The organism is Pseudomonas sp. S60 (assembly GCF_016647865.1).
GTDB classification, from domain to species: Bacteria; Pseudomonadota; Gammaproteobacteria; order Pseudomonadales; family Pseudomonadaceae; genus Aquipseudomonas; species Aquipseudomonas parafulva.
In genome coordinates this window covers 1-46,791 of the sequence record NZ_JACVVH010000039.1, presented here as the reverse complement: position 1 = coordinate 46,791, position 46,791 = coordinate 1, and the positions used below count along the sequence as shown (strand labels likewise).

44 protein-coding genes and 1 tRNA gene are annotated in these 46,791 nt (G+C 63.2%); 16 read left to right on the top strand and 29 right to left on the bottom strand.

Features of this window, described 5'->3' with window-relative positions; translation table 11 throughout:
• Positions 1 to 153: 153 nt before the first annotated feature.
• From IAE33_RS18655 to alaS, 4 genes are all read right to left on the bottom strand, one after another.
• Positions 154 to 244 (bottom strand) — tRNA-Ser (locus tag IAE33_RS18655).
• A 72-nt stretch (positions 245 to 316) separates the two neighbouring features.
• Complete coding sequence (gene csrA, locus IAE33_RS18650; RefSeq protein ID WP_023533771.1) at positions 317 to 505, bottom strand: carbon storage regulator CsrA; 189 nt, start codon at positions 503 to 505, stop codon at positions 317 to 319.
• A 167-nt stretch (positions 506 to 672) separates the two neighbouring features.
• Positions 673 to 1,908, bottom strand: a complete 1,236-nt coding sequence (locus IAE33_RS18645) for an aspartate kinase (RefSeq protein ID WP_028635513.1) — start codon at positions 1,906 to 1,908, stop codon at positions 673 to 675.
• A gap of 85 nt (positions 1,909 to 1,993) precedes the next feature.
• On the bottom strand, positions 1,994 to 4,618 hold the full coding sequence (gene alaS, locus IAE33_RS18640; protein WP_201164596.1) for an alanine--tRNA ligase: 2,625 nt from the start codon (positions 4,616 to 4,618) through the stop codon (positions 1,994 to 1,996).
• A gap of 372 nt (positions 4,619 to 4,990) precedes the next feature.
• On the opposite strand from alaS, the gene IAE33_RS18635 reads away from it, so the two are divergent.
• A complete protein-coding gene (locus tag IAE33_RS18635; RefSeq protein ID WP_201164595.1) occupies positions 4,991 to 5,827 on the top strand; it encodes a hypothetical protein in 837 nt (278 codons plus the stop codon).
• A gap of 5 nt (positions 5,828 to 5,832) precedes the next feature.
• On the opposite strand, the gene astE is transcribed toward IAE33_RS18635, so the two are convergent.
• The 13 genes from astE to acs form a co-directional block, all read right to left on the bottom strand.
• Positions 5,833 to 6,843: a succinylglutamate desuccinylase gene (astE, locus tag IAE33_RS18630; RefSeq protein WP_201164594.1), complete on the bottom strand. Its 1,011-nt coding sequence runs from the start codon at positions 6,841 to 6,843 to the stop codon at positions 5,833 to 5,835.
• Positions 6,844 to 6,854: 11 nt separating this feature from the next.
• Positions 6,855 to 7,145: a hypothetical protein gene (locus tag IAE33_RS18625; RefSeq protein WP_016488488.1), complete on the bottom strand. Its 291-nt coding sequence runs from the start codon at positions 7,143 to 7,145 to the stop codon at positions 6,855 to 6,857.
• Positions 7,146 to 7,159: 14 nt separating this feature from the next.
• Positions 7,160 to 8,509 carry an N-succinylarginine dihydrolase gene (astB, locus tag IAE33_RS18620; protein ID WP_201164593.1) on the bottom strand — a complete coding sequence of 450 codons (1,350 nt, stop codon included), beginning with the start codon at positions 8,507 to 8,509 and terminating at the stop codon, positions 7,160 to 7,162.
• A 20-nt stretch (positions 8,510 to 8,529) separates the two neighbouring features.
• A complete protein-coding gene (gene astD / locus IAE33_RS18615) occupies positions 8,530 to 9,993 on the bottom strand; it encodes a succinylglutamate-semialdehyde dehydrogenase (RefSeq protein WP_201164592.1) in 1,464 nt (487 codons plus the stop codon).
• Entirely contained in the window at positions 9,990 to 11,021 is a 1,032-nt protein-coding gene (gene astA, locus IAE33_RS18610; RefSeq protein ID WP_201164591.1) for an arginine N-succinyltransferase, read from the bottom strand. The genes astD and astA overlap by 4 nt, the downstream gene beginning before the upstream one ends.
• 69 nt (positions 11,022 to 11,090) lie before the next feature.
• On the bottom strand, positions 11,091 to 12,110 hold the full coding sequence (gene aruF / locus IAE33_RS18605; RefSeq protein ID WP_028635506.1) for an arginine/ornithine succinyltransferase subunit alpha: 1,020 nt from the start codon (positions 12,108 to 12,110) through the stop codon (positions 11,091 to 11,093).
• 135 nt (positions 12,111 to 12,245) lie between these two features.
• Positions 12,246 to 13,466, bottom strand: a complete 1,221-nt coding sequence (locus IAE33_RS18600) for an aspartate aminotransferase family protein (protein WP_201164590.1) — start codon at positions 13,464 to 13,466, stop codon at positions 12,246 to 12,248.
• 271 nt (positions 13,467 to 13,737) lie between these two features.
• Positions 13,738 to 14,718 (bottom strand): transcriptional regulator ArgR, encoded by a 981-nt coding sequence (gene argR / locus IAE33_RS18595; RefSeq protein WP_201164589.1) that lies wholly within the window; start codon positions 14,716 to 14,718, stop codon positions 13,738 to 13,740.
• Positions 14,719 to 14,816: 98 nt separating this feature from the next.
• Entirely contained in the window at positions 14,817 to 15,581 is a 765-nt protein-coding gene (locus tag IAE33_RS18590) for an ABC transporter ATP-binding protein (protein ID WP_028635503.1), read from the bottom strand.
• Positions 15,582 to 15,603: 22 nt separating this feature from the next.
• Positions 15,604 to 16,302: an ABC transporter permease gene (locus tag IAE33_RS18585; RefSeq protein WP_201164588.1), complete on the bottom strand. Its 699-nt coding sequence runs from the start codon at positions 16,300 to 16,302 to the stop codon at positions 15,604 to 15,606.
• Positions 16,299 to 16,988, bottom strand: coding sequence for an ABC transporter permease (locus IAE33_RS18580; protein ID WP_028635501.1), 690 nt, complete (start codon positions 16,986 to 16,988; stop codon positions 16,299 to 16,301). Before IAE33_RS18580 ends, IAE33_RS18585 begins: the two co-directional genes overlap by 4 nt.
• Before the next feature lie 88 nt (positions 16,989 to 17,076).
• Entirely contained in the window at positions 17,077 to 17,862 is a 786-nt protein-coding gene (locus tag IAE33_RS18575) for an ABC transporter substrate-binding protein (protein WP_201164587.1), read from the bottom strand.
• A gap of 505 nt (positions 17,863 to 18,367) precedes the next feature.
• Positions 18,368 to 20,329, bottom strand: coding sequence for an acetate--CoA ligase (acs, locus tag IAE33_RS18570; RefSeq protein ID WP_028635499.1), 1,962 nt, complete (start codon positions 20,327 to 20,329; stop codon positions 18,368 to 18,370).
• A gap of 396 nt (positions 20,330 to 20,725) precedes the next feature.
• Between acs and IAE33_RS18565 the strand changes: the two genes are divergently transcribed.
• Positions 20,726 to 20,980: a DUF2790 domain-containing protein gene (locus IAE33_RS18565; RefSeq protein ID WP_028635498.1), complete on the top strand. Its 255-nt coding sequence runs from the start codon at positions 20,726 to 20,728 to the stop codon at positions 20,978 to 20,980.
• A gap of 95 nt (positions 20,981 to 21,075) precedes the next feature.
• On the opposite strand, the gene IAE33_RS18560 is transcribed toward IAE33_RS18565, so the two are convergent.
• Complete coding sequence (locus tag IAE33_RS18560; RefSeq protein ID WP_201164586.1) at positions 21,076 to 22,635, bottom strand: sigma-54-dependent transcriptional regulator; 1,560 nt, start codon at positions 22,633 to 22,635, stop codon at positions 21,076 to 21,078.
• A gap of 254 nt (positions 22,636 to 22,889) precedes the next feature.
• Between IAE33_RS18560 and phhA the strand changes: the two genes are divergently transcribed.
• The 3 genes from phhA to IAE33_RS24765 all read left to right on the top strand — a co-directional run bounded on the left by phhA (position 22,890) and on the right by IAE33_RS24765 (position 24,362).
• Positions 22,890 to 23,678, top strand: coding sequence for a phenylalanine 4-monooxygenase (gene phhA, locus IAE33_RS18555; protein WP_201164585.1), 789 nt, complete (start codon positions 22,890 to 22,892; stop codon positions 23,676 to 23,678).
• Between the two features lie 39 nt (positions 23,679 to 23,717).
• Entirely contained in the window at positions 23,718 to 24,074 is a 357-nt protein-coding gene (locus IAE33_RS18550) for a 4a-hydroxytetrahydrobiopterin dehydratase (protein WP_028635495.1), read from the top strand.
• A 159-nt stretch (positions 24,075 to 24,233) separates the two neighbouring features.
• Positions 24,234 to 24,362 carry a hypothetical protein gene (locus tag IAE33_RS24765; RefSeq protein ID WP_268933268.1) on the top strand — a complete coding sequence of 43 codons (129 nt, stop codon included), beginning with the start codon at positions 24,234 to 24,236 and terminating at the stop codon, positions 24,360 to 24,362.
• 82 nt (positions 24,363 to 24,444) lie between these two features.
• Here the strand turns inward: IAE33_RS24765 and ydiJ are convergent, their stop codons facing one another.
• On the bottom strand, positions 24,445 to 27,465 hold the full coding sequence (gene ydiJ / locus IAE33_RS18545; RefSeq protein WP_201164584.1) for a D-2-hydroxyglutarate dehydrogenase YdiJ: 3,021 nt from the start codon (positions 27,463 to 27,465) through the stop codon (positions 24,445 to 24,447).
• Between the two features lie 150 nt (positions 27,466 to 27,615).
• Here ydiJ and IAE33_RS18540 point away from each other — a divergent pair, with 150 nt between their 5' ends.
• On the top strand, positions 27,616 to 28,500 hold the full coding sequence (locus IAE33_RS18540) for a LysR substrate-binding domain-containing protein (RefSeq protein WP_201164583.1): 885 nt from the start codon (positions 27,616 to 27,618) through the stop codon (positions 28,498 to 28,500).
• Positions 28,501 to 28,576: 76 nt separating this feature from the next.
• Here the strand turns inward: IAE33_RS18540 and IAE33_RS18535 are convergent, their stop codons facing one another.
• Complete coding sequence (locus IAE33_RS18535; RefSeq protein WP_201164582.1) at positions 28,577 to 29,995, bottom strand: amino acid permease; 1,419 nt, start codon at positions 29,993 to 29,995, stop codon at positions 28,577 to 28,579.
• Between the two features lie 68 nt (positions 29,996 to 30,063).
• On the opposite strand from IAE33_RS18535, the gene IAE33_RS18530 reads away from it, so the two are divergent.
• A complete protein-coding gene (locus IAE33_RS18530) occupies positions 30,064 to 30,276 on the top strand; it encodes a hypothetical protein (protein WP_201164581.1) in 213 nt (70 codons plus the stop codon).
• 378 nt (positions 30,277 to 30,654) lie between these two features.
• Here IAE33_RS18530 and rluB read toward each other — a convergent pair whose 3' ends face one another.
• The 5 genes from rluB to IAE33_RS18505 all read right to left on the bottom strand — a co-directional run bounded on the left by rluB (position 30,655) and on the right by IAE33_RS18505 (position 34,963).
• Complete coding sequence (gene rluB, locus IAE33_RS18525; protein ID WP_201164580.1) at positions 30,655 to 31,707, bottom strand: 23S rRNA pseudouridine(2605) synthase RluB; 1,053 nt, start codon at positions 31,705 to 31,707, stop codon at positions 30,655 to 30,657.
• A 150-nt stretch (positions 31,708 to 31,857) separates the two neighbouring features.
• Entirely contained in the window at positions 31,858 to 32,622 is a 765-nt protein-coding gene (scpB, locus tag IAE33_RS18520) for an SMC-Scp complex subunit ScpB (RefSeq protein WP_201164579.1), read from the bottom strand.
• The gene (locus IAE33_RS18515; RefSeq protein WP_201164597.1) at positions 32,609 to 33,334 is read right to left on the bottom strand and encodes a segregation and condensation protein A; all 726 of its coding nucleotides are present in this window, start codon (positions 33,332 to 33,334) and stop codon (positions 32,609 to 32,611) included. Before IAE33_RS18515 ends, scpB begins: the two co-directional genes overlap by 14 nt.
• Before the next feature lie 125 nt (positions 33,335 to 33,459).
• Entirely contained in the window at positions 33,460 to 34,089 is a 630-nt protein-coding gene (locus IAE33_RS18510) for an L-threonylcarbamoyladenylate synthase (RefSeq protein ID WP_201164578.1), read from the bottom strand.
• Between the two features lie 13 nt (positions 34,090 to 34,102).
• Complete coding sequence (locus IAE33_RS18505) at positions 34,103 to 34,963, bottom strand: PHP domain-containing protein (protein WP_060481391.1); 861 nt, start codon at positions 34,961 to 34,963, stop codon at positions 34,103 to 34,105.
• A 67-nt stretch (positions 34,964 to 35,030) separates the two neighbouring features.
• Here IAE33_RS18505 and IAE33_RS18500 point away from each other — a divergent pair, with 67 nt between their 5' ends.
• The 5 genes from IAE33_RS18500 (at position 35,031) to IAE33_RS18480 (ending at position 38,698) form a co-directional block, all read left to right on the top strand.
• Positions 35,031 to 35,624, top strand: a complete 594-nt coding sequence (locus IAE33_RS18500; RefSeq protein ID WP_201164577.1) for a septation protein A — start codon at positions 35,031 to 35,033, stop codon at positions 35,622 to 35,624.
• A 1-nt stretch (position 35,625) separates the two neighbouring features.
• Complete coding sequence (locus IAE33_RS18495) at positions 35,626 to 35,925, top strand: YciI family protein (RefSeq protein WP_060481389.1); 300 nt, start codon at positions 35,626 to 35,628, stop codon at positions 35,923 to 35,925.
• 110 nt (positions 35,926 to 36,035) lie between these two features.
• Positions 36,036 to 36,713, top strand: a complete 678-nt coding sequence (locus tag IAE33_RS18490; RefSeq protein WP_201164576.1) for a response regulator transcription factor — start codon at positions 36,036 to 36,038, stop codon at positions 36,711 to 36,713.
• A 158-nt stretch (positions 36,714 to 36,871) separates the two neighbouring features.
• Complete coding sequence (locus IAE33_RS18485; RefSeq protein WP_028635483.1) at positions 36,872 to 37,288, top strand: Spy/CpxP family protein refolding chaperone; 417 nt, start codon at positions 36,872 to 36,874, stop codon at positions 37,286 to 37,288.
• A gap of 69 nt (positions 37,289 to 37,357) precedes the next feature.
• Entirely contained in the window at positions 37,358 to 38,698 is a 1,341-nt protein-coding gene (locus IAE33_RS18480) for a sensor histidine kinase (protein ID WP_201164575.1), read from the top strand.
• A 15-nt stretch (positions 38,699 to 38,713) separates the two neighbouring features.
• Here the strand turns inward: IAE33_RS18480 and IAE33_RS18475 are convergent, their stop codons facing one another.
• On the bottom strand, positions 38,714 to 39,268 hold the full coding sequence (locus IAE33_RS18475; RefSeq protein WP_201164574.1) for a nitroreductase family protein: 555 nt from the start codon (positions 39,266 to 39,268) through the stop codon (positions 38,714 to 38,716).
• Between the two features lie 151 nt (positions 39,269 to 39,419).
• Here IAE33_RS18475 and IAE33_RS18470 point away from each other — a divergent pair, with 151 nt between their 5' ends.
• On the top strand, positions 39,420 to 40,874 hold the full coding sequence (locus IAE33_RS18470; RefSeq protein WP_201164573.1) for a TrkH family potassium uptake protein: 1,455 nt from the start codon (positions 39,420 to 39,422) through the stop codon (positions 40,872 to 40,874).
• Here IAE33_RS18470 and IAE33_RS18465 read toward each other — a convergent pair.
• Positions 40,831 to 41,892, bottom strand: a complete 1,062-nt coding sequence (locus tag IAE33_RS18465) for an AraC family transcriptional regulator (protein WP_028635479.1) — start codon at positions 41,890 to 41,892, stop codon at positions 40,831 to 40,833. The two genes, IAE33_RS18470 and IAE33_RS18465, sit on opposite strands and share 44 nt — an antisense overlap.
• A 152-nt stretch (positions 41,893 to 42,044) precedes the next feature.
• On the opposite strand from IAE33_RS18465, the gene IAE33_RS18460 reads away from it, so the two are divergent.
• On the top strand, positions 42,045 to 42,356 hold the full coding sequence (locus tag IAE33_RS18460; RefSeq protein WP_028635478.1) for a DUF962 domain-containing protein: 312 nt from the start codon (positions 42,045 to 42,047) through the stop codon (positions 42,354 to 42,356).
• Between the two features lie 3 nt (positions 42,357 to 42,359).
• On the opposite strand, the gene IAE33_RS18455 is transcribed toward IAE33_RS18460, so the two are convergent.
• Positions 42,360 to 43,166, bottom strand: a complete 807-nt coding sequence (locus tag IAE33_RS18455) for a UDP-2,3-diacylglucosamine diphosphatase (protein ID WP_201164572.1) — start codon at positions 43,164 to 43,166, stop codon at positions 42,360 to 42,362.
• Between the two features lie 127 nt (positions 43,167 to 43,293).
• Here IAE33_RS18455 and IAE33_RS18450 point away from each other — a divergent pair, with 127 nt between their 5' ends.
• Positions 43,294 to 44,184 carry a DMT family transporter gene (locus tag IAE33_RS18450; protein ID WP_201164571.1) on the top strand — a complete coding sequence of 297 codons (891 nt, stop codon included), beginning with the start codon at positions 43,294 to 43,296 and terminating at the stop codon, positions 44,182 to 44,184.
• On the opposite strand, the gene IAE33_RS18445 is transcribed toward IAE33_RS18450, so the two are convergent.
• A complete protein-coding gene (locus tag IAE33_RS18445; protein ID WP_028635475.1) occupies positions 44,185 to 44,466 on the bottom strand; it encodes a SelT/SelW/SelH family protein in 282 nt (93 codons plus the stop codon).
• 67 nt (positions 44,467 to 44,533) lie between these two features.
• Between IAE33_RS18445 and IAE33_RS18440 the strand changes: the two genes are divergently transcribed.
• On the top strand, positions 44,534 to 46,720 hold the full coding sequence (locus tag IAE33_RS18440) for a patatin-like phospholipase family protein (protein WP_201164570.1): 2,187 nt from the start codon (positions 44,534 to 44,536) through the stop codon (positions 46,718 to 46,720).
• Positions 46,721 to 46,791: the final 71 nt, after the last annotated feature.

Sequence of the window (46,791 nt, the reverse complement as noted above, 5' to 3'; positions counted from 1 at the left end):
GACCGCTCGGTTCGTAGCCGAGTACTCTATCCAGCTGAGCTATGAGTCCGTGTCTTGCCGCGCATTATAGGTCACTAAAACATTTTTGCAAGAACTTTTCGTTTAAAAACAACTACTTAGCGTCTTACTGTTTACAGCGCCCTAAGCGAATAATGGCGGTGAAGGGGGGATTCGAACCCCCGATACCCTTATGAGGTATACTCCCTTAGCAGGGGAGCGCCTTCGGCCACTCGGCCACCTCACCGCAACACGAGGCGAATATTAAACAGGCTCTTCCTCGTTTGCAACCCTTTTTTTGAAAAAAACTTCAAAAGAATTAAAGGCTTGGCTCTTCGTCCTTCTCGTTCTTGATCCGCAGGTAGATTTCTTCACGGTGCACGGCCACTTCTTTAGGGGCGCTCACACCGATGCGTACCTGGTTGCCTTTGACGCCGAGCACCGTCACGGTGATCTCGCCATCTCCAATGATCAGGCTCTCGGCGCACCGACGAGTCAGAATCAACATAGCTTTCTCCTTACGCAAAACATTCAGGGATTACAGTCTTGGGGTTCGGCGCCGCACCGTGGACCACGGCACGGGCGCCGGTTGCCCATCGCGCCTGGCAGGACAGGGCCTGCGCGACGGGCAGAAACGCGAAGGGCGCGGCAAGCCGCGCCCTTCCAGGCAAGGCGTTACTCGCTCTGTCGGGCAGGCGCATCAAGCTCGAACGCGGTGTGCAGTGCACGTACCGCCAGCTCCAGGTACTTCTCTTCGATCACCACGGACACCTTGATCTCGGACGTGGAAATCATCTGGATGTTGATGCTTTCCTTGGCCAGGGCCTCGAACATGCGGCTTGCAACGCCGGCATGCGAACGCATGCCAACGCCGACGATGGACACCTTGGCGATCTTGGTATCGCCGATCACTTCCCGGGCACCCATCTCGCGAGCGGTGGCTTCCAGCACGCTCTGGGCCTTCTCGTACTCGTTGTGGTTTACGGTGAAGGTGAAGTCGGTGGTGTTATCGTGGGCAACGTTCTGCACGATCATGTCGACCTCGATGTTCGAGGCGCTGATCGGGCCGAGGATCTTGTAGGCCACGCCAGGGGTATCCGGCACGCCGCGGATGGTCAGCTTGGCTTCATCACGGTTGAAGGCGATACCGGAAATGATCGGCTGTTCCATGGATTCCTCTTCATCAATGGTAATGAGGGTACCCGGACCCTCCTTGAAGCTGTGCAGCACGCGCAGCGGAACGTTGTACTTGCCGGCGAACTCCACCGAACGGATCTGTAGCACCTTGGAACCGAGGCTGGCCATTTCCAGCATCTCTTCGAAGGTGATCTTCTCCAGGCGACGGGCCTGCGGCACCACCCGTGGGTCGGTGGTGTAGACGCCATCGACATCGGTGTAGATCTGGCACTCGTCAGCCTTCAATGCAGCCGCCAGGGCCACACCAGTGGTGTCGGAGCCGCCACGCCCCAGGGTGGTGATGCTGCCATGCTCATCCACACCCTGGAAGCCCGCTACCACGACCACGCGCCCGGCCTTGAGGTCGGCGCGAATCTTCTGGTCATCGATTTGCAGGATACGCGCCTTGTTGTGCGCACTGTCGGTGAGGATGCGCACCTGGTTGCCGGTATAGGACACCGCCGGCACACCACGCTTGATCAGGGCCATGGCCAGCAGGGCAATGGTCACTTGCTCGCCGGTGGACACGATCACGTCCAGCTCACGCGGAACCGGTTGCTCGCTGATCTGCTTGGCCAGGTCGATCAGGCGATTGGTTTCACCGCTCATGGCCGACAGCACGATCACCAGGTCGTCGCCCGCTTCGCGGTGTTTCTTGACCTTATCGGCTACCTGTTCGATCCGCTCGATGGAACCGACAGAGGTGCCGCCAAATTTCTGTACGATCAACGCCATTTCAATGGTGCCTCAGCCCAAAGGGCCCCAAAAAACAATCCAACATGAAGGGCAAGGCGGCACCCAGGCCGCCCTGCCCGTCATCTCAAAGTCCCTGCTCTGCGAACGGCACGGCCAGCGCCAGGGCCTGGTCCAGCGCGGCGACGTCTACGCCACCGCCCTGTGCCATGTCCGGGCGCCCGCCGCCCTTGCCGCCCACTGCCGCAGCGGCTTGTTTCATCAGTTCGCCAGCCTTGAGTTGGCCGGAGAGGTCTTTGGTCACGCCGGCCACCAGCACGACCTTGCCCTCATGCTCGCTGCCCAGCAGGATCACTGCATGGCCGAGCTTGTTCTTCAGCTGATCGACCAGGGCGAGCAGCGCTTTACCATCCTGCCCATCCAGGCGGGCGGCTAGCACCTTGGCGCCCTTGACCTCCACGGCCGCATTGGAGAGATCATCCCCTGCGGCGCTGGCGGCCTTGGCCTGCAGCTGTTCCAGCTGCTTCTCCAACTGTCGGTTGCGCTCGAGCACAGCCGACAGCTTGTCGATCAGGTTGTCGCGGTTACCTTTCACCAGTTGCGCGGCTTCCTTCACCTGCTCTTCGGCAGCGTTCAGGTAGGCCAGCGCAGCAGCGCCGGTGACGGCTTCAAGACGGCGCACGCCGGAAGCCACGCCACCTTCGCTGATGATCTTGAACACGCTGATGTCGCCGGTGCGCTTGGCATGGATGCCGCCGCACAGCTCCACCGAGAAATCACCGCCCATGGTCAGCACGCGCACGGTATCACCGTACTTCTCGCCGAACAGCGCCATGGCACCCTTGGCCTTGGCGGTCTCGATGTCGGTCAGCTCGGTTTGCACCGGCGTGTTCCTGCGCACTTCGCGGTTGACGATGTCTTCCAGGGCCTTGATCTGCTCCGGTTTAACCGCCTCGAAGTGGCTGAAGTCGAAACGCAGACGCTGGCTGTCGACCAGCGAGCCTTTCTGCTGCACGTGCTCGCCCAGCACCTGGCGCAGGGCCTCATGCAGCAAGTGGGTAGCAGAGTGGTTCAGCGAGGTGGCGTGTTGCACCTGCTCGTCAACCTTGGCCTGCACCGGCGAACCAATCACCAGCGCACCGCTGGCCACCACACCATGATGCAGGAACGCGCCGCCGGTCTTGGTGGTGTCGCGCACATCGAAACGCGCAGCACCGGCCTGCAGGAAACCGGAGTCGCCCACCTGGCCGCCGGACTCGGCGTAGAACGGTGTGCGGTCAAGCACGACCACACCCTGCTCGCCCTCGCCCAGCTGGTCCACCGCCTGGCCGTCCTTGTACAGGGCGATGATCTTGCCCTCGCCTTCGGTAGCGTCGTAACCCAGGAACTCGGTGGCGCTGTCGACCTTGACCAGGCTGTTGTAGTCCATGCCGAAGGCGCTGGCGGAGCGCGCACGTTCACGCTGCGCGTCCATTTCACGCTCGAAGCCAGCCTCGTCGATGGTCAGCTCGCGTTCGCGGGCAATGTCGGCGGTCAGGTCCATGGGGAAGCCGTAGGTGTCGTACAGCTTGAACACCACGTCGCCTGGTACAACGTCGCCCTGAAGCTGGGCCAGGTCCTGCTCGAGGATGCGCAGGCCCTGCTCGAGGGTTTTGGCAAACTGCTCTTCTTCAGCCTTGAGCACACGCTCGATGTGCGCCTGCTGGTTTTTCAGCTCAGGGAAGGCTTCACCCATCTCGGCCGCCAGTGCGCCGACGATCTGGTAGAAGAAGCTGCCCTTTGCACCCAGTTTGTTGCCGTGGCGGCACGCGCGGCGGATGATGCGACGCAGCACGTAGCCACGGCCTTCGTTGGACGGCAGCACACCGTCGGCGATCAGGAAACCGCAGGAGCGAATATGGTCGGCGACCACCTTCAGCGAAGCCTGGCCCTCATTGCTGCAACCGATGGCCTTGGCAGCCGCCGCCAGCAGGTTCTGGAACAGGTCGATCTCATAGTTCGAGTGCACATGCTGCAGCACGGCGCTGATGCGTTCCAGGCCCATGCCGGTGTCTACCGAAGGGGCCGGCAGCGGGTGCAGCACACCGTCCGCGGTGCGGTTGAACTGCATGAAGACGTTGTTCCAGATCTCGATGTAGCGGTCGCCGTCTTCCTCGGGGGAGCCGGGTGGGCCGCCCCAGATGTCGGCGCCATGGTCGTAGAAGATCTCGGTGCACGGGCCGCACGGGCCGGTATCGCCCATGGTCCAGAAGTTGTCCGACGCGTAGGGTGCACCCTTGTTGTCGCCGATGCGTACCATGCGCTCGGCAGGCACGCCGACTTCTTTGGTCCAGATGTCGTAGGCTTCGTCGTCGGTGGCGTAGACGGTGACCCAGAGCTTGTCCTTGGGCAGGTTCAGCCACTTGTCCGAGGTCAGGAAGGTCCAGGCAAAGGTGATGGCGTCACGCTTGAAATAGTCGCCAAAGCTGAAGTTGCCCAGCATTTCGAAGAAGGTGTGGTGGCGCGCGGTGTAGCCGACGTTTTCCAGGTCGTTGTGCTTACCACCGGCGCGCACGCACTTCTGGCTGCTGACAGCACGGGTGTAGGCGCGCTTCTCCGCACCGAGGAAGCAGTCCTTGAACTGGTTCATGCCGGCATTGGTGAACAGCAGGGTGGGGTCGTTGTTCGGAATCAGCGAACTGGACGCGACTCGGGTATGTCCCTGCTCTTCGAAGAAGCGAAGGAAGGCTTCACGGATTTCTGCGCTTTTCATAGGTTCTTCCACGGAAACGGCGGCCCGTCTGGGCAAAGCGTCGACGAAACGACGGCAAAGGGCCGCATTATATCGGTCCTGTAGTCTCGATGCAGTGTGTTTATGCGATACAAACCGCGCTTTCGGCGGTTTTTCGGGGCATGCAAGCGAAAACGACATGCGCCGATGCTAAAGCCTGCCTTTTGCTACTGGCAAGCCATTAGCGCTCATGCCCGGGCAAAATGGAACAGGCGGTGAGTTAAAAGGATTTCATCTACGCTCGCCCCTGCCCTGGCGCTAGCACAGCCCTTACCTGCACGGTGCTAGATGTGCAATGCACCGTGCTACGGCGCTCACCCTAGTCTGGCCTCTCATTCTCTGGAGGCCCCGAACATGACGACACCTGTAGCAACCACACACCTGCTGGATGCAAATGACAAAACCCGGGTTGCGGCCCACGGCGAAATGGATGAAGCCATTGCCCACGACATCGTGAGCGAAGCCGGCCTGCACAGCACACGGGTCTATTACGATTACGAGCTGTTCGACCTGCACACCTCGCCACTGGCAACCCTCCAGCGCAGGCTGATCACCGCCTACGATGGCGATGAGAACATCGGGGAATGCGACGAGATCCTGGCGTGGTTGTCGAGCCCCGATGTGGAGCTGAGCCAGGACAAGGACATCACCCTGAAAGTGGCCGGCCAAACGTTCATCATCCAGCCCGCCACTGCCGAGCAACGCCTGCACCTGCTGTTTCTGGGTGCCGACGCGCCGGCAGGCATCGGTGAAGGTATCGCCCAGCCGCTGCGCGTGGACAGCCATGCCAACCCGGACAACCGCATCGATGTGACGGCGCTCGACAACCTGTACCTGTATGGCACCCCCCAGTTCCAGGCAAGGGTGTACGAGCAGTTGCTGCTGCTGCCCGGCTACCCGGCGCTCAAGCAGTTGCTGGACACCGCACGCCAGCGCTACGAAACCGTGCCGGACATGGTGCTGATGCAGTGCTATGCGGGCCCGGCCCAGTTCGGCCCGGGCTTCGACCTGGAGCGGGTGATCCCCAACGAGCATGCCCACCGGTTGTCAGGCGACTACACCGCGGTGCTCTATGACCCGTACGAAGCCAGCGGCCTGGACGGTTTGACCACACTGGCCAGGTTGCTGCAACAAGCCTACGACGCGCTGGCGCCAGACCTGCTGCTGCCCGCCCCGGCTACCGGCGGCTGAGCGGATCAGGGCGAAAGGTCGTGCCCCTCGCTGGGCACGATCAGGATCCCGGCCCTCAGGCCGTTCTTCACCTTCGGGTTGGGGAAGATGATGCGCGCGCCCTCTTCTTCCACCACCCAGCGCATTTCTGCCAGGTCTTCGGCCAGCAGGTAGCCCTTGCTCAATTCGGAGAAGTTTTCGATTTCGGCGGGCAGGTGTAAGTGGAAACTGTCGCTGTGCTTGATGATTTCACGGGCCACACTGAACAGTTGCAGCCCATCGAGTGACTGCTCTGCCTGCGGCTCGGTCGCCTCCAGAATGCGTACCAGGCGCGCAGCCAGCTTGCCGAGGTTCACTTCGTCGTTCTGGCCAAACGGCCGCGCCTTGCCCAGTTCCAGCGTAAAGGCTTCGGCATCGAGTTGCTCATAGGTGAAGGCACTGAACGTGATGGACGGCTTGCGCTGCAGCAGCACCGCCTGCATGCCCGCCGCCGCCAGCCGTGCCAGCTCACGGCGCGAATGCTGGCGGCCCTCCTTGAAGGGGTACAGGGCGAACTGCTCGACCTTCGAGCCCCGGATGGCCGTGTGCAGGTCGTAGTGCAGGCGGCTGCGGCCAGGCTTGCTGAAGAATACCCGGGCAAACTGCTCCAGCTCTGCAGCCCGCAAGGCTTCCATGCCGCTGGTCTGCTCATGGCGGCCATTGAACAGGCGGTTGATGTCCTGCTCGATGTAGCGCTCGCCCTTGATGATGGCAGCAGGGTTGCCGAACAGAAACAGCACCCGCGCCCTGGGCACGATTTCGCCCTTGGCCACACCGTGCAGCAATTGCTCAAGCAGTTCGATGGGTGCTGTCTCGTTGCCATGAATGCCGGCAGACAGCAACACATCGAGGCCGCAGTCGTCGCTTTCTGCTGGGCGCACTTCCAGCGCGCCTTGCCCCAACCAGCGCAAACGCACGCCCTTGGTGGTCACTTGGGTCTTCTCGGCCGGTTCATGGCCGGTAAGGGTCAGCTCAAGCAGTTTGCCAAGGGCGAGCATAGCGGGCTTCCTTAGTGGTGGTGGCCGCAGTCCGGGCCGTGCACGTGATCGTCGTCTTCACCCACCTCTGCCGGTTCCATTTCCAGCTGCAGGCTGACCAGGTTGGTGGCCATCGGGCGCAGCAGCAGGTTGGCGTATTCGGTGTCGTCCTCATCCACGTCCACCCCGATCAGCAGCTGGCCACGGCCGTCCTGCTGAATCCACACTTCCTTGCCTTGCCAGACCACGGCAAAGCGGGTGCACGAGGTTTCCAGCTGGGTGCCGTCTTCATCTTCAAGGATCAGGCGCAGGGCATCGGTCATTGCAAAGTCTCTCTTCAAGGTTGGCGTTGGAACGGGTATACCGAGCCCAACTTGAGTATCTGGGTCAATTCATCCAGTGCGGTTCGGCACTCCACCAGCAATTGCGGGTCGGCCAGGTCCGAATCGACCAGGCGATCGCGGTAGTGGCGGTCAACCCACTGCAGCAGCGTGTCGTACAGCGGGGCGGTCATGATAACGCCTTGGTTCACTGCCGCCAGTTCCGTTTCAGTCAGGGCTACACGCAGGCGCAGGCAGGCAGGCCCACCGCCGTTGCGCATGCTCTGCTTGAGGTCGAACACCTGTACCTCCTGCACGGGCGTACCCTGGGTGGTCAGTTGCTCCAGATAAGCCCATACCCGCTCGTTATTGCGGCATTCTTCGGGTACCACCAGCAGCATGGAACCGTCGGCGCGGCTGAGCAGTTGGCTGTTGAACAGGTAGGAACGCACTGCGTCCTCCACCGTCACCGCCGCCCGTGGCACGCCGATGGCCTGCAATGTACCGCCCTTGCCGGCCAGTTTGCCACGCAACTGGTCGAGCACTGCCTCGCTGTCCAGGAAGGCATCCTCGTGGTGGAACAGCACCTCGCCGTTGCCCACCGCAATTACGTCGTTGTGGAACACCCCCTGGTCGATCACCGCCGGGTTCTGCTGAGCATAGACCACGCCGTCTTCGCGCAGCCCATGCAGGCGGGCCACGGCCTGGGACGCCTCGAGGGTCTGCCGGGCGGGGTATTTCTGCGGCGCTGGGTAGCGGCTGTCGAAGGCACTACGCCCGTAGACGAAAAACTCCACGCCAGGCTCGCCATAGGCGCGGCAGAACCGCGTATGGTTGGCGGCGCCCTCATCGCCGAACTGAGCAACGGCCGGCAACGCGGGGTGGTGCGCGAAGTGGGCCTGGTGCTGGAACATGGCCGCCAGTACCCGGCTGGTGGTGGGGTGTTCGATACTGCGGTGGTACTTGCAGTTGAGGTTGGCGGCCGTGAAATGCACGCGCCCGTCGACGGTATCGGCACTGGGGCTGACGGTGGCGGCGTTGGCCACCCACATACTGGAAGCCGAACAACTGGCCACCAGCAGCGGCATGGCCTCGCGTGCAGCACGCTGGATGACGTCAGCGTCGCTGCCGGTAAAGCCCAGCTGGCGCAGTGCGGCTACATCTGGGCGCTCCTGAGGGGCCAGCACACCCTGCTTGAAACCCATGTCGGCCAGCGCTTTCATTTTCGCCAGGCCCTGGCGCGCCGCCTCGCGGGGGTTGGAGCCCTGCTGGCTGTTGTTCTGGGAGGCCACGTTGCCGTAGGACAGCCCGCCATAGTTGTGGGTCGGCCCCACCAGGCCATCAAAATTTACTTCGTAGGATTTCATCGGCTAGGCTCCGACCATTGTTATAGGGTAATACCCGGCGTCAGGGTCGCCGGCAATGCAAGGCTGTCGGCCTCCAGCGAAGCCACCGGGTACGCGCAATAGTCGGCCGCGTAGTAGGCGCTGGCGCGGTGGTTGCCACTGGCACCCACGCCGCCGAACGGCGCGCTGCTGGCAGCTCCGGTCAGTTGCTTGTTCCAGTTGACGATGCCGGCGCGGCTGCGCAGCCAGAAGTACTGGTAACGGGCGCGGGAGTCTGAGAGCAGCCCCGCAGCCAGGCCGTACTGGGTGGCATTGGCTTCGTCGATGGCAGCATCCAGGCCCGAGTACCGGATCACCTGCAGCAGCGGGCCGAAGAACTCCTCATCCGGGCGCTCGGCAACGGCTGTAACATCGACAATGCCCGGTGTCAGTAAAGCCGCGCCTGGCTGCGGCTGGGTCATGCCCAGCAGCTGTACCGCGCCTTTGGCCACCAGGTCCGCCTGGGCGCTGAGCAGTGCCTGGGCGGCCTGCAACGAGATGACCGAGCCCATGAACGGCGCAGGCTGCTGGTCGAAAGCCCCCACGGTCAAGGTTTTGCACACGTCAACCAGGCGCGCCAGCAGCGCGTCACCCCAGGCTCCCTGCGGCACCAGCAGGCGCCGCGCGCAGGTGCAGCGCTGGCCGGCGGAAATGAATGCCGACTGGATGATGGTGTACACCGCCGCCTGCACATCCTTGACCTCATCCACCACCAGCGGGTTGTTGCCGCCCATCTCCAGGGCCAGGATCTTGTCCGGGCGGCCGGCGAACTGCTGGTGCAGCAGGTTGCCGGTGCGGCTGGAGCCGGTGAAGAACAGCCCATCGATGCCCTTGTTGGCAGCCAGCGCCACACCGGTTTCGCGGGCACCCTGCACCAGGTTCAGCACGCCTGCGGGCAGGCCGGCGGCCACCCAGCAATTGACCGTCAGCTCCGCGACCTTGGGCGTCAGCTCGCTGGGCTTGAACACCACGCAGTTGCCGGCCACCAGGGCTGGCACGATGTGGCCGTTGGGCAGGTGACCGGGGAAGTTGTAAGGCCCAAACACCGCGACCACCCCGTGGGGTTTGTGCCGCAGCACAGCGGTGGCGTCGGCCAGCGGCCCGCTTTTCTCACCGGTGCGCTCCCGGTAGCTCTGTACCGAGATGGCCACCTTGTTGATCATGCTGGTGACTTCGGTGGCCGATTCCCATAACGGTTTGCCGGTTTCTTCACCAATGCAGTAGGCCAGCGCATCGGCATGCAGCTTGAGCTGCGCAGCGAACTGTTCCAGCACGCTGATGCGCGCCTCCAGGCTAAGCTGAGCCCAGGCCGGAAAGGCCTGCCGGGCCGCTTGTACCGCAGCCTCCACCTGGCCCACATCGGCGCCTTGCCCTTGCCAGACCACAGCCTGGGTCACCGGGTTGAGCGATTGCAACGCTTCGCCGTGGCCGGCGTGCCAACGACCTGCAATGTAGTGGGTAGTCATCGCTGGCCCTCCCGGCCTGCCGAAAGCGGCACGGCGCGTACGTTGTCCCCGGCGCCCATGCGCAGGCGCTTGGCGGTCAGCGGGTCGACCACCAGCGTACCGGCAGCCAGGCGCGCGGGTGCAGCCGTGATGCGGCAATCGTCACGCTTGCGGTTGTGAATGATGTAAGGGGTGGCGTCGTCGCCCGGGGTACCGATTGCCAGTACCAGGGTCTGGCTATCACGCACCGCACGGATCCTGTCGGTGTCGCACTCAATGGCCGGCCCGGCGTCGAAGATGTCTACGTAGCCCTGGTAGTTGAAGCCTTCCTGCTTGAGCATCGCCAAGGCCGGCTCGGTATCGGCGTGCACTCGGCCGATCACGCTGCGCGCCGCCTCGGACAGGAAGCAGGTATACAACGGGAACTTGGGCATCAGCTCAGCGATGAACGACTTGTTGCCCACGCCCGTCAGGTAGTCGGCCTGGCTGAATTCCATCTTGAAGAAGTGCCGGCCCAGGCACTCCCAGAACGGCGAGCGGCCCTGGGCGTCGGACATGCCGCGCATTTCGGCAATGATCTTCTTGCCGAACAGCTCGGGAAACTCGGCGATGAACAGCATGCGTGCCCGCGACAGCAGGCGGCCATTCAGGCCGCAGCGGTGGTCATGGCGCAGGAACAACGAGCACAGTTCGGAGTTGCCGGTCAGGTCGTTGGCCAGGAACAGCGTGGGGATCTCGCGGTAGATCTTCAGTTCCTGGGAGGCGCTCACCGTCAACCCGACCCGGTAGTTGTACCAGGGTTCGCGCAGGCCCACGGCGCCGGCGATGGCACTGATGCCCACCACCAGGCCTTCGTCGTTTTCCAGCACGAACAGGTAATCGGTATCGCCACGCTCGGCTTCGCCACGGAAGGTCTTTTCCGCCCAGCCCACGCGATGCCCAAGGCGCTCTTCGTTGGCCGGCAGGGTAGTCAGGCCGGTGGTGCCGGTGCTGCGCGCCAGCTCGATCAACGCAGGCAAGTCGCTGCTGCGTACAGGACGAACGATCATGCTATCTCCTTGTGCGTCGGCATTGGCCGGCGCGAAACACGTCTAAACCTGCAACGTCGCCCTCAGGCCTCAAGCGGCGACCAGGCGCACGCTGGCACCCTCGCCCACCCCTAATGCATCTGCCGCTTCCTGGCTCAGGCTCACTGGCTTGCCAGGCACCCAGTCCAGGTCCAGCAGCACGGCGCGGTAGTCCTGCAACTGGCCATTGCACACCAGGTACGGGCGCCCGCCCTTGCCGGCGGCCTGCTCGACTTTCACCGGTACCACGCGGCTCTGGGCGATGGAACGGATGCCAGAAGTGCGCGCGTGCAGGGTGGGGCCGCCATCGAAGATGTCGATGTAGTGCTCGGTTTCGAAGCCTTCACGCATGAGGATGTCGAACGTGATCTGTGCCCTCGGGTGCACCTGGCCCATGGCCTCTTGCGCCTGGTCAGGCAACAGCGGCACGTAGATCGGGTAATGCGGCATCAGCTCGGCGAGGAACGTGCGGCTTTTCAGCCCACACAGGCGCTCGGCATCGGCGTAGTTGAGGTCGAAGAAGTTACGCCCAATGGCATCCCAGAACGGCGACTCGCCCTGCTCGTCGCTGAAGCCGACTATTTCGGTGACCACCGAATCGGCAAAGCGCTCCGGGTGGGCCGCCATGAACAGCAGGCGGCCGCGAGAGTTGAGCTCTGCCCAACCGCTGTTCACCAGTTCTGGCAGCACGTAAAAGCTGGTCAGCAGGCTGTTGCCCGTCAGGTCATGGCACAGCGAAAGCACATGGATCTTGTTGTGGATCTTCAACTCGCGCGAGGCGTGGACGAAGGTTTCGTTGCGAAAACTGTAGAACGGCTCGGAATAGCCGGCCGACGCAACGATGGCCGAGCAACCGGCCAACTGGCCGGTCTGGCTGTCTTCGAGCACGAAGAAATAACTTTCCTCGCCGTTGAAGCTCACCTCGGCGGCAAAGGATGTTTCAGAGGCGGCGATCTTGTCGCCCAGGCGGGCAGTATCGTCCGGCAGGGACGTGACACCAATCGGGCTGTCTGCAGCCATGCGCTGCACTTCGTTCAGATCAGCCATTTGCGCAGGGCGCATCACCAGCATGGTGTCACTCCTTTGGAAGACGCGCCGTTCACGGCGGCACGTAAAAACGGCAGGCGCCTGGGCACCTGCACTGAAATCGGGTTTCACCGGCCTGCCCCGAGTGGGGCCAGGCCGGTGAAGGCACAGCAGGCCGGGTCAAGCCTGGGTCAGCGTGGCCACGGCACGTTCGAAGCGGTCCAGGCCGGCATCGATGTCGGCATCTTCCACCACCAGGCTGGGCGCGAAGCGCACCACGTCTGGGCCGGCCTGCAGCACCATCACGCCTTCTTTCTCGGCCGCATTGAGCACGTCCTTGGCCTTGCCCTGCCAGGCGGGTGTCAGCACGCAGCCCAGCAGCAGCCCCACGCCACGCACCTGGCTGAACAGGTTGTAGGTGCTGCCGATTTTTTCCAGGCGCGACTTGAAGCGTTCGTGCTTGGCCTTGATGCCCGCCAAGGTCTGCGGCGTATTGACCACATCCAGCACCGCACAGGCGACTGCGCAGCCCAACGGGTTGCCGCCGTAAGTGGTGCCGTGGGTGCCGACGGCCAGGTGCTTGGCCAGTTCGGCGGTGGTGAGCATGGCGCCGATGGGGAAGCCGCCACCCAGGCTCTTGGCGCTGGTGAGAATATCCGGGGTGACGCCGTAATGCTGATAGGCATACAGCGAGCCGGTGCGGCCAACACCGGTCTGCACTTCGTCGAAGATCAGCAAGGCATTGTGCTGGTCACACAGGGCGCGGGCACCTTCAAGGTAGGCCTTGTCTGCCGGGACCACACCGCTTTCGCCCTGGATCGGCTCGATCACCACCGCGCAGGTCTTGTCGGAGATCTGTGCCTTCAACGCTTCCAAGTCGTTGTAGGGCACATGGCTGATACCGGTGATCTTCGGGCCGAAACCGTCGGAATACTTGGGCTGCCCACCCACACTGACGGTGAACAGGGTACGGCCGTGGAAGCTGTTGACCGTGGCGATGATCTCGTGTTTTTCCGGGCCAAAGCGGTCGTGGGCTACGCGGCGGGCCAGTTTGAAGGCCGCTTCGTTGGACTCGGCGCCCGAGTTGCAGAAGAACGCACGGTCGGCGAAGGTGGCCTCCACCAGTTTGTGAGCCAGGCGCAGTGCTGGCTCGTTGGTGAAGACGTTGGAAACGTGCCAGAGGGTGTTGGCCTGCTCGGTCAGGGCCTTGACCAGCGCCGGGTGGCAATGCCCCAGGGCGTTGACCGCGATGCCGCCCGCGAAGTCGATCAGCTCGCGACCGGTCTGGTCCCAGACGCGGGAGCCCTCGCCTCGCACAGGAATGAACGCCGCCGGGGAATAGTTGGGGACCATTACCTGATCGAAATCGGCACGTTGCACCGGGGCTTGCTCAACGGACATCTGAGTCTCCTGAAGAGGAACGCTGGCCTGGAAGTGGCGAGCGATGGGGGGATTGTAAGGATTGGACTGCGCCCGGCCTTGCGGCCAAGCGACAACTTGTTACAGCGCAACACCCGGTTTTAACCAGGCTTTCGGCAATGCGACAAACACTGTCGCAATCGCGCAGTGTACGGCAGAGCGAAGACTGGGTGAACGGGTGTTCACATATAGAGGGGCTGTGAGGTGTTCACCGGCAGGGGTGCGGCGCCTACAAGACTACGTTGCGACGAACTCAGCCTTTGTCGACCGCCGCCGAACTCAATTCGAACGGGCTGCTGCTGCGCCGCTGGTTGCGGTCTTCCCGCGGCGTGGCGCCGAAGAAATTGCGGTAGGCACTGGAAAAATGCGGCCCTGAAGAGAACCCGCACGACAGGCCGATCTGGATGATCGACTTGCTGGTCTGCATCAGCATCTGCCGCGCCTTGTTCAGGCGCAGTTCCAGGTAGTACTGGCTCGGCACCCGGCTCAGGTACTGTTTGAAGATGCGCTCCAGTTGCCGGCGCGAAACGCACACGTGCTGGGCGATTTCGTCGGTGGTCAGGGGCTCTTCGATGTTGGCCTCCATCAGCAGCACCGCCTGGGTGAGCTTGGGATGGCTGGACCCCAGCCGGTTCTGCAACGGGATCCGCTGGCGCTCGCCCCCTTCACGGATGCGCTCGACCACCAGCTCCTCCGACACAGCCCCCGCCAGCTCTGCCCCGTGATCACGGGCCAGCACCGCCAGCAGTAGGTCGGTTACCGCCATGCCGCCGCAGGCCGTGAGGCGGTCGCGGTCCCAGTCGAACAGGTGGCTGGTGGCAATTACCTTGGGGAAACGCTCGGCAAAATCATCCTGCCAACGCCAATGCACCGCCGCCCGGTAACCGTCCAGCAGGCCCAGCATGGCCAGCGGATACACCCCGGCAGACAACCCGCCCACCATGCACCCACTGCGGGCCAGTTGCTTGAGGGCGGTGGACAGCGCGGCGCCTATACCGGCAGGCGGTTCGTCGGCCAGCACAAACAGCTTGTGGCAGCCTTCGAGGCGCCCGTTCCACGCCTCGCCAGGCAAGCGCCAGCTGCCGTCCTGGGCGGGCTCGGCCTGCAGAAAGAGCAGGTCGTAGATCACCTCAGGGTGCACCCGCTGCGCCACCTGCAAGGCTTCCTCTGCCAGCGCCAAGGTCAGGGGCCTGGTACTGGGCCAGATGAGAAAACCGATTCGCTGGGTGGTCATAGGGTGCGGTCCGAAACCTGGGGTCGTTCGATTCAGTGCGCCGGGTCAGGCTGCGCTTGAAACGCAGCATGCCCTATTGTGGTGCAAAAAAGCAGCCTTTACTTGAGGCTGCCAGACAGGAACTGCTTCAGGCGCTCCGAGCGCGGGTTGGCCAGCACGTCACGCGGGCAGCCAGTTTCTTCCACCAGGCCCTTGTGCAGGAACACCAACTGGTTGGACACCTCGCGGGCGAAGCCCATCTCGTGGGTGACCACCACCATGGTGCGGCCTTCCTGGGCCAGCGCCTGCATCACCTTGAGCACATCGCCCACCAGCTCCGGGTCCAGGGCCGAGGTAGGCTCGTCGAACAGCATCACTTCCGGCTCCATGGCCAGGGCGCGGGCAATGGCCACGCGCTGCTGCTCACCGCCCGACATGTGCCCCGGGAAGGCGTCCTTGCGGTGGGCCACCCCCACCTTGGCCAGGTAATGCTCAGCCTTTTCCAGGGCTTCCTTGCGGTTCATGCCCAGCACATGCACCGGGGCTTCGATGATGTTCTCCAGCGCGGTCATGTGCGACCACAGGTTGAAATGCTGGAACACCATGGCCAGGCGTGAACGCATGCGCTGCAACTGGCGGGGGTCGCCGGCCTTGAGCGCGCCGTCCTTGCCTGCCACCAGCTTCAGCTCTTCGTTGTTGAGCAGGATCTTGCCCGCGTGGGGCTGCTCCAGCAGGTTGATGCAGCGCAGGAACGTGGACTTGCCTGAACCGCTGGAGCCGATGATGCTGATGACGTCGCCAGCCTTGGCCGCCAGAGAAACGCCCTTGAGCACCTCATGGCTGCCGTAGCGCTTGTGCAGGTCTTGGACTTCGAGTTTGTACATGCTGTCGATTCTCACAAAGCGGTCAGTGCTTGCGCGGCGCCAAATAGCCGAGCCAGCGGCGTTCGGCCATCTTGAACAGGCGCACCAGGATGAAGGTCAGGCACAGGTAGAACACGCCCGCCGTGATATAGGCCTCGAAGGGCAGGTAGTACTGAGCGTTGACCGTACGCGCAGCGCCGGTGATGTCGATCAGGGTAACGATCGACGCCAGGCTGGTGGTCTGCAGCATCATGATCACCTCGTTGCTGTACTGCGGCAGTGCACGGCGCAGGGCGGACGGCAACAGGATGCGGCGGTACATCTTCATGCGCGACATGCCCATGGCCTTGGCCGCTTCGATCTCGCCATGGGGCGTGGCCTTCAGGCTGCCAGCGATGATTTCGGCGGTGTAGGCACTGGTGTTGATGGCGAAGGCCAGGCACGCACAGAACGTGGCGCTGGACAGCAACGGCCAGAACACGCTCTGGCGGACGGCTTCGAACTGGGCCAGGCCGTAGTAGATCAGAAACAGCTGCACCAGCATCGGTGTGCCACGGATCACGTAGGTATAGAGCCAGGCGGTGAGGTTCACCACCGGTTGCCTGGACACCCGCATCAACCCCAGCGGAATGGCCGCCAGCAAGCCGAAGAACAGGGAGATGGCCAGCAGCTTGAGCGTGGTCAGCAGGCCGTCGATATACATCGGCAAAGCGTCCCAGACCACGTTGTAGTCGAAGATCATAGTTCAGCCACCTTCACGCCCACCGAGTAGCGGCGCTCCAGATACTTCAGCGCCAGCAGCGACACGCTGGTCAGCACCAGGTACAGCGCGGCCACCGCCAGGAAAAAGGTAAACGGCTCACGCGTGGCGTCGGCTGCCTGCTTGGCCTTGAACATCATGTCCTGCAGGCCCACCACCGAGATCAGTGCAGTGGCCTTGGTCAGTACCAGCCAGTTGTTGGTAAAGCCCGGGATCGCCAGCCGGATCATCTGCGGCACCTGGATACGGAAGAACACCTGACGGGCGCTCATGCCATAGGCAACGCCCGCCTCGGCCTGCCCTTTGGGGATACCCAGAAACGCACCACGGAAGGTTTCCGACAGGTAGGCGCCAAAGATGAAGCCCAGGGTACCGATACCCGCCAGCAGCGGGTTCAGGTCGATGTAGTCATCGTAGCCAACCAGCGGCGCAACGCGGTTGATGATGTCTTGCCCGCCATAGAAGATCAGCAGGATCAGCACCAGGTCCGGGATGCCGCGCACCACCGTGGAATACAGGTCGCCCAGCCAGGCCAGCCAGCGCACGGGCGACAAGCGCAGCGCCACGCCGATCAGGCCGAGCACGATGGCCAGGGCCATCGACGACAGGGCGAGCTGTAGCGTCAGCCACGCCCCGTCGAGGATGACTGCCCCGTAGCCTTTCAACATGTTGTGGTCCTCGACCTAGAGAATGAAAAATGGTGCAAACCTCAGAACCTCTGCTGTTTGCACCATTGCACAGGGGGTGCCCGAAGCCTTAGTTGGTTTCCGGGCCGTAGATGTCGAAGTTGAAGTACTTCTTCTCGATCTCTTTGTACTTGCCGTTGGCACGGATGGCGGCGATGGCCGCGTTGATGCGGTCGAGGTTTTCCTTGTCCCCTTTGCGCACGGCGATGCCGACGCCGTCACCGAAGTACTTCACGTCGGTGAACGATGGGCCGACGAAGGCAAAGCCCTTGCCCGCATCGGTTTTCAGGAAGCCATCTTCCAGCAGGGTGGCATCGGCCACGGTGCCGTCCAGGCGGCCTGCCGCCACATCCAGGTAGATTTCGTTCTGGGTGCCGTAAGGCACAACGGTAGCGCCTTTGGGTGCGAGCACTTCCTTGGCGAAACGGTCGTGGATCGAGCCGCGCTGCACGCCGATCTTCTTGCCCTTGAGTTCATCCAGGCTGTCGCTGACGGTGGAGCCTTCCTTCATCACCAGGCGCGCGGGTGTGAGGTAGTAACGGTTGGTGAAGTCAACCGACTTCTTGCGGTCGTCGGTGATCGACATGGACGACAGGATGGCGTCGATCTTGCGCACCTTCAGGGCGGGGATCAGGCCGTCGAATTCCTGCTCGACCCACGTGCACTTGGCCTTCATTTCTGCGCACAGCGCATTGCCGATGTCGTAGTCGAAACCGGCGATGCTGCCGTCGGGCTGTTTGAAGGCGAACGGAGGGTAAGCGGCTTCGATGCCGATTTTCAGCGGTTTTTCATCGGCCTGCGACACCAGGGAAAACACAGACAGCGCCAGGGCGCCAAGCAGTGCGAGCTTCTTCATCAGGTAACTCCATCGGTACGGGGCAATACAAGGCAGGTAACGGCTGCCCGATATGCGAATGGGTACAACGCGAGCCGCGCAGGGTTCGACCAAGGTCGCAGACCACGAGCGAGTGAGTGGCATTTTAACGACAGCCCGGTAGTCGATATTTCTTCAAAGCGACAACTACTTACAGAAGCGCTTGAAACCACTGCGGGCGATGTTGACAGCCTATGCAAAATATGCAAAAGCGCAAGAATATAGAACCTACGAGTCTAGCAATTCCTGGGCCTATTATTGGCAAAGCCTTGTAGGACGGCAAGTCCGGCGTTTCGCCAGCTGCCCAACGCCTTGAAAACGCCCTGGAATGGGCACGGAGTGTTTCCTGGCGCCCCGGGGTGGTGCGCGGCGGTGACAGATCGGGTTACCGATGAATGTCGGGTAACAATAAAGCAAAAACCCCGCCGAATGCTCGGGCGGGGTTTGCAGGAGGCCACTAACCGCCGGCTTGCCGGCGATGGCCCGCTCAGGCAGTCGCCAAGTTCATCGCCTTGTGGGTGTCGATCAGGTGCTGCACCACCCCAGGGTCTGCCAGGGTAGAGATATCACCCAACGCATCGTACTCCCCGGTGGCGATCTTGCGCAGGATGCGGCGCATGATCTTGCCCGACCGGGTTTTTGGCAGGCCCGGGGCCCACTGAATGACGTCTGGCGAAGCGATCGGGCCAATTTCCTTGCGCACCCAGTTCTTCAGCTCCAGGCGCAATTGCTCGGTAGGCTCAATGCCGGCATTGAGGGTGACGTAGACATAGATGCCCTGGCCCTTGATGTCGTGCGGCACACCCACCACGGCGGCTTCAGCCACTTTGGCATGGGCCACCATGGCGCTCTCGATTTCGGCGGTGCCCATGCGGTGGCCGGACACGTTGAGCACGTCGTCCACACGGCCGGTGATCCAGAAGTAGCCGTCCTCGTCGCGGCGCGCGCCGTCGCCGGTGAAGTACATGCCGCGGAAGGTCTTGAAGTAGGTATCGACGAAGCGGTCGTGGTCACCATACAGCGACCGCGACTGGCCCGGCCAGGAGTCGAGGATGACCAGGTTGCCCTCGGCGGCCCCCTCGATCAGGTTGCCCAGGTTGTCCACCAAAGCCGGCACCACACCAAAGAACGGCCGGGTGGCCGAACCTGGCTTGAGGGCCGTGGCACCTGGCAGCGGGCTGATCAGGATGCCCCCGGTTTCGGTCTGCCACCAGGTGTCGACGATCGGGCAGCGCTCCTTGCCAACGGTCTTGTAGTACCAGTTCCAGGCTTCAGGGTTGATCGGCTCACCCACCGAACCCAGCAGGCGCAGGCTGGAGCCGTCGGCGCCGTCTACCGCCGCCTGCCCCTCGGCCATCATCGCGCGGATGGCAGTGGGTGCGGTGTACAGGATGTTGACCTTGTGCTTGTCGACGATTTTCGACACGCGGGTGATGTCCGGGTAGTTCGGCACGCCTTCGAACAGCAGCGTGGTCGCCCCGTTGGCCAGCGGGCCGTAGACGATGTAGCTGTGGCCAGTGACCCAACCCACGTCGGCTGTGCACCAGTACACCTCGCCCGGGCGGTAGTCGAACACGCGCTCATGGGTGAGCGCCGCGTACACCAGGTAACCACCGGTAGTGTGCAGTACGCCCTTGGGTTTGCCGGTGGAGCCAGAGGTGTAGAGGATGAACAGGGCTTCTTCGGCGCCCATTTCTTTCGGTGCGCAGTGGCTGGAGGCCACTTTCATCAGGTCTTCGTACCAGATGTCGCGATGCTGGTGCCAGGCGATGTCGCCACCGGTGCGCTTGCACACGATGATCTTCTGCACGCTGCTGGTTTCCGGGTTGGTCAACGCCAGGTCGACGTTGCCCTTGAGCGGCGTACGGCGGCCACCGCGCACACCCTCGTCGGCAGTGATCACCACCTTGGACTTGCAATCGATGATGCGCCCGGCCAGGGCCTCGGGGGAGAAACCACCGAATACCACCGAGTGGATCGCGCCGATGCGGGCACAAGCCAGCATGGCCACCACGGCCTCGGGGATCATCGGCATGTAGATGGTGACCACATCACCGCGGTGCACATCCTGCCCGCGCAGGGCGTTGGCGAACTTGCAGACTTGCTCGTGCAGCTCGCGGTAGGTGATGTTGCGGTGCTCGGAAGGGTCGTCGCCCTCCCAGATGATGGCCAGCTGGTCACCGCGCTCTTCGAGGTGGCGGTCGAGGCAGTTGGAGGAAACGTTCAGAGTGCCGTCGGCGAACCACTTGATGTCCACATGGTGGTCATCGAACGAGGTCTGCTTGACCTTGGTGAACGGCTTGATCCAGTCCAGACGCTGGGCCTGCTCACGCCAGAAGCCGTCCGGGTTGATCACCGATTGCTGGTACATGGCCTTGTAGGTGGCCTCGTCGGTCAGGGTGGTGGCCGCGATCTCGGGACGAACGGGATACAGTGGAGCCGCACTCATCTTATTTACCTCGGTGTAATAGTTGTTTTTGTATGGGACCGTTGTAACTGTACCAGAGCGATAAACGCCATTCGACGTTGGTAGTAATTTCCCCGGCAGGTCGCTGGAAACTGCGCAGGCCATGCCTTCACCGCTCGGCATTGCACGCGCCAGGCGGAGCACAAGATTGTTACCAATTCTGCCAAAACACTTTATCAAAAGCGCCACTGTTTCAAGTTAAACCGCCGCCCTAGAATTCACCTCGCCAACAACGGCACATGGATTAACGACTGACACCCGCCCCCCACACAGGCAACCGTTAATCTTCTTATTAAAGTAACTGATTGCAACAACTGCAGTCGCGGCGCCCAGTGTGCCGCGTGCACCCCCTCACGGCCTTATATAGGTAAACGAAAAATGAAAGCGTTACTGGTATTGGTACTTGGCAGCTTGTGCGGTGCGGCAATGGCCGACGACGTCAAGGTTGCTGAGCAGATTCCGGTCGAACAGTACAGCTACTCGCAGCATCTGGACATCGCCCACGTCATTTCCCTGAGCGAAGTACCCAATGTCTGCGAAGTGGTACCCGCGCGCATGACCTACGAAGACTCGCAGGGCCAGCGACACATCCTTGAATACCGCGTCATGGGCGGTGGTTGCTCGAATGGGTGATACCGTGTGAACGGGGCCCTGCGGGGCCCCTTCGCGGTGATACCCGCCGCCACAGGGAGCCTATATAACTGCCTAACGCGTCATCATTAATAAGTTTAGTCCAGCGACTTGCCGAGTTGATAATCCCGCAACTTGTTGGCAATCGTAGTGTGCGATACGCCTAGCCGTTTGCCCAATGCGCGACTGCTCTTGAACTCCCCCATCAAACTTTCCAGCACGGCCCTCTCAAAACGCCCCACAATCGCGGAAAGATCACCCTCCAGCGAAAAATCCCCCAACGGTTGACGGACGCCATAATCAGGCAGGCGCACATGCTCACTTTTCACCACGCCTCCTTCCGATAAAGAAACCGCCTGGAACACTACGTTTTCCAGTTGCCGTACATTACCCGGCCAGTTATAGGCGGCCAGTTTTTCCCGTGCAGCGGCGGCCAGCCGTGGCAGGGGGCAACCAATCTGCCGGCTGGCCTGGTCGAGAAAATGCTCCACCAGCCCGTCCAGGCCATCCATGCATTCACGCAGGGGCGGAATATGCAGGGACAGCACATTGAGGCGGTGGTACAGGTCCTGGCGGAATTCACCCCGCGCGCAGAGTTCGGACAGGTCAACTTGGGTGGCGCAGATCACCCGCACATCCAGGTACACCTCTTCGTCGCTACCCACCCTTCGGAAGCAGCCGTCCTGCAAAAAGCGCAGCAGCTTCACCTGCAGCCGCGGGCTCATCTCCCCTACCCCATCGAGGAACAACGTACCGCCAGCGGTGAGTTCCAGCAGCCCCAGCTTGCCCTCCGCACGGGCGCCCTCGAATGCCCCGGGGCCATAACCGAACAGCTCGGTTTCCGCCATGGATTCCGGCAACCCGGCGCAGTTGAGGGCCATCAGCGGCGACTGGCCCCGGGGGCTGGCCAGGTGACAGGCGCGGGCCAGCAGCTCTTTACCCGTACCCGTCTCGCCTTCGATCAGCAATGGCGCATCCAGCGGCGCCATGCGCCGCGCTTCACGGACCACGGCGGCCATCACCCGCGAACTCTGGAAGATGCTGTCGAAGCCGCGCAACTCCTGCTTGCGCACATTGTAGATGCGCTCGCCGATACGATCGGCGCGGTGCAGTGTCAGCACCGCACCCGCCAGGGCCTCGCTGTCATCGTGCTCAGATTGAAGCGGTGCGATATCCGCCAGGAACACCCCCCCTTTCACCTGGACCCGCAGCCCGTTGATACGCGACTTGTTGGCCCGCACCAGCTCCGGCAGGTCGAAGTCCTCCACGTAACGCGCCAGCGGCATGCCGGGCACCTCGTCTACCCGCACCCCCAGCAACTGCGCCGCAGCCCGGTTGGCGGCGACGATGCTACCCGCCATGTCTACGGACAGTACCGGAAACTCCAACGCCCCGAGCAAGGCATTGAGCTCCATGTGCCGCCGCTCGCTGGGCATCAACCCCACTCGCTTGACCCCGAACACCCCGGCAATGGCCTCGAACTTGGGCCGTAACGCCTGGAACTGCAAATTGATCAAGTTGGGGCAATGCAGGTAGATGGCATTGCCGTGGTCACCCCCCACCTCGCCGCGCAGCACGTTGATACCGTATTCCACCAACAGGTTGAGGATGTCCCGCAGGATGCCTACGCGGTTCTGACAATGCACTTTGATACGCATGCGCGCTCCAAGACCCGATGTTTATCATCCAGCCTGTGAAAATCTGTAAAGTTAACTTTCCAAGATCAGGCTATTTACCGCCTGCATGTAGCGGATTTTCCAACGCCCAGGGTGATTTGTAAAACAATCGTTACGAATCCCACGCTTATTAACCCCCATGCCGTGCTCACCACCCGGTGCAACCGCCGCCCGGAAGCGCTATTCCTGATGCATGTCCTGAACACAACAAGAACAGCGTTCACCAGGAGACACCCATGAAGCACACGCAGTACGTGGCAAGAGAGCCCGATGCGCAGGGGTTTATCGATTACCCGCAGCAAGATCATGCGGTGTGGAATACCCTGATCACCCGCCAACTGAAGGTCATCGAAGGCCGCGCCTGCCAGGAGTACCTGGACGGCATCGAGCTGCTGGGCCTGCCCCATGACCGCATTCCGCAGCTGGGTGAAATCAACAAGGTGCTCGGTACCACCACGGGCTGGCAGGTTGCCCGCGTACCTGCACTGATTCCCTTCCAGACCTTCTTTGAACTGCTGGCCAGCAAGCGTTTCCCGGTGGCCACGTTCATTCGCACCGCTGAAGAGCTGGATTACCTGCAAGAACCCGACATCTTCCACGAAATTTTCGGCCACTGCCCGTTGCTCACCAATCCCTGGTTCGCCGAGTTCACCCACACCTATGGCAAGCTGGGGTTGGCCGCGAGCAAGGAGCAGCGGGTGTTCCTGGCCAGGCTGTACTGGATGACCATCGAATTCGGCCTGATGGAGACCCCGCAGGGCCGCAAGATCTACGGCGGCGGTATTCTCTCGTCACCCAAGGAAACCGTATATAGCCTCTCGGGCGAACCGGAACACCAGGCCTTCGACCCGATCGAAGCCATGCGCACGCCCTACCGTATCGACATTCTGCAGCCGCTGTACTTCGTGCTGCCGAACATGAAGCGGCTGTTTGACCTGGCCCACGAAGACATCATGGGCATGGTGCGGCAAGCTTCGCAGCTGGGCCTGCACGCCCCGAAGTTTCCGCCCAAGGCGGCTGCCTGAGCCGCCCTGCCGATAACAACTCGAACTGGAAAATACCCTATGAACGCCTTGAACCAAGCCCACTGCGAAGCCTGCCGGGCCGATGCGCCAAAGGTCACCGAGCAGGAACTGGCCGAACTGATCCGCGAAATTCCGGACTGGAACATTGAAGTTCGCGACGGCCATATGGAACTGGAGCGTGTGTTCCTGTTCAAGAACTTCAAACATGCCCTGGCTTTCACCAACGCGGTCGGCGAAATCGCCGAGGCCGAAGGCCACCACCCCGGGCTGCTGACCGAGTGGGGCAAGGTGACGGTGACTTGGTGGAGCCATTCGATCAAAGGCCTGCACCGCAACGACTTCATCATGTGCGCGCGCACCGACAAGGTCGCCGAGGGTGCCGAAGGCCGCAAGTGATAGCGGCGGGCGGATCCGTCCGGTATCCGCCCGCTATAGCAACCGGCGAACGGGAAAAATCGAAACTGTCACCCAGACTTGTGTATCCTGCCTCAGCTTTGCGAAGCCTTACACGCGCCTGGCGCAGCCTTTTCACTCACACTTGCGAGGAACGACGAGATGCATGAAATCCCGAACTTTCCCTTCCCAAGCCTGAACCCCGAAGAGCCCACCGTTACCGCCCACGCCGAGCCGGCACCTGCACGCGAGCAGGAGGGTGACGATCAACCCAGCGCCGAACAGGACTAGAACGCGCGCGCCGACAGTGTGAAAACGGCTGACCTGCGGGCTACCCCCGTCATCACGTTTTCACACTCCCCACACCTGGGGCTCAACCCCGGGCGTACTGCAACACCACTTCCAATGGGTGACGCATCTGCCGCTCGGTCATGCGCTTGACCTGGCTGCGGCACGAATAGCCCGTTGCCAACGGCTCCCCTTCCTTGTCCAGCTTGGTTGCCCAGGACTGCTCGAAAATGGTTTTCGAGGTGTGCTGGTTGCGAGCCTCATGGCCATACGTGCCCGACATGCCGCAACAGCCGGTAGCTTCGGTCACCAGCTTCAAACCCAGACGCTGGAATACCTGCTCCCACTGCCGGGTGCTGGCGGGCGCATTGGTTTTTTCGGTGCAGTGCGCCATCAGGCGGAAGCTGGCCGTGGCGCCAGTCGCCTGCTCTGGCAGGGCATTGAGCAGCCACTCCTGGGGTAGCAGCACCTGCGGGCAACCCTGCAGGCCAGGCACTTTCTGGTACTCCTGGCGGTACACCAAGGTCATGGCCGGGTCCAAGCCCACCAGCGGCACCCCGCAATCGGCCAGGGCTTGCAGTTGCGTAGCATTGCGGATGGCCGCCTTGGCGAATGCCCCCAGGAAGCCCTGCACATGCAAAGGCTTGCCATTGGCGCTGTAGGGCGCCAGGAACACACGGTGGCCCAGACGGTGTGCCAGGTCGATGAAGGCCGACAGCAACGGTGTCTCGAAGTAGCGGGTGAACGCATCCTGTACCAGCACGATGCTGCGCTCGCGCTGGGCCGGGGTCAGCTCGCGCAGCGCCGGCACCGTAGCCACGCCCACGCGGCAGCGGGTCAGGGTGGCCTGGAAGTTGAAGCGGCTGATCAGCGGGCTGTCGACCATGCCTACCTTGTCGGCCAACAGGCGGCTGACCCACCTGGACCCCATCAGCGCGTTGTACAGCCCTGGCGCATGGGCCAGGTAGGGGATGGTGAACTCCAACGAACCGATCAGGTAGTCACGCAGGGGCCGCTGATAACGCCCGTGGTACAGCTCGAGGAAGCGCGAACGGAAGTCCGGCACATTGACCTTGATCGGGCATTGCCCTGCGCAGGATTTGCACGCCAGGCAACCGGCCATGGCGTCGTACACTTCATGGGAAAAATCGCCCTCCCCCTGCTGGCGGGCGCGATTGTTGCGCAGGCGCGCCGGCAGGCCTTTAAGCCAGGTCACCTGGCCACGCGCGCTGGCCAGCACGTCTATACCGGCATCGCCCTGCAGACGCAGCCATTCGCGCATCAGCGAAGCGCGGCCTTTGGGCGAATGCCGACGTTCACGGGTGGCCTTCCACGACGGGCACATGGCGTCGTTGGGGTCGTAGTTGTAGCAGGCACCATTGCCGTTGCAGTGCACCGCACTGCCGAAGCTCTGCCAGACCCGCTCGTCGATGGTACGGTCAAGGTCACCGCGCAGCGTCACGCCATCGACCCGGGTCAAGCCCTCGTTACTGCCGGCAGGGGTGCAGATTTTGCCCGGGTTGAGCTGGTTATGGGGGTCGAACGCTGCCTTCAGCCGCTGCAGCGACGGGTAGAGTTCGCCGAAGTATTCAGGGACGTATTCCGAACGCAAGCCTTTGCCATGCTCACCCCACAGCAGGCCGCCATAGCGGCGGGTCAGCGCCGCGACGGCGTCGGAGATGGGCTTGACCAACGCAGCCTGAGCCGGGTCTTTCATGTCCAGCGCCGGGCGCACGTGCAGCACCCCGGCATCCACATGCCCGAACATGCCGTAGGCCAGGCCATAGCCATCGAGCAATGCGCGGAAGTCGGCGATGTAATCGGCCAGTTGCTCTGGCGGCACCGCGGTGTCTTCCACGAAGGGTTGCGGGCGCACTTCACCCTCCACGTTGCCCAGCAAACCCACAGAACGCTTGCGCATGGTGTAGACCCGGGTCACCGCCTCGGCGCCTTCGGCGAGGGTGTGGCCCAGGCGCTCGACACCGGTGTCGGTGCGCAGGTGCTCGATGAACGCCTGCACCTTGTTGTTGACTTCGGCGGGGTCGTCGCCGCAGAACTCCACCAGGTTGATGCCCAGGGTTGGGCGCTCGGGGTCGGCCGGGAAGTACTCGGCAACGCTGTGCCAGACGATGTCCTTCATCGCCAGCATCAGCACCTTGGAATCGACTGTCTCGATCGACAGGGGCCGGTGGGCCATCAGCGCGTTGGCATCGCGCAGGGCATCCATGAAGCTGCCGTAACGCACGTTCACCAGCACCGCGTACTTGGGAATCGGCAGCACATTCAGCTTGGCCTCGACCACATAGCCCAGCGAACCCTCGGCACCGCACAGCACGCTGTTGAGGTTGAAGCGGCCGTGCTCGTCGCGCAGGTGTGCCAGGTCGTAGCCGGTCAGGCAGCGGTTGAGCTTGGGGAAAGTGGCCTGGATACGCTCGGCCTGGGTGTCGTGAATCTCGCGGGCCATGCGATACACCTCGCCCACACGCCCCGGCGCTTCGCACGCCGCCTGCAACGCAGCGTCGTCGATCGGCTGGCTGTGCAGGTGCTCACCACCCAGCAGCACACTGTGCAGCTCCAGCACGTGATCGCGGGTTTTGCCGTACGTGCAGCTGCCCTGGCCGCTGGCATCGGTGTTGATCATGCCGCCGACGGTGGCACGGTTGGAGGTGGACAGCTCCGGGGCAAAGAACAGCCCGTGGGGTTTCAGGGCAGCATTGAGCTGGTCCTTCACCGTACCGGCCTGCACCCGCACCCAGCGCTCCTGCACGTTGATCTCGAGGATGCGGTTCATGTGCCGGGACAGGTCGACCACGATACCGTCGGTCAACGACTGGCCATTGGTACCGGTACCGCCGCCACGCGGGGTCAGCTTCACCGCTTGAAAACGCGCCTCCCCCATCAAGGTGGCCACACGTGCCACGTCATCGGCATCAAGCGGGAACACCGCCGCCTGGGGCAGGCGCTGGTAGATGGAGTTGTCGGTGGCCAACACCGTGCGGGTGCCGTAGTCGGCGCTTATCTCGCCACGAAAGCCGCTGTCGCGCAGGGCCTGGAGGAATGCAGGGTAATCGGCGGTGGGGGCAACGGTTTGCAGCTGGGCGATCATCGATGGATGGCCTCGGAATAATGGCGGTTCGCGGGATCAGTGTCGTGCCGGCATGGGTCGCTGCTGGCCTGATGACGTATGGGGCCATGTTCCTGTAGTTTTGCCTAAGGGGCAAACGGATAATCCTGCCGCTATTAATGACTTTGATGAATGAATTACCGCCACCTCACCCCATCCATGTCGCTGCTGCTGGCCTTCGAGGCGGCAGCGCGGCACCAGAGCTACACCCGCGCCGCCGCAGAGCTGTCGCTGACGCAAAGTGCCGTAAGCCGCCAGGTGCAGGCCCTGGAGCAGCAGCTTGGGCTGACCTTGTTCCGCCGCGAGGGGCGCCAGGTCCAGCTGACCGATGTGGGGCGCCTTTATCAGCGCGAACTCAGCGAGGCCTTGGGGCGCATCCGCAGCGCGACCTTGCAAGCGCTGGCCTACCAGTCCGGGGTCGGCACCCTGCGCCTGGCCACCCTGCCCACGTTCGGCTCCAAATGGCTGCTGCCACGCCTGCACGCGTTCTACCAGGCGCACCCTGGCATGCTGGTGCACATTCATTCACGCATCGAAGCCATCGACTTCGACACCAGCGAAATCGATGCAGCCATCGGCGTGGCCACCCATGACCTGCCAGGGTTGGTCTGCCACCGCCTGCATGCAGAGCAACTGGTGGTCATCCTGCCCCCGCAGGCGACCACAGATCGCCAGGGCTGGCCGCCCGCGCGCATCAGCGAACAGGTGCTGTTGAACGTGGCCAACAACCCCCATGCCTGGGGCGAATGGTTTTCGCACCACGGCCTGCCGCACCGGGCCATGCGCCTGGGGCCAAGCTTCGAGTTGACGTCGCACCTGATCCAGGCGGTACGGGCCGGTATCGGCATCGGCCTGGTGCCGCGCATTCTGGTGGAGGATGAACTGGCAAAAGGCGAGCTCTACAGCCCTGGCATGGCCTTCGCCAGCGAGCGCAGCTACTACCTGATCTACCCGCCCAGAAACGAAGGGCTGCCTTCGCTCAAGGCATTCAAAGGTTGGTTGCTGGCGCAGATTTGAACGGGCAGCAGCGGCCAATAAAAAACCCGAAGCCGTGCAGGGGCTTCGGGTTTTCGGCTACTTCGACCGCAGCGCTTTACTTGGCTACGCCGCCTGCCGCGTTCTGCGCACTGGCGCTGCGACGTGACTTGACCACGTACGAAACAAACATCACCAGCAACCATACCGGAATCGCGTAGACCGAGTTCTGGATGCCTGGAATCTGCAGCATGATGCCCAGAATGAACAGCACGAAGGCCAGCACCAGGTAGTTGCCGTACGGGTACCACAGCGCCTTGAACAGCGGCTGCTGGCCGCTACGGTTCAGGTGCTGGCGGAACTTGAGGTGCGAATAGCTGATCATCGCCCAGTTGATCACCAGCGTTGCGACCACCAGCGACATGAGCATTTCCAGCGCGTTGGCCGGCATCAGGTAATTGAGCAGCACGGCGATCAGCGTCACCGCTGCCGATACCAGAATCGAACGCACGGGCACCCCACGGCTGTCGACCTTGGCCAGCGCTGCGGGTGCATCGCCCTGCTCAGCCATGCCCAGCAGCATGCGGGCATTGCAGTACGTGCCGCTGTTGTACACCGACAGCGCTGCCGTCAGCACCACGAAGTTCAGCAGGTTGGCGGCCACGTCGCTGCCCAGTAGTGAGAACACCTGAACGAACGGGCTGCTGCCGTAGCTACCGCCAGAGGCATCGATGCTCGCCACCAGGGTGTCCCACGGGGTCAGCGACAGCAATACCACCAGCGCGCCCACGTAGAAGATGAGGATCCGGTAGATAACCTGGTTGATCGCCTTGGGGATGACCGTTTTCGGCTTGTCCGCTTCGGCAGCGGTGAAGCCGAGCATTTCCAGGCCGCCGAACGAGAACATGATGAAAGCCAGGGCCATCACCAGGCCGCTCACGCCATTGGGGAAGAAGCCGCCATGGGACCAGAGGTTGGTCAGGCTCGCGTCCGGGCCGCCATTGCCGCTGGTGAGCAGGTAGGCGCCCAGCGCGATCATGCTGACGATGGCGACCACCTTGATGATGGCGAACCAGAATTCAGCCTCGCCAAACAGCTTCACGTTCATCAGGTTGATGGCGTTGATCAGTACGAAGAACGCAGCCGCCGTGACCCAGACCGGGATCTCCGGCCACCAGTAATGCACATACTTGCCCACCGCCGACAGTTCGGACATGCCTACCAGGATGTAGAGCACCCAGCAGTTCCAACCGGACAGAAAGCCCGCAAAGCCGCCCCAGTAGGTGTGGGCGAAGTGGCTGAACGAACCGGCCACGGGCTCTTCGACGATCATCTCGCCAAGCTGGCGCATGATCAGGAAGGCAATGAAGCCGCAGATGGCATAGCCCAGAATCATCGACGGGCCTGCCGACTTCATCACCCCGGCCGAACCCAGGAACAGCCCCGTACCGATGGCGCCACCCAGCGCGATCAACTGGATGTGGCGATTTTTCAGGCCCCGCTTGAGCTCGCCTGAATGCATGTTGGGTTCAGTCATGAACGAAGTCACCTGCATTGTTTTTATCTGTGACGGAATCGGACCCACCGCGCTCGTGGCGCAGCGGAATGGGCAAGGTGATTACCTTGGGTTTCCTGAGCGAGGTGCCGCCGTGGGCGGATCAGCCTGGTGTGGTCAGGAGTGCGCGGTACGCAAAGGGGTCACAGGTAAAACGCGGCGCACTGTATAACCCTGCAAACGCGCAGGCGTCAACGCATCGCGTCTTTTCTTCGGCGAAAAGCGCAGCGTTCCTGTGGGATTTGCCGTTTAAGGCGGGGTGATCGGCGTACATGGCGCCTCCATTTGTTGTTTTAGCAGCCGGGCTCTGTGGCGGGCTGTTGCACGTAGCAATGGGGGGTATGACACCGTGGCGCGGGGGTTTGGGCAAGAGGGGGTGACGAGGTATGGGCTAGGTGGACGGCGTCGCGGCGGCAATATTTCTTTACGTACGCACGAAAAGTCTGAAATGCAGGGATAGGCTGGGGGTGGGCGTATAGTTTTTTTTACAGATTGGTTTGGAAACTTGCCAGGCGCCTGAAAGGTTGCTGCGGTTCGGGTGATGGGGATGAGGCTAGCGGGGATTTTGCCTGAAGAGGTAGCGCTTGCGAGATCGGGCACTGCTTTGGCGGCGCTCGATCTCACAGGCCGAACGAGGCCGATCAGCCGCGTGGCTTGCCGCGCCCACGGCCTGCTGGCTTGTCGCCGTGCGGCTTGTCGGTACGCTTGCGCATTTCGCTTGGGCGCTCAGCCACGGCACTGCCGCGGTTGGGCTTGCGCGGGGTTTCTTCGCGGGCTGGGCGCTCGGGCGCACCGTCCTGCGCAGGGCGCAGGCTGCGCACGCGCTCGCCACGGCCCAACGGGCGGGACGACTTGCGCTGCAGGCGCTCCATCTTGTCCTTGGCCTTGAGGTTCATGGCCGGCAGCGCTACCGGCTGCAAGCCCACTTCGGCGGCGAGGATGTCGATTTCGCCCTGGCTCATTTCACGCCAGCGGCCCATCGGCAGGTCGGAATTGAGGAACACCGGGCCAAAACGCACGCGCTTCAGGCGGCTGACCACCATGCCCTGGGACTCCCACAGGCGACGCACCTCACGGTTACGCCCTTCCATCACCACACAGTGGTACCAGTGGTTGAAGCCTTCACCACCCGGCGCCTTCTGGATGTCGGTGAATTTCGCCGGGCCGTCTTCGAGCATCACACCCGCCTTCAGGCGTTCGATCATCTCGTCGTCCACCTCACCACGCACCCGCACCGCATATTCACGGTCCATCTCGTAAGAAGGGTGCATCAGGCGGTTGGCCAGCTCACCGTCGGTGGTGAACAGCAGCAGCCCGGTGGTGTTGATGTCGAGGCGGCCGATGTTGATCCAGCGGCCCTCTTTCGGGCGCGGCAGGCGATCGAATACCGTCGGGCGACCTTCAGGGTCGTCACGGGTACAGATTTCACCGTCGGGCTTGTTGTACATGATCACCCGGCGGGTCGCCTCGGCGGCTTCCTCGCGTTTGATCAGCTTGCCGTCAACGGCAATGGCATCGTGCAGGTCGACACGCTGGCCAAGGGTAGCGGCAACGCCGTTGACCTTGATGCGGCCCTGGCTGATCCAGGCCTCGACGTCACGGCGCGAGCCCACGCCAATGCGCGCCAGCACTTTCTGCAGCTTCTCGCCAGCGGGTGGGGTAATTTCGGTTTGTTGCAGGTCTTGCTCACTCATCTGGGCACCTCCCGGTGTAGGAATGAAAACAGGCATTTGGCAGCGAATGCGCCAAAAGGGCCGCGCATCATACGCGGTTCAGCGTGGGAACGCACCGCAGCTTAGCGGGTTTTAACAGCTAGACGCGGCCTTTCTGCCCAGTGGAAGCGCTCAAGGCTCCAGTTTGCCCGGGCTCTCTGCGGCAGGCTCGGTTTCGCGCAGGTCGTCGAAATCGGTCTTGAGCCCCTGCTCCATGGCGTCGAGCTCCACCAACAGGCTTCGGAAGCTGGTTTCGTCCTTCGGTGGCGCAGGGTCTTCCTCTTCCCCAAGACTGGCATCAGCCAACGCCTGCAAGTGGGCGGGCACCGGAGCGTCATCCGGGTCCAGCAGAGGCTCGGGTTCCATTTCCCGCAGGGCGGCAAGGGCGGGCAGGTCTTCCAGGCTTTTGAGGTTGAAGTGGTCGAGAAACGCCTTGGTGGTGGCGAACATCGCGGGCCGGCCTGGTACCTCGCGGTAGCCCACCACGCGAATCCACTCACGCTCCATCAGGGTTTTGACGATATTGCTGTTCACCGCCACACCACGTACGTCTTCGATTTCACCGCGAGTGATGGGCTGGCGGTAGGCGATCAGGGCCAGGGTTTCGAGCAGCGCCCGCGAGTAGCGCTGGGGGCGCTCTTCCCACAGCCTTCCCACCCAGGGGGCATACGCCTCGCGAATCTGCAGGCGGTAACCGCTGGCTACCTCCTTGAGTTCGAACGCACGGCCGTGGCACGACTTGCCCAGCACCTCCAGGGCCTGGCGAAACACCTTCGGCTCGGGGCGCTCGGCCTCTTCGAACAGCTCGTACAAGCGCTCCAGAGACTGGGGTTTGCCCGAGGCCAGCAGGAAGGCTTCAATCAGCGACGCCAGGTCGCGCGGTTCATTCAGGTTCATCGGGTTCTTCAACAGAGGCCGGGCGTAGCCGCACATGAATGGCGGCGAAGGCCTCATTTTGCACCAGTTCCACCAGCGTTTCCTTCACCAGTTCGAGAATGGCCATGAAGGTGACCACCACCCCCAGCTTGCCCTCTTCCGGCGTGAACAGCTCGACAAAGGGTACGAAGCCCCCGCCCTTCAGGCGCTCGAGCACCTGGCTCATGCGCTCGCGGGTCGACAGGGTTTCGCGGGTGATCTGATGGCTTTCGAACAGGTCATTGCGGCGCATCACCTCGGCCATGGAAAACAACAGTTCGTCCAGGCTGACTTCGGGCAGCAGCTTGCGCACCTTGGCCTGCGGCGCTTCCAGGCACGGCACCAGCACCTCGCGCCCCACCCGCGACAACCCGTCGATGCCCTCGGCGGCGGCCTTGAACCGCTCGTACTCCTGCAGCCGGCGGATCAGTTCGGCGCGCGGGTCGCCCTCCTCTTCGTCCACGTCGACAGCGCGCGGCAGCAGCATGCGCGACTTGATCTCGGCAAGCATGGCCGCCATTACCAGGTACTCGGCAGCCAGCTCCAGGCGCACGCTTTTCATCAACTCGACGTACCCCATGTACTGTCGGGTAATTTCGGCCACCGGGATGTCGAGAATGTCGATGTTCTGCTTGCGGATCAGGTACAGCAGCAGGTCCAGCGGGCCTTCGAAGGCTTCGAGGATGACTTCCAGGGCATCGGGCGGGATATACAGGTCCAGCGGCAGCTCGGTAACCGCCTCGCCATACACCAGCGCCAGTTGCAACTGCCTGGGCACCTCGGCCTGGGGGGCCGGGGCCTCAGGCATTGATACCGGGTTCACGCGCTGACCAGGAACGGCGCCGGGTCGCCACAACCTTCGCGGATCAGCGCCGGCTCATCGCCAGACAGGTCGATGATGGTGGAAGCCTTCAGGTCGCCATAGCCGCCGTCGATCACCAGGTCCACATGATGCTCCAGGCGTTCGCGGATTTCGTACGGGTCGGTCATCGGCTCTTCGTCGCCGGGCAGAATCAGAGACACGCTCATCAGCGGCTCGCCCAGTTCTGCCAGCAGCGCCAGGGTGATGGCGTGGTCCGGCACGCGCAGGCCGATGGTGCGGCGCTTCTCGTGCAGCAACAGGCGCGGCACCTCGCGGGTACCGTTCAGAATGAAGGTGTAAGGGCCCGGCACATGGGCCTTGAGCAAGCGGAAGGTGCCGGTGTCGACCTTGGCGTACAGCCCCAGCTGCGACATGTCGCAACACATCAGGGTGAAGTTGTGGGTCTTGTCCAGCCCGCGCAGGCGCCGGACCCGCTCGATGGCGGCCTTGTCACCGATCTTGCAACCCAGGGCGTAGGCCGAGTCGGTGGGGTACACCACCACCCCGCCCTGGCGGATGATCTCCACCGCCTGACGGATCAGCCGCGCCTGCGGGTTCTCCGGATGAATCTGGAAAAATTGGCTCACGTACTCGTCCTGTTCATGCCGACATTGGCTGTTCATGGCTGAAACGGCGCCACAGAGGTGGCAGGTCCTCGGGCAAAGGCCGGTAGGCACCGATCTCGCCCCAGGTGCCGGGGCCGTGGAAATCACTGCCAGCGCTTGCCAGCAGGCCGAATTCACGGGTAAGGATGGACAGGGTACCCACCTGCTCGGCGGGCATCATGCCGTTGACCACTTCAAGCGCCTGCCCACCTGCCTGAATATAGTCGGCTATCAGCCGTCTGCGCTTGCTGCGTGTCAGCGTGTAATGCATCGGGTGGGCCAGGCTTACCCAGGCATTGGACTGACGCAGGGTGGCAACGGTTTCCTCCAGCGTAGGCCAGTGCTGCTTGACGTCGCCCAGCTTGCCGGCCCCCAGCCATTTGCGAAACGCCTCGCCGCGGTCCTTGACGTGCCCGGCCCGTACCAGGTACTCGGCAAAATGCGGGCGCGCCGGCGCGTTGCCGCTGTCGCCCAGTTCGTGCTGCACCTGGCGGGCGCCTTGCAGCGTGCCGGGCATGCCCTTGGCGGCCAGGCGCTTGTCGATCTCTTCGGCGCGCAGCCAGCGGCCGCGGTGTAGCGCCTCGATGGCGGCCAGCAACGGTGGGGCGTCCAGCGGGAAGTCATACCCCAGCACGTGGATGGTGGCGCCACCCCAGGTGCAGGACAACTCCACCCCGCTGACCCAGTGCATGCCGTGCGACTGGCAGGCCTGGCGCGCTTCGGGCAGGCCTTCGAGGGTGTCATGGTCGGTGAGCGCCAGCGTTCGCACCCCATGCTCGAAGGCCCGGGCGACCAGGACCGAAGGCGACAGGGCGCCATCGGAGGCCGTGCTGTGACAGTGCAGATCAACATTCATGGAGTAGCGCTTTCGCTGGAATCGATGTTTGTTATTATGCCGTCACATCCCGGTTCTGGCTGCCATTGTGAAACAATTCATCGATTTCATCCCGCTGCTGCTGTTCTTCATCGTCTACAAGCTGGACCCACGCCCTGTGGAACTGGGTGGGCACAGCTTCGAATTTGGCGGCATCTACAGCGCCACGGCGATGCTCATCGTCAGTTCGCTGGTGGTCTACGGCGCCCTGTTCCTGCGCCAGCGCAGGCTGGAAAAGGGCCAGTGGCTGACGCTGGTCGCCTGCCTGGTGTTCGGCGGCCTCACCCTCACCTTCCACAGCGAAACCTTCCTCAAGTGGAAGGCACCGGTGGTGAACTGGCTGTTCGCCCTGGCCTTCGCTGGCAGCCACTTCATAGGTGACCGGGTGCTGATCAAGCGCATCATGGGCCATGCCCTGACCCTGCCAGAGGCCATCTGGACCCGCCTGAACCTGGCCTGGATAGGCTTTTTCGTGTTCTGCGGTGCCGCCAACCTGTTCGTCGCCTTCACCTTCCAGGACTTCTGGGTGGACTTCAAGGTGTTCGGCAGCCTGGGCATGACCGTGCTCTTCCTGGTGGCACAGGGCGTGTACCTGTCCCGCCACCTGCACGATGACCCCTCTACCTCCAAACCCAAGGATTGACATGCTCTACGCCATCATCGCCAGCGACGTCGCCAACTCCCTGGAAAAACGCCTGGCTGCACGCCCTGCGCACATCGAGCGCCTGCAGCAGCTGAAGGCCGAAGGCCGTGTGGTACTGGCCGGCCCGCACCCGGCCATCGACAGCAACGACCCGGGCGACGCCGGTTTCAGTGGCAGCCTGATCGTTGCCGAATTCGATTCGCTTGCCGCCGCCCAGGCCTGGGCCGATGCCGACCCCTACATCGCTGCGGGTGTGTACGAACAGGTCGTGGTCAAGCCCTTCAAGCAAGTTATGCCTTGATCGCCCTGGCAGCGCCACGCCGGTCACAGTTGCACAAGGGCCTCAGGACTGCGGTATCTTTGCCACTGGCGGACCAACGAGTCGCCGTCAATGGTTGAATTGAGTGAGTCATGAGCGAGCTGTTACTGATTGATGATGACCAGGAGCTGTGCGACCTGCTCGCCAGCTGGCTGACCCAGGAAGGCTTCAGCGTGCGCGCCTGCCACGATGGCCAGGCCGCACGCCAGGCGCTGGCCGATCAGGCGCCGGCCGCCGTGGTGCTGGACGTGATGCTGCCCGACGGCAGCGGCCTGGAGCTGCTCAAGCAACTGCGCAGCGAACACGCCGAACTGCCGGTGCTGATGCTGTCTGCCCGGGGCGAGCCCCTGGACCGTATCCTGGGCCTTGAGCTGGGCGCTGACGATTACCTGGCCAAACCCTGTGACCCACGGGAACTCACTGCGCGCCTGCGCGCCGTGTTGCGCCGCAGCCACCCCACCGCCACCACCAGCCAGCTGGAGCTGGGCGACCTGGTTTACAGCCCTGCCAGGGGCGTGGCCAGTATCGACGGCCGGGAAATGACCCTTACCCTGTCCGAAAGCCGAATTCTCGAGGCCCTGCTGCGGCAGCCGGGCGAGCCGCTGGACAAGCAGGAACTGGCGCAGATCGGCCTTGGCCGCAAGCTGACCCTGTACGACCGCAGCCTCGACATGCATGTGAGCAACCTGCGCAAGAAAATCGGCCCCCATGCCGACGGGCGCCCGCGTATCGTCGCCTTGCGCAGCCGCGGTTACTACTACGCCCAGTGAGCAATGCGCTGCACTAACCAACGGTAGGCCGTGCGCAAACGGCTTGCAGCGACCCCTGCCCCTTTACCTTTCCTTTACCCTGCACTGACGGCGCTTGACGGTCACCGCCCTAGACTGTGCTCATCCGGTCACTGCCGGCCTATGAAAGGAGAGACACCATGCGCAAGACCCTCACCGCCCTGCTGTTCGCCGCCGCCCTGCCAACCGTGGCCATGGCCATGCCTGATGGCGGCCCACGCCCGGACGGCCCGCACCACCGCGGCGGCCCGGCCTTCCATGAGCTGGACCTGACCCGCGACCAACGCGAACAGGTGGGCAAACTGATGGGCGAGCAAATGCAGCAGCGTCGCGACATCACCGAGCGTTACCTGGAGAAGCTGCCGGCTGCCGACCAGAAGGCCATGAAAGACGAACTGCAGGCCAGCCGCGACAAGACCGACAGCGCCGTACGCAACCTGCTCAAGCCTGACCAGCAGAAGAAGTTCGACGAACTGCAGAAAGAACGCGCAGCCAAACGCGCCGAATGGCAGGAATTCCAGACCTGGAAAGCTGAAAAAGCCAAGAAGGCCCAGTAAGCTTTCAACTCGACGCCCGCCCCGCATCAGGCCAGCCTGGTGCGCGGCGGGCTTTTACCGTTTGTGGAGGTGCTCGTGCGTTCATTGTTCTGGCGCATTCTGGCCAGTTTCTGGCTGGCCATCGCCCTTGTGGCAGGGTTGTCGATCCTGCTGGGGCACATGCTCAACCAGGACGCCTGGATACTCAGCCGTCACCCAGGGCTCAATACCCTGGCCAGCCAGTGGGCCAAGCACTACGAGCAAGAGGGTGTAGACCCGGCGCAGCGTTTTCTGGAGCGGCGCAAGGACCGCTACAAGATCGACGTGCAGGTGCTGGACGACAGCGGCGATGCCGTGGTCCCCGGCACCTTCCCGCGCCGGGCCGCCGCACTGGAGGCACGCCAGCACAATGATGAACGCCGCTTGCCGTGGCGCCGGCTGACCGAGGAATACACCAGCCCCAAGTCGGGCAACTCCTACCTGCTTATCTACCGCATTCCACACCCGGCCCTGGACGCCTGGCACCGCGAGAGCCTGCTGTGGCCACTGAGTGCGCTGGGGATCGCGCTGGTGGTGCTGACCCTGTTCAGCCTGCTGGTAACGCTGTCGATCACCCGCCCGCTAAGCCGGCTGCGCAGCGCCGTGCATGACCTGGGCCAGACCACCTACCAGCAGAACAGCCTGGCGCAACTGGCGGCCAGGCGCGACGAGTTCGGCGTACTGGCGCAGGATTTCAACAAGATGGGGGCGCGCCTGCAGAGCACGATCGGCAGCCAACGCCAGTTGCTGCGCGACGTGTCTCACGAGCTGCGTTCGCCGCTGGCCCGGCTGCGCATTGCCCTGGCCCTGGCTGAACGGGCGGACCCCGAGCAGCGCGAGGCCCTATGGCCACGCCTGGCCCGCGAGTGTGACCGGCTGGAAGACCTGATCAGCGAGATTCTCACCCTGGCCAGGGTCGATGCCGACCAGGCCCATGCCGAACCGGTCGACCTCAATGCCCTGTTGGGTAGCGTGCGCAAGGACGCACTGCTAAGCGCACCCGAACAGGACGTGCGCCTGGAGGCGCAGCCGGGCCTGACCCTACACGGTTGGCCCACGCTCATCGAGCGGGCCGTGGATAACCTGCTGCGCAACGCACTGCGCTTCAACCCGCCAGGCCAACCCGTGGAGTTGCGCGCTGTACGCGAAGGCGATCAGGTGCGGGTGAGCGTGCGTGATCACGGCCCAGGCGCGGCGGCGGCGCACCTGACGCGGCTGGGTGAACCGTTCTTCCGCGCGCCTGGGCAGGAAGCCCCAGGCCACGGCCTGGGGTTGGCCATCGCCCGAAAGGCGGCTGAGCGCCATGGCGGCGGCCTGACACTGGAAAACCACCCGCAAGGTGGCTTTGTGGCGACACTGGAGCTGCCAGTGGCCGAGGCCGCGGGCAGTTGAGGCAAGGGCCGCTGCCTAGCCCCAGGTACTGACGAAATCGGCGGTTTGCAGCACGGGCGCCGTACGCGGCTCGTTCAGCGGGGTACCCACATACAGGAAGCCGATCAGCTCTTCATTGTCCGCAAGGCCAAGGCCTTGGTGCACATGCGCATCGAAGGCCAGGTCACCGGTGCGCCACACCGCACCAATACCTTGGGCGTGGGCGGCAATGAGGATACCGTGCGCCGCACAGCCCGCAGCCAGACGCTGTTCGGATTTCGGTACCTTGAAGTGATCCTGCAGGCTTGCGACCACCACGATCAGCAGCGGCGCCCGCAGCGGCATCGCTCGCGCCTTGTCCAGCGCCGCCTCGGTCGCCTCGCCTTTGCCCTTCACGGCCTCGGCGAACAGCTCACCCAAACGCTCGCGCGCGGCACCCTCGATGGTGAGGAACCGCCAAGGCCGCAACTGGCCATGGTCCGGCGCACGCAAGGCGGCCTGGAACAGCGCTTCACGCTGGGCCTCATTGGGCGCCGGGTCGGTGAGGCGTGGCACGGAAACACGGTTGAGCAATGCGTCGAGAGCCTCCATCGGCTACCCTCCTGATAATTGAATGTGCGGTCATTCTCAGGCTGCAAGCCACAAGCTGCAAGCAGCACGGCAGGCAGCTGCCGATTGGGCTTGAGCCTGCGCGCCTCGCAGGTAGAATGGCGCCCTTCCGTTCCGAGCCCGAGCACAGCACATGGCGTTGCCGACCCTGAGGATCATTGGTTTCATCATCGGCATCTTCCTGATCACGCTGGCGGTGGGCATGGCCGTCCCCATGGCGACACTGGTGATTTTCGAACGTACCAGTGACATGCCGTCGTTCCTGTGGTCGAGCCTGATCACCTTCCTGGCAGGCCTGGCGCTGGTCATCCCGGGGCGCCCCGAGCACGTGCACCTGCGCCCGCGTGACATGTACCTGCTGACCGTGTGCAGCTGGCTGGTGGTCTGCGTGTTCGCCGCGTTGCCGTTTCTGCTTACCCAGCACATCAGCTACACCGACGCTTTCTTCGAAAGCATGTCCGGCATCACCGCCACGGGCGCTACCGTCCTCAGCGGGCTGGACACCATGTCGCCCGGCATCCTGATGTGGCGGTCGATGCTGCACTGGCTGGGGGGTATCGGCTTCATCGCCATGGCGGTGGCGATCCTGCCGCTGCTGCGTATCGGTGGCATGCGGCTGTTCCAGACCGAATCCTCCGACCGCTCGGAGAAGGTCATGCCACGCTCGCACATGGTGGCCAAGTCCATCGTGGCGGTGTACGTGGGCTTCTCGATACTGGGTGCGCTGGCCTTCTGGTGGGCCGGCATGAGCCCGTTCGACGCCATCAACCATGCCATGTCGGCGATCTCCACCGGTGGCTTCTCCACCTCGGACCAATCCCTGGCCAAGTGGGACATCCCTGCCGTGCACTGGGTGGCCGTGGTGGTGATGATTCTTGGCAGCCTGCCGTTCACCCTGTACGTGGCCACCCTGCGCGGCAACCGCGGCGCGCTGATCCGCGACCAGCAGGTGCAGGGCCTGCTCGGCATGCTGGTGGTCACCTGGCTGGTGCTGGGCACCTGGTACTGGTACACCACCAACCTGCACTGGCTCGACGCCCTGCGGCACGTTGCGCTGAACGTCACGTCGGTGGTCACCACCACCGGCTTTGCCTTGGGCGACTACAGCCTGTGGGGCAACTTCTCGCTGATGCTGTTCTTCTACCTGGGCTTCGTCGGTGGCTGCTCCGGCTCAACCGCCGGGGGCATCAAGATTTTCCGCTTCCAGGTGGCCTACATTCTGCTGAAGGCCAACCTCAACCAGCTGATCCACCCGCGTGCGGTGATCAAGCAGAAGTACAACGGCCACCGCCTGGACGAAGAAATCGTGCGGTCCATTCTCACGTTCTCGTTTTTCTTCGCCATCACCATCTGCGTCATGGCGCTGCTGCTGTCGCTGCTGGGCGTGGACTGGATGACCGCGCTCACGGGCGCTGCCGGTACCGTTTCCGGGGTGGGGCCTGGGCTGGGAGAGGTGATCGGCCCATCGGGCAATTACGCCAAGCTGCCGGATGCCGCCAAGTGGATCCTGGCCAGCGGCATGCTGTTGGGGCGCCTGGAGATCATTACCGTGCTGGTGTTGTGCATGCCTGCATTCTGGCGTCACTGACCGCATCGGCCTGGGTGCCCAAGCGGGCGCGGTATTCGGTGGGGGTGGTGTCGAACCAGCGGCGGAAGGCCCGGTAGAAATTGCTGGGGTCGGCAAAGCCCAGCAGGTAGGCGGTTTCCAGCAGCGTCATGCCAGGCTGGGCCAGGTACTGCTCGGCCAGTTCGCGCCGGGTGTCATCGAGCAGCGACTGAAAACTCGTGCCCTCCTCCTGCAAGCGCCGCTGCAGCGTGCGTTGCGACAGGTGCAGGGCCTGGGCCAGGGTTTCGCGCTTCGGTTCCCCTTGGGGCAGGATGCGGCAGAGCACCTGGCGCACCCGGTGGGTAACCCGGGTTTCGGAGAAGCGTGCCAGGTATTCACCGGCAAAACGGTCATGCAGCACAGCCATGGCCTCGTTGGCGGTTGGCAGCGGTGCCTCCATGTCGGCGCGCTCGAACACCAGTGCATCGTGAGGCGCACCAAACACCAGGGGTGAATGGAAGGCGACCTTGTACGGCTCCACGTTTTTCGGCTGGGGGCCTTGCACCAGAACCCGGCGCGGCTGCACCGGCCGGCCGCTCAGCCATTTGCACAGCGCCAGCGCACAGGCCAGGGACGCCTCGGCACTGTGCCGGGTCGGCGGCAGGTGATCGCCATGCACGGTCAGGATCAACGAATAGCCCTCGGCACCCAAGGTGAAACTCAGGTCGGAGCTTTCGGCGATGATGCGCTGGTAGCGCACCAGCCGTTCGAAACCTTCCGCCAGGGTACGGCTGGACATCAAGGCGTAGCCCACCACGTGGAAAGAAGCGGGCCGCACCACGCGCGCCATGTTCAGGCCGATGGCCTCGTTGCCCGAGAGCTCGACGGCCAATTGCCAAAGCCGGGTCATGGAATCTTGCGCAAAGCGTGCGTCAGGGTCGTCGAGGGCGGCAAAATCAAGCCCCAACTGCCGGAACATGGCCTGGCAGTCCAGCCCCTCCAGCTCGAGCGCCTTCACGATCCCTGATGCCCAGCTGGCTGACGTGGTTCTTTCGCTCATGGCATGCTTCTTATCCTGACCGCGCCTGCGGTGAACCCCAAGGATACTCAATTGGCGCCTATTGTCACTGGTCGGCCCCGCCAATGACTCTAGACTCGAATCAGGCTCCACGCCGTGCATCCCGTCCAGAAGTCCCAACCCGGAGCACTGACATGCACCCCACCGCGCCATTTCGCAGTTTTGCCGAGTTCTACCCGTATTACCTGGGCGAGCACAGCAACCCCACGTGCCGCCGCCTGCACTTCGTTGGCACCAGCCTGGTGATCGCCCTGCTGGCCTACACCCTGGGCAGCGGTAAATGGCTTCTACTGCTGGCAGTACCGGTGGTAGGCTATGGCTTCGCCTGGGTCGGGCATTTCTTCTTCGAAAAAAACCGGCCAGCCACCTTCACCTACCCGCTCTACAGCCTGATCGGTGATTTCGCCATGTTCAGGGATGTGCTGTTGGGCAAGGTTCGGCTGTAGCCCTCACACCTGAACAGGCGCCTTCTGCACCACGGTGCCAGCCTGCGCCTCGGCCAGCCGATACAGTTCGATCGTGCCATCCCAATGCTCAATCAGCGCGGTGCACGACTCGACCCAGTCCCCACAGTTCAAGTACTCCACTTCCCCTACCTTGCGCATCTCGGCGTGATGGATGTGCCCGCACACTACCCCGTGAAAGCCACGGCGAGTGCATTCGTGGGCGATGGCTTGCTCAAAGTCGCTGATGAAGTTCACCGCGCCCTTGACCTTGTGCTTGAGGTAAGCCGACAGCGACCAGTAACCATAACCATACCGGGCACGCCAGTGATTGAGCCAACGGTTGAGCACCAGGGTGAACTCGTAGGCGCGGTCCCCGAGAAACGCCAGCCAGCGATGGTAGCGGGTGATCACATCGAACTGGTCACCGTGTACCACCAGCAGGCGGCGGCCGTCAGCGGTCAGGTGCTCGGCCTCGTCCACCAACTGGATATTGCCCAGTACCAGCTTTGAATAACGGCGCAGAAACTCGTCATGGTTGCCGGTAACGTAGATAACTTCCGTACCCCGCTTGCTCATGGTGAGCAGGCGGCGGATGACGTTGGTGTGGGCCTGCGGCCAGTAGATGCCGCCACGCAGCTTCCAGCCGTCGATGATGTCACCCACCAGGTAGATACGGTCGGCCTGATAAGCCTTCAAAAACCGTGACAAGCGCTCGGCCTGGCAGTCACGGGTGCCCAGGTGCACGTCCGAGATCCACAGGGTACGCACCCGCTGCTTGCGCAAGGGGCGGGACAGTTCGGCATGGGTCATGGGCAGGCTCCGGCGCTGTTTGCTGGAGACTGGCAGCCGGGTATGACAGTGCCATGGCAAAACGGTGACCGATGATGGCAGGGGCCGGATCATGCACAATGCCCTGCCTGCCTGAGGAAACTGCTCGATGAACCACCGCACTGCCCTGGGCGCCTTGCACATAGGCGCGTTGTTTTTCGGCCTGACCGGCGTGCTCGGCAAACTGGCGGCCAGCGCCAGCCCGTCGGTCATCGTATTTGGCCGGGCGGGCTTTGCAGTACTGGCCCTGGCGGCCTTTGCCAGCCTGGCTGGCCCCGGCTGGCGCCGGCCCTGCGCCCGAGACAGCCTTCAATTGCTGCTCGGCGGCCTGCTGCTGGCCGGGCACTGGGTGAGTTTTTTCATCGCTGTAAGGGTTGGCGGCGTGGCCATCGCCACGCTGGGCTTCGCCAGTTTCCCGGCCTTTACCGTGGTGCTCGAAGGGTTGCTGTTCCGCGAGCGTATCCGGGCTAAAGAAGCGGTATTGGTGCTGCTGGTAAGCGTTGGGCTGGTGTTGGTGACACCTTCCTTCGACCTTGCCAGCGAAGCCACTGGCGGCCTGCTCTGGGCGCTGCTTTCGGGGCTGCTGTTCTCACTGCTGTCGCTCACCAACCGGGCACGCTCAGGTGGCCTGCCAGCGGTGCAGGCCGCGCTGTGGCAGAACCTGGTGGTCGGGCTGTGCCTGCTGCCCTTCGCCACCCCTGACCTGGCCGAGGTCACGGCCATGGACTGGGCGTGGCTGGGCCTGCTGGGTGTTTTCTGCACGGGGGTGGCCCACAGCCTGTTCGTGGCCAGCCTTGGCGTGGTCAAGGCGCGTACAGCGGCGCTGGTGTTCTGCATGGAGCCCATTTACGGTATTGCCCTGGCCTGGCTGATCTTCGCCGAAACCCCGAGCCCGCGCATGCTGCTGGGGGGCGCGCTGATCCTGTGCGCCATCGTACTGGCCAGCCGCCAGGGCGCGGCGCAACCGCCCAGGCAACGGCCACAGGTGCAGCAAGGTTAATCAGCGGTCGTTGTGCCCCAGGTCGCGCTGAGGGTCGATCTGATCGCGCACGCGCTGCTTCAATACCTTGGCCTCGGGGAAGCCGCCGTCGGCCTTGCGCTCCCAGATCTGCACACCGTTGCAGGTGATGCGAAACACCCCGCCCGTGCCAGGCTGCAGTGCCACCTGCCCCAGGTCGTCGGCAAACGTGCTGAGCAGCTCCTGGGCCAGCCAGCCGGCGCGCAGCAACCACTGGCACTGGGTGCAATACGTGATGACAATTTCCGGTTTGCTTTCGGCCATGGTGGCGGGTCTCCAGGTGGGTGGCCGCTTATACTAGCGGGCTTTCGCCTCCGGTTTGAGACCTACGATGCGCCGTTCGCTGTTCTGCCTGCTGCTTACCCTCGCCTGTTTCACGGCAATGGCCGCCGAGCCTGCCAGGCCTAAAGTCGGCCTGGTGTTGTCTGGCGGTGCGGCCCGTGGCCTGGCCCACATCGGCGTACTGAGGGCGCTGGAGGAACAGGGCGTGCATATTGATGCGATTGCCGGCACCAGCATGGGTGCGGTGGTGGGCGGCCTGTATGCGTCGGGCTACAGCGTTCAGGAGCTGGAACACCTGGCCACCACCCTCGACTGGCAGCAGGCGCTCTCTGACGCGCCCCCTCGCGAAGACGTGCCGTTTCGCCGCAAGCAGGACGACCGCGACTTTCTGGTGCGGCAAAAGCTGAGCTTTCGCGACGATGGCAGCCTGGGCCTGCCGCTGGGGGTGATCCAGGGGCAGAACCTGGCGTTGCTGCTGGAGAGCAAGCTGGCCCACACCGCCGACACGCGGGACTTCGACAAGCTGCCGATCCCGTTCCGCGCCGTGGCCACCGACATCGCCAGTGGCGAAAAAGTGGTGTTCAGCCAGGGGCACCTGCCCCAGGTGATCCGCGCCAGCATGTCCATCCCTGCGGTATTCGCCCCCGTAGAACTGGATGGCCGCCTGCTGGTGGATGGCGGAATGGTCGACAATATTCCGCTGGATGTGGCCCGGGACATGGGGGTAGACGTGGCTATCGTGGTCGATATCGGCACCCCGCTGCGTGACCGCAAGCAATTGTTGACGGTGGTCGATGTGCTCACCCAGTCGATCACCCTGATGACCCGGCGCAACTCCGAGGCGCAGCTGGCCAACCTGCGCCGTGACGACATCCTCGTGCAACCACCACTGGCTGCCTATGGCGTGGCCGATTTCAGCCGCGCCAGGGACATGATCGATGCCGGCTACCGCGCCGCCAGCCTGCTGGCTCCGCGCCTGGCTGCGCTGGCCCGCCCCGAAGGTGAAGGCGAGCTGGCAGTGGCTCGCTCACCCCACCAGCGCACCCCTGTGATTAGCGCCATCAAGATTGAAAACGACTCGAAGGTGAGCGATCAGGTGATCCGTTCATACATCCGCCAGCCGATCGGTGCGCCACTGGAGCTGAGCCACCTGGAAACCGACATGGGCACCCTGTACGGCCTCGATTACTTCGACCGGGTGCAGTACCGCGTGGTGCACAGGGGTGATGACAATACCCTGGTGATCAACGCGCGGGGGCGCCGCGGCGGCACCGACTACCTGCGCCTTGGCCTCAACCTGTCGGACGACCTGCGTGGGGAAAGCGCCTTCAACCTGGGTGCCAGCTACCGGGTGAATGGCATCAACAGCCTGGGGGCCGAGTGGCTGACCCGCGGCCAGATCGGTGATGAGCAAGCGCTGTACAGCGAGTTCTATCAACCCCTGGACGCCGGGTCGCGCTACTTCGTGGCGCCGTACCTGGACATGGGCTCCAGCAACATCGTGGCTTCATTGCAAAACGACCCCATTGCCGAGTACCGCCTGGAGCGGTATGGGTTTGGCATCAACGTGGGCCGGCAGATCGGCAACAACGGCGAAGTGCGCCTGGGGGCGGGCAAAGCCTGGGGCCAGGCCGAAGTGCGTATCGGCGACCAGGACCTGCCCAAGGTCAGTTTCAATGAAGGGTTCTATGAGCTGAAGTACTCGTTCGACACACTGGACAACGTCTACTTTCCACACCACGGCGAAGACATCAGCCTGAGCTTGCGCAAGTTCGACAAGTCACTGGACTCTGACGTCAACTATCGTCAATGGTTGTTCAACCTGGACAAGGCCATCAGCAGCGGGCCGAACACCTTCGTGCTGGGCGGGCGCTATGGGCGCACGCTGGATGCCACCGATGTGGTGACCTCCAGTTTCGTGATGGGCGGTGCGCGCGAGCTTTCCGGTTTTCGGCAGGGCTCGGTGACGGGGCAGAACGTGAGCCTGATGCGCATGGTGTATTACCGTCGCCTGACCCCGCAGGCGTATGTGCCGCTGGACTTCCCGCTGTACATCGGCGGCTCGCTGGAACGCGGCCGGGCCTGGAACAACGACAATGAGTTCGACAGTGGCTACATCAACGCCGCCAGTATCTTCCTGGGCCTGGAAACACCACTCGGGCCGCTTACCTTCACCTACGGCGCCAACAGTGCCCACGAGCAGGCGGTGTACCTGAACCTGGGCCAGACGTTTTAGGCTCGCAAGGATGCTATGCCCCTGTGGGAGCGGGTTTACCCGCGAAGCAGGCAGCGCGGTGCATGGCACCG

Bases quoted from the DNA above. Each gene is read 5' to 3' on its own strand.
- csrA (WP_023533771.1), bottom strand. From the start codon at position 505: ATGTTGATTCTGACTCGTCGGTGCGCCGAGAGCCTGATCATTGGAGAT.
- IAE33_RS18645 (WP_028635513.1), bottom strand. From the start codon at position 1,908: ATGGCGTTGATCGTACAGAAATTTGGCGGCACCTCTGTCGGTTCCATC.
- alaS (WP_201164596.1), bottom strand. From the start codon at position 4,618: ATGAAAAGCGCAGAAATCCGTGAAGCCTTCCTTCGCTTCTTCGAAGAG.
- IAE33_RS18635 (WP_201164595.1), top strand. From the start codon at position 4,991: ATGACGACACCTGTAGCAACCACACACCTGCTGGATGCAAATGACAAA.
- astE (WP_201164594.1), bottom strand. From the start codon at position 6,843: ATGCTCGCCCTTGGCAAACTGCTTGAGCTGACCCTTACCGGCCATGAA.
- IAE33_RS18625 (WP_016488488.1), bottom strand. From the start codon at position 7,145: ATGACCGATGCCCTGCGCCTGATCCTTGAAGATGAAGACGGCACCCAG.
- astB (WP_201164593.1), bottom strand. From the start codon at position 8,509: ATGAAATCCTACGAAGTAAATTTTGATGGCCTGGTGGGGCCGACCCAC.
- astD (WP_201164592.1), bottom strand. From the start codon at position 9,993: ATGACTACCCACTACATTGCAGGTCGTTGGCACGCCGGCCACGGCGAA.
- astA (WP_201164591.1), bottom strand. From the start codon at position 11,021: ATGATCGTTCGTCCTGTACGCAGCAGCGACTTGCCTGCGTTGATCGAG.
- aruF (WP_028635506.1), bottom strand. From the start codon at position 12,110: ATGCTGGTGATGCGCCCTGCGCAAATGGCTGATCTGAACGAAGTGCAG.
- IAE33_RS18600 (WP_201164590.1), bottom strand. From the start codon at position 13,466: ATGTCCGTTGAGCAAGCCCCGGTGCAACGTGCCGATTTCGATCAGGTA.
- argR (WP_201164589.1), bottom strand. From the start codon at position 14,718: ATGACCACCCAGCGAATCGGTTTTCTCATCTGGCCCAGTACCAGGCCC.
- IAE33_RS18590 (WP_028635503.1), bottom strand. From the start codon at position 15,581: ATGTACAAACTCGAAGTCCAAGACCTGCACAAGCGCTACGGCAGCCAT.
- IAE33_RS18585 (WP_201164588.1), bottom strand. From the start codon at position 16,302: ATGATCTTCGACTACAACGTGGTCTGGGACGCTTTGCCGATGTATATC.
- IAE33_RS18580 (WP_028635501.1), bottom strand. From the start codon at position 16,988: ATGTTGAAAGGCTACGGGGCAGTCATCCTCGACGGGGCGTGGCTGACG.
- IAE33_RS18575 (WP_201164587.1), bottom strand. From the start codon at position 17,862: ATGAAGAAGCTCGCACTGCTTGGCGCCCTGGCGCTGTCTGTGTTTTCC.
- acs (WP_028635499.1), bottom strand. From the start codon at position 20,329: ATGAGTGCGGCTCCACTGTATCCCGTTCGTCCCGAGATCGCGGCCACC.
- IAE33_RS18565 (WP_028635498.1), top strand. From the start codon at position 20,726: ATGAAAGCGTTACTGGTATTGGTACTTGGCAGCTTGTGCGGTGCGGCA.
- IAE33_RS18560 (WP_201164586.1), bottom strand. From the start codon at position 22,635: ATGCGTATCAAAGTGCATTGTCAGAACCGCGTAGGCATCCTGCGGGAC.
- phhA (WP_201164585.1), top strand. From the start codon at position 22,890: ATGAAGCACACGCAGTACGTGGCAAGAGAGCCCGATGCGCAGGGGTTT.
- IAE33_RS18550 (WP_028635495.1), top strand. From the start codon at position 23,718: ATGAACGCCTTGAACCAAGCCCACTGCGAAGCCTGCCGGGCCGATGCG.
- IAE33_RS24765 (WP_268933268.1), top strand. From the start codon at position 24,234: ATGCATGAAATCCCGAACTTTCCCTTCCCAAGCCTGAACCCCGAAGAG.
- ydiJ (WP_201164584.1), bottom strand. From the start codon at position 27,465: ATGATCGCCCAGCTGCAAACCGTTGCCCCCACCGCCGATTACCCTGCA.
- IAE33_RS18540 (WP_201164583.1), top strand. From the start codon at position 27,616: ATGAATTACCGCCACCTCACCCCATCCATGTCGCTGCTGCTGGCCTTC.
- IAE33_RS18535 (WP_201164582.1), bottom strand. From the start codon at position 29,995: ATGACTGAACCCAACATGCATTCAGGCGAGCTCAAGCGGGGCCTGAAA.
- IAE33_RS18530 (WP_201164581.1), top strand. From the start codon at position 30,064: ATGGGCAAGGTGATTACCTTGGGTTTCCTGAGCGAGGTGCCGCCGTGG.
- rluB (WP_201164580.1), bottom strand. From the start codon at position 31,707: ATGAGTGAGCAAGACCTGCAACAAACCGAAATTACCCCACCCGCTGGC.
- scpB (WP_201164579.1), bottom strand. From the start codon at position 32,622: ATGAACCTGAATGAACCGCGCGACCTGGCGTCGCTGATTGAAGCCTTC.
- IAE33_RS18505 (WP_060481391.1), bottom strand. From the start codon at position 34,963: ATGAATGTTGATCTGCACTGTCACAGCACGGCCTCCGATGGCGCCCTG.
- IAE33_RS18495 (WP_060481389.1), top strand. From the start codon at position 35,626: ATGCTCTACGCCATCATCGCCAGCGACGTCGCCAACTCCCTGGAAAAA.
- IAE33_RS18490 (WP_201164576.1), top strand. From the start codon at position 36,036: ATGAGCGAGCTGTTACTGATTGATGATGACCAGGAGCTGTGCGACCTG.
- IAE33_RS18485 (WP_028635483.1), top strand. From the start codon at position 36,872: ATGCGCAAGACCCTCACCGCCCTGCTGTTCGCCGCCGCCCTGCCAACC.
- IAE33_RS18475 (WP_201164574.1), bottom strand. From the start codon at position 39,268: ATGGAGGCTCTCGACGCATTGCTCAACCGTGTTTCCGTGCCACGCCTC.
- IAE33_RS18470 (WP_201164573.1), top strand. From the start codon at position 39,420: ATGGCGTTGCCGACCCTGAGGATCATTGGTTTCATCATCGGCATCTTC.
- IAE33_RS18465 (WP_028635479.1), bottom strand. From the start codon at position 41,892: ATGAGCGAAAGAACCACGTCAGCCAGCTGGGCATCAGGGATCGTGAAG.
- IAE33_RS18460 (WP_028635478.1), top strand. From the start codon at position 42,045: ATGCACCCCACCGCGCCATTTCGCAGTTTTGCCGAGTTCTACCCGTAT.
- IAE33_RS18455 (WP_201164572.1), bottom strand. From the start codon at position 43,166: ATGACCCATGCCGAACTGTCCCGCCCCTTGCGCAAGCAGCGGGTGCGT.
- IAE33_RS18450 (WP_201164571.1), top strand. From the start codon at position 43,294: ATGAACCACCGCACTGCCCTGGGCGCCTTGCACATAGGCGCGTTGTTT.
- IAE33_RS18445 (WP_028635475.1), bottom strand. From the start codon at position 44,466: ATGGCCGAAAGCAAACCGGAAATTGTCATCACGTATTGCACCCAGTGC.
- IAE33_RS18440 (WP_201164570.1), top strand. From the start codon at position 44,534: ATGCGCCGTTCGCTGTTCTGCCTGCTGCTTACCCTCGCCTGTTTCACG.